We start from the raw sequence: 57,671 nt of genomic DNA on the forward strand, positions 1-57,671 counted from the left end.
GCGGGGTGGAGCAGCCTGGTAGCTCGTCGGGCTCATAACCCGAAGGTCGTCGGTTCAAATCCGGCCCCCGCAACCAACATAAGAAAGCTTATCAAATTCAATTTGATAAGCTTTTTTTTTACATCCTCTCTGGTACTCGAATGCCTAAGGTCGATAACCCTAGTGCCAAAACATCCCCCGTTAACTGAGTGATATAGAGACGATTTTTTCTCTTCGCTGCGTCCGGTTCAGTTAAGATTGGGGTATTCGCGTAGAAACGCGAGAACAGTGAGGCGAGTTCATAAAGATACTGACACATCATGTTAGGCAGCCCTTCTCTCGCCACCAAGTTAAAGCGCTCTTCGAGCTGTAAAATAGCTAAAGCAATGGCTCGCTCTTCGTCAGAGGTCACCGTTAATCCTTGAGGATCCTGCCAACTCAATCCTTGCAGGCGAGCTTTTTCAAGTAAAGAGCGAATCCGCGCCCCGGCATACTGAATGTAAGGGGCAGTGTTACCTTCAAAACTCAACATACTGTCCCAATCAAAGATATAGTCGGTCGTTCTATTTTTCGAGAGATCGGCATATTTAACCGCACCAATCCCAATAATAGTCGCGAGCTCATCCAAGTCAGCCCCAGTAATATGGGGCGATTTCTGCTCAATAATCCGCTTCGCTCGACTTACCGCCTCCGCCAGTAGCTCTGATAATTTTATCGTTCCCCCTTCGCGCGTCTTAAAAGGCTGTCCTTGCTTGTCCAACATCATGCCAAACTTATGATGCTCCAACGCCACGTCTTCTGGCACGTAACCGGCCTTACGCACGATCGCCCAAGCCATCATAAGATGTTGATGTTGGCGCGCATCGATATAGTACAACACGCGGTCTGCCTTAAGAGTTTGGTAGCGATACTTCGCACACGCAATATCCGTGGTGGTGTAGAGATAGCCACCATCTTGCTTACGAATCACCACTCCCATCGGTTCACCCTGCTTATTCTTATAAGCATCCAGATAAACCACAACCGACCCCTGCTCCTCCTGTGCGATACGGCGCTGCAATAAATCATCAATAATTTCTGGCAGCATCGTATTGTAAGCACTTTCTCCCCGGATATCGTCCGGCGTAAGGGAGACGCCCAAAAGATCGTAGTTCTGCTGATTCTGTTGCATAGAGATTTCGACTAATCGCTGCCACATCTTGCGGCAATACTCGTCACCTTGCTGTAGCTTAACCACATACTGTCTGGCACGTTTAGAAAAGTCAGCATCTTGATCGTAACGTTTTTTCGCCTCGCGATAGAATCCTTCGAGATCCGAGAGCGAAAGTTGATCATGGCTTTCCGCTTCCTCTAAGTGAGCAATCAACATGCCAAATTGCGTTCCCCAATCGCCAATATGATTAACTTTGGTTACCTTGTGCCCAAGAAACGTGAGTGTACGCACACTGGCATCGCCGATAATTGTCGAGCGTAAATGGCCAACATGCATCTCTTTCGCGACATTCGGCGATGAGTAATCGATAACAACATGGGTTGGGGCCTGCAGGGCGACACCCAATCGTGCATCGTTAGCGATTCCCGCTATCGCCTCCGATAACCAGCTATTATTTAGCCGTATATTAATAAAGCCTGCACCAGCCACCTCAACGCTTTGTATCATCGCAAGGAAATCGGGATTTTTTTTCATCTGCTCCGCCACTTGCTCCGCTAATTGACGAGGCGGTATCTGCAATATTTTGGCAAGAGGAAGCATGGAGTCGATTTGATAATCAGCCAAATCAGGGCGTAAAGAGACTTTAGCCGTAATGGCCACAACCGGAGTGATTTTTAGGTGCTGTAAAGCCTCTTGGGCATAAGTTGAGAGTAGTGCTGATATATTCATATTTCCCTCTACGCAAGATATTTTAATTACGCATTAATTATCATCAGAATTTAAAATCTGCATGACAGATTGATAGATTTCATCGATTTTGGTATCCATAACCGGGACGGTAAATATAGTGTCATCCCCCGCGACAGTACCGAGTATTCCATCATTTCTTCCACAGGAATCGAGTAATCGGGCAATAAGCGGAGCCGCCCCGGGAACGGTGTGAATAACCACCATCCATTGATTGTACTCAACACTTAACACGGAACTTTTGAGGGTGGTTTTAGCGGTTGGCACACCTCGTTCAGCGGGTAAACTATAGACCATTTCCATGCGCGCATTACGCTTTCGGACGGCTCCATAACTGGTGAGCATTCGGGAGATTTTTGATTGATTGATATGCTCAAAACCTTGCTGTGTTAAATGTTCAACAAAATCTAATTGTGAACCGATACATTCATCTTCCAATAACTTCTTAAATACACGATCTAGGTCAAGACATTTATTTTTCTTTAACATAAAACCATTACCTTTTTATAATAGGCATAAATGAATACCACCCCCTCATTATTAAATACCTAGATTATTAAAAGAAGCCTCACACACCGATGACATTGACCTTAATCATAAGAAAGGAGATTAAATAGCAGACTTAAACCACCTATTAATTTTTAAACTAATAATTTTTGATCTTAATTAAAACCCAGGCACTTATTAAATAAAAAAGGGTAACAACTTAATTATTATTACCCTAGAGCAATTAATGTTAATAATTTCAATATAACTTAGCGATTATTGCTTAACACACATCACATGGTAAACACCGTCTTCTTTTTCAGCACCTTCTGTTTCGTGTTCGAATCCAGGGAAGGCATCATCCCAAGCTTGTAGCGCTTGTAAGTAAGCGATTTGTGGGCTGTGCTGATCACCGAAGTTTTCGCCTGACATCAGCATTGGAATTCCTGGTGGATAAGGAATGACGGAGTTCGCTGCGGTTCGGCCAGCAAGTTCATAGATAGAGACCAGCTCGACATTATCTTTCACCAGTTGCGTGTAAGCATCGCGCGGTACCATATCCATTTGCGGAAGACTTGAATAAGCTTTATTCAATTGGTCGCTTGGATTATGTTTTTTCAGGAAGGCAATCATCCGGCGACCCAGTTGTTGCATCGTCATTGTTCCATACAGAACAGGGTCAGTCTCGACAAGCCCCGGTAACACCTCGCTTAATGGCGCATCCGCATCGTAATGTTTTTTGAAGGACAATAAGCTGTTCATTAGGGTGACCCATTTTCCTTTGGTTACCCCCATCGAGAATAAGAACATCACTTGGAAATCGGTGGTACGCGTTGGAACAATACCGAGACTTGAAAGGTAAGCAGTCACTAATGCAGCAGGCACCCCTTCTTCTTGTAACGATCCGTCATCATTCAAACCCGGCGTTAATAGACTGACTTTAACGGGATCTAACATTACCCAGTTCTCATCCAGTCCCTCAAAACCATGCCAGCGATCCGAAGGATTGAGCATCCAGCAGCTTTGCTCTTTAACTAATAAATCGCGTGGCGCCTCGGCGAAATCATAGCTTTGCTGAGTACGCGGATCGGTCACCACTTCAGGATTCCAAGGTTTAAAGAACCAGCTATTCTCAGCGTTTGCTTGCTGATGCGCGCGGGCTACCGCTTGACGGAACTCAACGGCCTCCTCAATCACTTCCGTTGTCAGGTTAATGCCCTGATTCCCCTCCATCATCGCGGCAGCCACATCGTTCGAGGCGGCGATAGAGTAAAGAGGCGAAGTAGTCGCATGCATCATATAGGCTTGGCTGAACTGTGCGGGTTTAATCGATCCCCGGCCTTCGCGCATATGGATGTAAGAAGCCTGTGATAATGCATTCAATAATTTATGCGTAGAATGGGTAGCGAAAATAGTCGGTTGATCGGCACCGTGCGCCGCTTTGTCCCCACGCATTGCATGGAAGTGCTGATAAATCGGGTTGAAGCGTGAGTAACCGAACCACGCTTCGTCGTAATGGATACGATCACAGCTCTCACCCAATAGTTGCTGAATAGCGTCACCATTGTAGATAAGCCCGTCATAGGTACAGTTAGTGACCACGCTATAGACTGGGCGGCTATTTAGCGCCTTGCTAGCAAAAGGGTTATCAGCAATACGCTGTTGAATGGCTTTACGCGTCATTTGCGCTTTGGGGATGGGCCCGATAATCCCATAAGCGTTACGGGTCGGCGTCATATAAACCGGCGCAACACCGGTTAACATCAACCCCTGCTCGATAGATTTATGACTATTACGGTCACAGATCGCGATATCGTTATCGGTACAGCAGGCCTGCATAATTGTGCGGTTCGCGCCAGATGTCCCGACCACTAAGGAGTAGGACCGATGCGCCCCGAAGACCTCTGCGATATATTTTTCACTCTCTCCAAAGGCACCAGTGTGATCAAGCATTGAACCGAGGCAAGCCCTTTCAATCCCCATATCGGTACGGAAGATATTTTCACCATAGAAGTCAAAGAACTTACGGCCAACAGGCGTTTTACAAAAACCAATCCCCCCTTGGTGGCCCGGTGCCGACCAGGAATACTCTTTCTCTTTAGCGTATTTCATCATGGCAGACATCAGCGGTGGCATAATGATTTTTTCGTAACGAGCCACCGCTGCTTGCAAGCGGCCAACAATAAAGTCAGTAGTATCATCGAGGACCAAAAAGGTCTCAACCACATTACTCATTACTTCAGCAGGAATCGCTTTTCCTTCATCGTGGGTATTGACGAGCAAAAATGCTGGGACCTTTTCATGGCGGACTCTTAACTGCTTGAGGAGGTGACAAATAGCCTCTTTTTGCGAAGGAGCCCACTCAATCATAATACAGTCAATCGGCGCCATTGAGCTGACATAGGTCGCTGCTTCTTGGTAGTGGTGAGTAAATTTAACGTGCTCACCTTTACTGCGCAGCAAGTGGCTGATGGTATCAATCGTCTCTTCAAGAGGCGTCAAACTGTTTTGTTGCATTCTCGCCTGGTGTAGGGCGACTAAAAAATTTTTGTCACACATATAGACCTCGTTATTATTTTAAATCAATTCACTCCGGTTATTCGCTTAGCAGTAAATAAATTTACCAAGGACTAAAACCGGGAAGATGATAAAAACCTAACGCTAATTTAAAATAAATTCCAGCCTATTTTTTGTCGAAAAAATATTTTTAAATACTTATTGAGTAATCATGACTTTAAATATAAACCAGCTCTTAAGATTAAATATTAAAATAGATATAAAACAAGAGCTTAGGTCCAAACCAAACTAATGAAAACCTAATGAATAATTATCCAAAAATAATTTTAGCACTCGTTAAATTGATATTAATCAATTACAAAAGCAGGGGTTAAGTCGTAATTTAAAAAGCATGAAAACCCTTTTAATTAATAACGAATGAATATTTATATTCGCTATTAAGAATATAAATTCCAACACAAAAGGGTACTATTTCAACATTAGGAGAAAGTTTATGACCACTAAATCAAAAAAAATGGGGGTAATAGACCTAACCGTATTGGTTGCCGTTAACATGATGGGCTCAGGTATTATTATGCTGCCCGCCAGTTTAGCGGAAACCGGGGCGATTTCGGTCTTATCTTGGCTGGTTACCGTGGTGGGGGCAATGTGTATCGCTTATACTTTCGCCCGCTGCGGTGCCTTGTGTAAGCGGTCAGGCGGAATGTCCGCTTACGCCTCTGAAGCACACGGTAAATCAGCCTTTTTTATCGCGTCTTACACTTACTACATCTGTTTAGTGATCAGCTGTGTGGCGATTGCGGTTTCCGCCACTGGGTACATGGCGCCATTCGCCCCGTGGATTAACGAAACGCCGGTCCATACCTTCCTTACCGTGGTAGCCATCCTTATCGTCACGATGGTTGCAAACTTCAAAGGTCCAAAGATCACCGGACGTATCTCTAATATTACGGTGTGGGGAATTATTATTCCGGTAGCAGGTTTATCGATTATTGGCTGGTTCTGGTTTGACCCAGCGATCTTCAGTTCTGCTTGGAATCCACATGGTTTAACCACCGGTGGTGCGATTTCATCCGGTATTTCCCTGACCTTATGGGCTTTCTTAGGGGTAGAATCCGCTGGGGCCAACTCTGATGCCGTGGAAAACCCAGAACGTAATGTGCCACTGGCATGTCTATTTGGTACGGGCTTTGCGGCTATTGTCTATATTGCTTCCACCACTGTTATTCAAGGGATTATTCCCAATGCCGAGCTTGCGGCAAGTAACGCCCCCTTTGGACTGGTTTTCGCTAAAATGTTTAACCCAACCATCGGTATGGTCGTGACCGGGCTGGCTGTTATTGCTTGTATCGGTTCACTATTAGGTTGGCAGTTTACCAACGCGCAAGTCTCTAAATCTGCCGCCGATGACCACTTATTCCCAGCTATCTTCAGCAAACTCAGTAAGGATGACGCGCCGATAGCGGGTATGATCATTATGCTCGTCTTGGAACTGTTGCTGGCTTCCATGACTATCTCACCAAACTTACTGAAACAGTTCAATATGTTGCTTAATCTGGCCGTCTTTATCAACATGGTGCCTTACGTACTGTCGATGACTGGTCTACAAGTGATGCTACAGAAGAGCCAAGTCAGCGCATCGGAATACCGTATTGCTTCCATCGTCAGTACTGCCGCCGTGCTTTACAGCATTTACGGTGTCTACTCTTGTGGGGTAGAGGCGGTATTCGGCGGCACTATTATCACGATGATCGGCTATATCTTCTATGGCTTCATTGCCGGACGTGAGAAAGAGCACCAACTGTCTCAACGCTAACCCCTCCTCCCTACCCGCCTCTCCCTGCTGGAGGCGGTTTTTTATGGCTCGTCGTGCTTAGCTTTATAACGCTGAATCCCAGCCAAAATCGCCTCAGCCACCTGTTGTTGATAGCGAGCCGTCCTTAATTTTCGCTCTTCCTCAGGATGACTAATAAAGGCAGTCTCCACTAAAATTGACGGGATATTTGGGGCTTTCAATACGGCAAACCCTGCCCGTTCAACCCTAGACTTATGCAGCGGATTAATTTTGTGTAATTGCTTGAGAACTGCGCTGCCGAGTATCCCACTGTCATGTAAGGTTTGGTGTTGAATCAGCTCCAATAACGTATTGTCCAGATAGCTATCCCCGCTACGGCTAACGCCGCCGATTAAATCTGACTGGTTTTGCGAGTTAGCCAGAAAACGGGCGGCTGCAGAGGTTGCGCCCCGTGTTGACAAGGTAAAGACCGAGGCCCCACGCGCCTGCCGGTTAGCCACGGCATCGGCATGTATGGAGACAAAAATCGTTGCCTTCTGCTGCTGTGCTTTTGCCACCCTCATTGCTAATGGAACGAAATGGTCATCGCTACGCGTCATGACAGCGGCCATACCGGGCTGTTGATCGACGAGCTTCTTTAAGCGCTGCGCGATGTGTAAGACAACGTTTTTTTCTAAGGTATTATGTAACCCATGCGCCCCCGGATCTTCCCCACCATGGCCGGGATCGATCATCACGATAAAGGGAGCGGGCTGTCCGGAGGGAGTGTCAGGCTTAAATGGACTGTTAATAGAGGGGGTATTGGCTAAAAAAAGGCTGAGTGGATCGTTATCACCCTTCAACTTCGGATAGAGATCGACCACGAGTCGATGCTGAAAGTTAGCCACAGGCTTGAGATTAAAAATATCCGCCCTGATCGGTTGTTTAAGGTCAACCACTATCCGTAAGGTTGTAGTATCGAATTTAGCCACACGGATTTTGCTAATAAAAGGATCTGTCGCCCTAACTTGCTGACTTAATTTATGCAGTGCGGGACTGAGACCAAAGTCATCGATATCAATCACCAAGCGACGTGGTGATGCCAACATAAAATAGCGATAGTGAGGAAGCGTCGACGACTCAAAGGTGAGACGGGTATAGAGCGTTGAAGGCCATACCCGGGATGCCGTGAACTGCATGACTTCCGCCCCTCGCACCGGGGGGGATAAGCTGATGAGACTAGTAAGCACAGCAAGGCTTGGTAACCAGTGTGGATACCCGGCCGATCCTTTTTGGAACAACATATCCTTTTCCCTAAAGATAAGTTTGTAATTTATCACAATCACAACTTGCAATTTATGCCTATTAAGCATAAAAATACACTTATAACGAATAAAAATTCACTTGGAGTTCCTGTGACAGAACGTAGCACTGAACTGGTTAGAGGTTTTCGGCACACTGCCCCCTACATCAATACTCATCGTAACAAGACTTTTGTCATCATGCTCGGTGGCGAAGCCATCTGCCACGAAAACTTCCTCAGTATTGTGAGCGATATTGGTCTTCTACACAGTTTAGGTATTCGTCTTGTCGTCGTATACGGTGCACGCCCGCAAATTGATGCAAATCTACTCGAGCATAATATTGAGCCAACTTATCATAAATATACTCGGGTTACCGATGCGCAATCCTTGGAGTTAGTCAAACAAGCGGCGGGTAGATTGCAATTAGATATCACTGCCCGCCTTTCCATGAGTTTGGGCAACACTCCCCTGCAAAATGCCCATATCAATGTAGTGAGCGGTAACTTTATTATCGCTCAGCCTCTAGGTGTCGACGATGGCGTCGATTACTGCCACTCTGGGCGTATTCGTCGTATCGATTATCAAGCAATCAATCAGCAATTGGATACCGGCGCTATCGTTCTGATCGGTCCAGTCGCCGTCTCAGTAACCGGTGAAAGTTTCAATCTGACTTCTGAAGAGATCGCGACCCAAGTCGCCATCAAGCTTAATGCTGCGAAAATGATTGGCTTTTGCTCAGAGCAAGGTGTTCCCGATGAAGAAGGAAAAATTATCTCAGAGATGTTCCCAGACCAAGCCCAGCAACGGATTGAACAATACGAATCTGCTGGCGATTATCTGTCTGGTACCGTGCGTTTTTTACGCGGTGCGATGCAAGCTTGCAAAAGTGGCGTGCCGGGTAGCCATCTGATTAGCTACCTAGAAGACGGTGCGTTACTGCAAGAGCTTTTTTCCCGTGAAGGGATAGGTACACAAGTGGTGATGGCCTCTGCCGAGCAAGTGCGTAAGGCGACGATTGACGATATTGGCGGCATTTTGGATCTTATACGTCCCCTTGAACAACAAGGTATTTTGGTTAGACGGTCCCGTGAACAACTCGAGATGGAGATCGATAAGTTTACGGTTGTCGTACGCGATCAATTAACGATTGCCTGTGCTGCCCTCTATCCCTTCGAGGATGAGAAAATTGGCGAGATGGCCTGCGTAGCAGTACACCCCGATTACCGCAGCTCTTCTCGGGGCGATGTGTTACTTCAACAAGTGAGCCAGCAAGCGAAGCAGTCTGGTTTAGAAAAACTTTTCGTACTGACGACACGGAGTATTCACTGGTTCCAAGAACGAGGCTTCCAGCCGGTCAATATCGAATTCCTGCCAGAAAGTAAGCAGAAACTCTACAATTATCAACGTCGTTCTAAAATCTTAATGCTTAACCTTAATCAGTAAAATACCTATCGCCGCCTTAGCGCAGGGCGGCGGTAAGTCCACTACGGCGGGAAGTCTGATTCAGGATGGCTCGATTAAGAATTACCGCCTCGCCATACAGCGTTAACTGCGATTTCGCTCGAGTAATCGCGGTATAAATTAGTTCACGTGAGAGGACAGGGCTAAACTGGCGGGGTAACACCAGTGCGGTATGGGTAAATTCAGATCCTTGTGATTTATGCACGGTCATCGCCCAAGCCGTTTCATGGGCAGGTAACCGTGAAGGCTGTACCGCACGGAGTTCACCATCCGGCAGTTGAAAGTACACTTTTAGCTGCTGGTCGCTATCCAATAAGGTAATCCCTACATCACCATTAAATAATCCGAGTCCACTGTCGTTACGAGTGATCATTATTGGTCGTCCAACATAATCTTGTTGCGAAGAGACAGAGAGCAGTCCCCGTTGCCGTAAGGCGGTCTCAATACTCTGGTTTAGCCCTTTGACCCCGAAAGCGCCTTCGCGAAGGGCACAGAGCAGCTGGTAATGTGAAAATTGTGCAACAATTTGTTGCGGCGTATCCCCCCGTGCAATCGAGGTTAAAAACGGCTGGTACCCTTCACAGACTTCATGCAATAAGGTTCGCCAGTCGCCCTCATCGGCCAATCCACGCCAATGGATATCAGCAAGATCCGCACTTAACAGCGCTTGTGTCTGTGAGGTCTCACCTTGATTGACCGCCCTCGCAAGCTGACCAATTCCAGATTTCGCATCGAATCGATAGCTATGTTTCAGTAGGCAAATATTATCCCGCAATTGAGGGGCTTGCGGCGACTCTGCACCGTCAACGGTACAACCGGTAAGGCGTGATAACTGCGCTGCACGCGCCACACTAAAACCATACTCCGCACAGCGGCAGATATCCCCGAGAACCGCCCCCGCCTCAACGGAAGCAAGTTGGTCGCGGTCACCCAAGAAAATAACCCGTGCCTGTTCAGGGAGTGCGGCAATCAAGTTCGCCATCATGGTCAGATCGACCATCGAGGCTTCATCAACGATCAAAATATCCAGATGGAGCGGGTTGTGCGCATGATAACGCAGCTGCCGTGTTGTCGCTTGCGCCCCCAATAAACGGTGAAGGGTGGTTGCTTCTCGAGGAAAACATTGGCGAACCGTTTCATCAACCTCTAAGGCAAGCAATGCCTTGCCCAATGATTCGGTTAATCGCGCCGCCGCTTTTCCTGTCGGTGCCGCCATTTGGATCCGTAACTTTGACGGGCTTAACTGGATCATCGCCGCCAACAGTTTGGCTACCGTGGTCGTTTTGCCAGTCCCCGGTCCGCCTGAAATGATCGCGTGACGCGCCGTCAAGGCGACCGCAGCAGCCACTTTTTGATCATTACGCGCTGACGATCCGAATAATTGATCGAGGATGTGTCGCGCCTGCTCTTCATCCTTTAACTGCTGTTCCGGCAATGCGTTAAAGAACGTCGCGACCTGTTGCTCTTGGTGCCACGCTCGCTGAAGGTAAAGCTGCTGATCGACTAAACACAATGGCCCTATCTGCGTCGCCGAGGAGAGCGCGGACCATGCGGCAAGCTGGCCCTGCCACCCCTGCGCGTTCTCCGGTGCTTGGCATAATTGCCAGAGTTGCTGAGCGGCTATCCGCTGCGCCCCTGTCCATAAGGCGTCCGGGGTTAATGCAGCCAACGGCAGACAGACATGCCCCTCACCGGCACTGGCGCTAACGCAAGCCGCTGCCAGGAAATAGTCTGGCCGATCGCCCTCACACAGCAGTCGAGCAAATTGCAGATCAACTGAACGAAACAACTGTGTGGCGTGAGCGTAGGCAATCACCTCATCAATAGGATGCATTGAACTCTTCCTCTTGGCTGAATAAACGGTCTAACTGTTCGATCAATGCAGCGGGGGGGCGTGTGTAATAGATACCATTTCCAGGGAGATCATCAGCCATTCCCCGTAAAAAGAGGTAATAGACCCCCCCGAAGTGCTGTTCATAATCGTAATGAGGTAGACGATGGCGCAAATAGCGGTGTAAGGCTAAGGTATACAATTGATATTGGAAGTCATAGCGATGCTCAACCATCGCCCCTTCCATAGCCTGTTGGGTATAGGCCTGACTGTCACCGCCTAGCCAATTCGATTTGTAATCGGCAATGTAATATTTCCCCTGCCAACGAAACACAAGATCGATAAAGCCCTTCAACATTCCTTGAACTTCCGAGAAAATCAGATTCGCCGCCTGTGCTGACAAAGGATCAAAACGCTTAATACAGGTATCCAGCCGGGTGGCATTCAGTGGCTGTTCGACCGGGATCCAAAACTCCATTTCGATCAAACGATCGCTGCGGCTGATCGTCGACAGCGATGTTTCGGCGCCGGGGAGTTGTTGCGCTAAAACGCGCGCGATCCACCCCTGCACCACTGGCGCCCACGCCTCTTCATAGCCCCAAGCGACTAACTGTTCTGTTACCCACTGTACGTCTGGGCATGCGCTAAAATCCAGATTTTCGAAAAGGTGATGTAAAAAAGTACCGGGGGCGGCACCTTTCGGAAATTGATGTACCGTCGACAGCGGCGAAAGCTCGTCACTCCTCTCAGTAATCACTTCGACATCAAACCCTGGCACATACAACTGCCGACTGCTGGCATGATGCGTCAAGGCGGAATAACTGGTGACACGCCAATTATCCTGGAGTGATCGCTGTAAGACTTTCGCCGTGACCTCTGTCGAGTCTACAGCCTCGGTTTGATAGGGGGTAGAGGGCGAGTCACTTGCTAGCACGACTTCACACTCACTGTCCGCCATCGTTGCCAACGCCTCCGCCAACTGTTCTGCGGTTGCGGCGTTACCTTGTTGTACCAAATAGCCTATAGCACTGTGCTCCAGCTCAGTAGGCCCTAGATATTTACGTTTACGATAGAATAACGGTGCAATACCAATACTGCAGTGCCAAATCGCACGCGTTAAGGCTACGTAGAGCAAGCGTAAATCCTCTGCCAGCCGTTCTTCTTCCGCTAGCGCTAGGCTCTCTTCATCTCCCTGCAAATCGAGCACCGCCGAGAAATGTTCGCGGTCGTGGTAAAGTGGTTGCTTCGTTTCTCGATAGCTCGCAATGAAAGGCAACCAAACAAGCGGATACTCTAAGCCTTTGGACTTGTGGATTGTGACGATTTGCACAAGATCGCGATCGCTCTCTAAACGTAATTGCTGGCTACGGGCATTATCATCCGGTTGATCCACTTGCTGAGCGAAGAAACGCAGTAAGCCATGGGGGGTATCATGTTCAGCAGAGGCCGTTTGCAATAGTTCACTGACGTGCATTAAATCTGTCAGGCGCCGTTCGCCACGCGTGCTCGACAACACATTTTCCGCTAGACCGTAATCGTGCAATATTTGCCGAAACATCGGTAAGAAGCCGAATTTACGCCATTGCTGCTGCCATTCAGTAAACTGATCGGTCAGCGCATCCCATTGGCCACTGTCATGGTTCAGCGCTTCGATTTGAACCGCTGAATAACCGAGTAGCTGAGTGGCTAACGCAGTGCGTAAGAGTGACTCTTGCTGAGGATGTAAAATGGCGTCTAAAACCCAGAGCAACTCTTGTGCCTCGACCGTCTGGTAGACGCTATCGCGACTCGAGAGATACACCGATGCAATACCGAGATGTTGCAACGCATCGCGGATTAAGCTTGCTTCACGACGACTCCGTACCAGCACCGTAATATCCGCGGCACTGACGCTGCGGCGTGTCTCACCTCTGACTAACCAAGCCTGCTGCTGCTGACCGGCTGTCAGCCATTGCGCGATATCATTAGCGCAATACTGCGCCATCGTCTGCTGATAGTCCGAGACATTGCACCCCTCGCCCTCCTTGAGCCACCAGCGCATCGCCGGTTGCTGTTTACCCTCTCGCCATACACTGAGGGACTGATTGCTCGGGGCAGAGGCGACCGGTAAAAAAGGAATATCGGCAAAAAGGAAGGGATATTCTACCCGTTGAAAGAGTCGATTAACGGTTTCGACCATTCCAGGGGAAGATCGCCAGTTAGTATGCAGCGAATAGTGATCCGTAACCTCATCCCGGGCTTTAATGTAGGTAAAAATATCTGCGCCACGAAACGCATAGATCGCCTGCTTAGGATCGCCAATAAGCAGCAAAGCCGTGTCGGAGGGTTGCGCGTAAATACGGCTAAAAATCCGGTATTGAGTCGGATCGGTATCTTGGAATTCATCCACCATGGCGACCGGATAACGCTGCCGGATCGCCTCAGCAAGCGTTTCACCCTGTGGAGTTTGAAGACCCCGATCAAGCTTGGTTAAAAGATCGTCGAAACTGAGTAGCGCATAGCGCTCCTTCTCTTGCTGTAGGTTTGCGCGGATATCATGTAGCGCTAAGGTTACCAGCGGCTCATACAGCGAGATGGGGGTCGCAAGAAAATGGTCTATCGCCTCGAAAATCGGCTGTTGAGGCGCTCGCCCTTTTTTGGTTTTGGCGACTAACTGTGCTTGGCCAAATTTTTCCAGCTCTTTCTGCGGAAGCTGATAACCGGTATCGTCACTTTCTGCCCAGAGTGTTATGGCATTGATCCAGTTAGGCACATGTAACGAAGAATAACTGCGTTTATCGACATCAGAGTCCATTACCCACTGATAGACCTCGGCAGAGACCTCACGCCATTGCTGTTTCATCGCCAGGATCCGACGGCAATTCTCATGATGACAGGCAGTTAACTCTTGCATAGGCTGTGGGCGTTTTAGTTGCGGGATATCGCCCTGCAACCATGCTTTAACGGAGTGAAGAAGATGCTCAGGGCCACTAAACAGCGCCATAACCTCTTGAGCTATCGCCTCCTCTAACGGATAGCAATAGCGCCGCCAAAAATCCTCTGCCGCTTGCCGTAACAGTTGTTGTTCATCTTCCAAAAGCTGTTGTTGGAACAACATCCCCGACTCGAAGGCATTAAGATTGAGCATCCGCTGACAAAAGCCATGAATCGTATAAATCGCCGATTCATCCATCTGCCTTTCGGCTAATAACAGAATCATCGCGGCTTGCGCTTTATCGTCGATTTCCGCCAACAGTTGGCCCATTACCGGATGGTCGGAATGACCCCGAATACAGGCAATACGTAACTGATGGATATTGTCACGTATACGTCCCCGAAGCTCTTCAGTGGCTGCTTCGGTAAAGGTCACCACTAAAATTTCTTCCACCGATAATAATCGCGACCACGCGTTATCTTTGCCTAATCCTAACAACAGCCGTAAATAAAGGATGGCAAGGGTGAAGGTTTTGCCTGTTCCCGCGGAGGCTTCAATCAATCGTTGCCCCTGGAGTGGGAGCATAAAGGGATCCAAAATCCTTGATGATGAAGGATGACTCATGCTACTTCCTCCGAAGTCTCTGGGCTATGGGCCTGTAAAACCGGTAAATACCAACACTCAGCTTGCTGACAAATGGCCGTCACCTGTTCGGCGGTTAATTGTGGCGCTAAACGTTGTAGGTAGGGATCGCTTCCCTCTCCATCCATCAAATAGCCTTCGTGCCATGCGCTATGCAGTCGTTGCAAGGCGCGGCTTTGCGTACTTTCCTGCCAATCAATGACCGGAGGTTGGCTATTTTTAAGTAAGCTAGCTTGTAACCATCCACCGCCACTCTCTTTTAATAACCAGAGTGGCTCGGCCATGCCTTGGTAATAGCCCTGCATCATTCTTTCCAGTTCTGCCTTCGCCTGACCGATAGGCAGCGGTAAAAAACGCCAGCTGGTCTCGTCCCGACCATATAATCGGCTGGTTCCCTGGCCGCCCATCGCACAATAGAAAAGATGTTCAATCCATAACAGTAATCCATCAGTTAGATTGAGCTTACCGGGGCGCCAGCGCAGTAAGCCATCGGCCTGGACCTGAGGCAACCATCCCACAACCCGGGTTTCCAGTAGCATCAGATCCACTTCAAGGCTATGGGTGGCATGGCGTTGGGCCACCACCGTATCGGCAATTTTCTCCATCTCCGCGCATTGGCGCTGCCAGATAAGTCGGCCGTAAGCCCCATAAGGCAATTGCCCTGATAAACGATAATGGCGATAGAGCTTCTCAGCGGGCTGTTGTTCGATCAAGGTATTAAGCAATCGCTGATTAAGCTGATACCGAGTGAGATTATCATGAATAAAGGGTTCGCTCTCCGGCAGGCCCACCTCTTCACGCTGGAAATAGACGCCTAAGCGCCGAGTAAACCAGGCACGAATCGGGTGCCGCCAAAAACTGGCAAAGGTATTAAGAGTGAGCTCTTCCGGTACACAAGGCGCTAACGGCTGTGAAAAGAGCGGCTGTGGTGTCCCTTCACGGTTTGCCGCCGCGGTCCATTGCTGGGCAAAGGAGTGCCAAGGATTCTGTTCACTGAAATTTTCACTCGAAAATGGGGTACGGGCTTGGGCTAAAACCAGATGTTGCTGGATACGCCGCGCGCTCTCATCAACATCACACTGCGCATCACCCTCGAGGTAAAAACTCTGCCCGATATATTCCAACAACTCCGTGACCAAGACCGAAGCAAGGCGAGGCTGATTGTCTTGTATCGATCGCCCGACATAGCTGACATAAAAATAGTCCTGTGCCGAGGTAAGGGCTTCTAGGAACAGATAGCGGTCATCATCTCGGCGGTTTCTATCCCCTTTTCGCGGTTGCTTGGGCATGAGATCAAATCCCGAAGGCAGTAAAGTGCGCGGGTAGACCCCATCATTCATTCCCAACAGACAGACTACTTTAAAAGGAATGGAACGCATCGGCATTAACGTACAGAAGTTCACCTGCCCCGCTAAGAATCGCTGACTAATACGCTGTTGTTCAAGCCTACCACGTAATTCATCACGTAAGAGTGTCATCGGGATAGGTTGCGTATACTGTGCCGTAATCCCTTCTTGGATCACCTTACGCCACTGTTCGTGAATCACTTCCAAGGCCGCTTGGCTCTCCGCATCGCCAATAAAAAAACGTTCAGTTAATTGACGACAATAGGGTAACCACTCTTCCAGCGTATAAGATTGGGTAAGTCGTTCACGCCATTCACTAAGCGCCGCGAGAAACTCTGCCAATTGACCGGCCAACTCCCCCATTAAGCCTGCACTTTCATCGAACGGCAATATACCTTGCCAATCGCCTAGCGTACTGTCCATAGCGACCCCGAGTAACATACGCTGGATCCCGAACTGCCAAGTATGTTGACCCGTGACGGGAAGTGCCAGATTGGCGACGCTTTCGTCATCTAAGCCCCAACGTATGCCCGATTCTACAACCCAATGACGCAGGCGCTGTAGCTGTTCTTCCGTAATAGCAAAGCGTTCCGCCAGCGCGGGCACTTCGAGAAGTGACAAGACCTGTTCTGAGGTAAAGCGACTATCAGGTAGCATCAGTAACTGAATAAAGGCTTGAATCACCGGATGGGCGTGACTGGCACTGCGGTCCGAGATAGAAAAAGGCAAATAAGCGTCATTGTTCGCTCTTGAGAAAGCCGCTTGAATATAGGGGGTATAACTATCGATATCGGCAACCATCACGATGATATCGCGTGGACTGAGCTGAGTATCCTGATCGAGCAGCGTAAGAAGGTAGTCCCGCAGTACCTCAACTTCACGCTGTGCATTATGACAACTGCTAACGGTGATTGAGCGATCATCGTGCGCCATGGGGCGTTTAGTCGTGCTCGTCATAAACTGTTCAGCATTCAGTCCAACTACCGAATGATCTTCCAGCAGCAGAATGTCTTGCTGCAACTGCGAAAGCAGATGGGTAGGCTCGCTCTCCACAAAGGCATGGATCTCATCATTCACACTTTCCATCTGCGCAAGCAGATAGAGATTATCACGCCCTTGCCGTCCCCATGAGGCCAGCAAAGGATTAGGAAGCGCCTGTTCCCCCGCCTCGCTGAAAAGCTGTGGCGCCATCTCTGGTGCTTTAAATAAAGGCCGCTGCTCCCCCGTTTCCTGCCACTGTTGCTGTTTCAGTGCATAGACCTTACGTCGCCGAGTCAGCAGTCGAGCAAGAAATGCTCGATCTTGAATATCTCCCCAATAGTGTTGGCAGGGATTGGTAAAAAGTAGGTGGATTTCACAGTGTCGGCCTAAGGCTTCAAGCGCCTGCAGATAGATAGGCGGTAAGGAGGAGATCCCACAAATAAATACGCGTTTAGGTAACACCGCATCAAGCGTATCGTGCGCGAGACGCTGAATAAATCGTTGATAGAGATTAGCACGATGCCATTCAGGTTGGCCGATCTGCGCCGTATAATTAACTAAAGCTTGCCAAAGTGGCGCTTGCCATTCTTGGGCACTGCCTAATTCGGCGACTCGCTCCCCTTGCTGCCATAACGCCAACCAGTCGGGACGATAAACGAGGTAGTGGTCAAAAAGGTCGGCAACTTGGGCACAGAGTTGGTAGAGCTTACGTGGATCACCCTCCTCGGCAAGGTAATCACTCAATACCTGGAAGGCTGGCTCCTCGCGTAAGGAAGGCATCAGGTGCATCAGTTTCCAACTCATCGCGCTTTTGGTGAAAGCACTTTCAGCAGGAATATTAGGTAATACCGCGACAAACATCTGCCAAATAAAGGTCGCCGGCAACGGGAAGCTGATGTTGGCAGCAATGCGCGATTGGAAGCCAGAGGCTAATTCCATCTGTAGCCATTGCGCCATGCCTGGACTTTGCACTAACACCACTTCCTGCTCTAAAGGATCAGGCAGTGGGTCATTCTCCATTATTGAGGTGACCAGATCTTTTAATAAATCAAGACGATTTGAATGCCAAACTCGAAACATAGTGACCTCTTTTCCCACATCCTAGTGCCGCAGTATACCTTGCCTCGCCCTTAATCACGACCTGCGGATACGATTCTACGGGCAGCGTAAACGCTGTAGAGACTGTGGCGAACGATCCGCGTCTTGCCAAGTTACTCGCTGCCAATAGCAACCGTTCATTGCCGCAATTCGTTGTTCTTCAATGGTGCGGCTAGGCTGCTCACTGCCCTCTAGCTTCTGTGCTAATTGCTGCCATACTTCGCGCCGTTGCCACAGCGTCTGTTCACTACGCTGCAAACTGCCCATATAGTGCAAAATCAGTAAGCTACTGATCGACAAGAGTGTTAGGGCCATCAGCACTTCAACTAGGCTTATCCCTTGGCAATAGTGCGCCGCACTGCTCGGCGGATAAGGGGCAGTCGTCAGTCCAACCGCGGGGGTGTCGCTGTAGACGCAAAGGTGGTCCCTCATCGACAATAACCCTCTGCCAAAGTAACCACTCACTTTTTTCGGAAGTCCCTCGTAACCAACCTTCTGTTTTCGACGCTCGCCAGAAACAAACAGAAAAAGCGTTTGAGGGCGATAAAGGACATTGCCATCCTGATGCCGTCGACCACGAGTATGTGCGACCCCAAGCCAGCGCTGACTGAGCTTGATAGAACGCTTGATAATACGATTTCTCATCATTGACCTGCTGTGCCCCATATCGAAGTGAATCATTCGTTAAACGTAAAACTCCACTGGCTAATGCCATTGTTAATAAAACCGTTAACAAGGTGACGTTGCCTTGTGATGCGGAAGAGAGTAATAGACGTTTCATCTAATCATTCTCTCGATTAACTCGATGTTGGCGGCTAAGTATGTACTTACCTGCTTTCAGGGTTAGTTGAATATCAACCTGCTGAGCGAGTGCCTTCACACGAAAATCGATCACCTGTACTTGAGCGGGCTGAGTTAAACGCGACCACTGGCCAGTGCGACAATCAGCCCCCCCTCGCGCATACTCTATCGCCATCCCGTGATGTCGGTAGCCAAAATAGTCGCTATGTGAATGGCCGGGTCCTTCCCACTGACCATTGGCGTTATCGTCCCAGCGTAAAAGTAAACACTTACCTTCGTCCTTTATCTCCATACTCACTGCGCCACAGTGATCACCTTGACAAAATCCCGCACGGCGGACGGCTTTCTCGATTAACAGGAGAAGGCGCTGTATTTCTTCTCGTACCCAGTAACGCTGCTCCATCGCCGCCGACTGTTGCCATAAAAGGGGTAACAAACGTTCAGCGCTGAGTAACAGTATCGCCCCAAGCGTTAGCGCGATGAGACTCTCAATCAGACTAAAGCCTTCTTGATGAGAGGTTATCAACTTCATTGGCACCCCTTATCCTGAGCCTCGCAGTGGCGAACCCGGCCATGAGCAGAAATAATCACCCGCCAGCGCGTAACCCCATTTCCGACTTCAAAACTCCCCGGCCAGGCGGTGCCGTGCTTTCCAAAAAAACGAGGCTGACCGATCATGGCTAACAGTTTGACTTGAGGCGTACTGGGTTTCCATATCCACTGCTCGACCTTCCCTGCCCGTGGTTCGCTAACCGCTCTCACTAAGGATTCTTCATTATCCAACCACAGGATAAATGAAATTGTCCTGTGATAATGATAAGCCTGCTGACGCAGCCGATTTAAAAAGTGGGTTAAATCACTCGCGGTGGCCTTAACCTGTTGACGGTACTGCCACTGCGTAAGTGACTGGCTGCCCAACCCCGTCAAGATCGCAGTAATGACTAGCACAATCAGCACCTCTAATAGGGTGAAGCCGGCGTGTGAAGAGTGAGAAAATAATCGCATGGGGAGAGCTTACGCCGGTTGCGGCAATCGAACAGATCAGACCTGATTATTTTGCGATCAGGATTAAATTATTTATTAATCACTTGGTATTATTTCCAATTAAATGAGTAGCTAATCTGAAATAATTAATTATTCCACTGCGAAGATTTAACCCTTACGATTAAATAACAGAATGAAAAGTACTCTCACGAAAAATAGAGCATAAAATGCGTCAGAAACTGACTATTAATTTTTATTCGATTCGAAAAAAGGCGTGATAATGAGATGGGGTAATGCTAACGCGGTAAGTAAGGTAAAAAGTATCCGCACGTTATTTTGTGCCTCAGGCAAAATAAACATTATCGCTAATAATGAAAAGAGCAATGCGCCAGATAAAATAGGCCAAGTTAATCGCAGATAATCATAATAATTGTTACAACCCAAAAGGTGACGCCGCACACAGGTTTGTGGGAAGGCATGGAGAATTAAAAAGCCTAGCGAAAAACCGATTAACGGCGGAAAAAAGAGCAGTGATAACACGCCCACGAAGAGTCGATAATCTCTTTGCAAAGAGCCGGTAATTAATAATTGTGCTGCGCAGAGTATCCCTACCCCCTGCATGATTGTCATAACCAGCGCAAGGGAGTGCGCGGGGAGTCCCGCATAGCTAAGCAAAACGGTGGTCTCTCGGAGGTAGCACACCGCAGGCAGCGTGATCAGTCCTATCCCTATAGCTAATCGCCTAGGCCAACCGCTTGCCTGGGGCTCCTCAATCGCAAAGTGGCCTGCTGAGGCAACCAAAAAAACAGGTAAGGCACTGGCGGGAAAGAGTTGCCATCCTAGCAAGCAGAGCGCCATCAGGCCTAGATAGCCACTGAGAAATAGACCTTTCTTTTCGGGACGAACGATAGCCAAGTCGCTCGCCCCATGAGCCATTCCTAACAAACCCATTGCCACCGAGGCAAAAAGCAGCTGATAACCCATCGGACAGAATGAGGCTACTAACGCTGCCCCATAGAGTACTGCCCAACCACTTTTTTGCCCTAAGTCGTAAATCATACTGCTGTGGTATCGATTGTCGAAGCTTGTGAGGACTTAGATAATACTCTTGCTGCGTAAAAGGCGTAGAAGACTTTCGCGATAACGTCTAAAACCAGGAAGCTCCATACCGACGCTGCATCACTTACGAGCTGCAAGCCTTCCGGTCCGATAAGAAAGACAACCGGATAAATCAGCCAGACTAACGTCAATAAGGTGATATTTTTATAATAGCCTCCTGCGGTAGTCAGCGTGCGGGTGGCGGCAATTTTCCGTAAGGGTCTCCATAGCAAGAACAGCACCCCTAGAAAAGCAACACAGGACCAAAGATACCAAATTACTTTTACCATGGCGGTATCGGCAAGTGCAGATAATAAACCGGTTACTACCATAATAACATCCAAGCCAATAATCGCTGTTAAATATCCATTCATTTGGCCAGGAGGGCCATATTCTTGGAAGGCTATCATTACCAAGCCTGCTAATAAAATAGGCGTAGTGATAGACCAGTCGATATATCTAGCGAAATAAATTATTGTTCCATTACTAGAGAGGTAATTACCAACGCCTAATGCCATCGCTAAATAAGCAGTTGCGGCGATAAAAGTCACCATAGCATGCATCATAACGTGATTTTTAATTAATACTTTTTTTCTTCCAGAAAGATAAATTAATAATGTTGATAACGACATTATGGTAAAACCTACGATAAGTGGGACGTGGTCCATTTAAACCTCTCCAAATAGAGTTAAAATATTAAGTGATTAAAATAAAAAGATAATCATGTTTATGACTTAATAGTAAGTATATGAGGGGTTCTGTTTTCTGCAAATTTTAAGGTCTATCAGCTTAAAAATAAATACTTCTTCTTTACCTTGATTTACTTGCGATTATGGATTAGGAATTGCCTGTGAATATGGCTTCGCATTATAAAAAAAAACCGCAACCTTAGCAGGTTACGGTTTCAGTGCTTATTGCTCTGTTGCGGCGACTACGATATAAGCAACTTAAATCGCGACGGGCGCTTTGATCGCAGGGTGCGGATCGTAGCCTTCTATCTCGAAATCGTCAAAACAGTAATCAAAAATAGAGTCCGGCTTACGTTTAATGACCAATTTAGGCAGTGCACGGGGCTCACGACTTAATTGTAAGTGTGCTTGCTCTAAGTGATTGGAATAGAGGTGCGTATCGCCCCCTGTCCAAACAAAATCGCCAACTTCGAGATCACACTGCTGAGCGACCATATGGACCAGTAGCGCATAGCTGGCGATATTAAAGGGTAAGCCTAAAAAGACATCGCAAGAGCGCTGATAGAGCTGGCAACTGAGTTTGCCATTAACGACATAGAATTGGAAAAAGGCATGGCAGGGTGCCAGCGCCATTTTATCCAACTCGCCTACATTCCATGCCGATACGATGATGCGGCGCGAATCAGGGTCCTGTTTAATCTGACGGATCACTTCACTAATTTGGTCGATGTGGCGGCCATCGGCAGCTGGCCAACTACGCCATTGTTGACCATAAACGGGACCTAAGTTGCCCTGCTCGTCAGCCCACTCATCCCAGATCGTTACCTTGTTCTCTTTCAGGTAAGCAATGTTGGTGTCCCCTTTTAAAAACCACAGCAGCTCGTGAATAATCGAGCGCAGATGGCATTTTTTCGTGGTGACCAAGGGGAAGCCCTGTTGCAGATCGAAGCGCATTTGGTGGCCGAAAATGGATAAGGTGCCGGTACCGGTACGGTCGTCTTTCACCGCGCCTTCAGAGAGGACTTTCTGCATCAGTTGCAAATATTGATTCATTTTACTTCACTCGTTACAGTCTTTGGCTGGCGTTTATACGCCCAAATCATCATTATCACTCCAGCGACAATCATCGGGATAGACAAGATCTGCCCCATGCTGATCACCCCACCAAATAACCCGAGCTGAGCATCAGGCTGGCGGAAAAACTCGACGATAATACGGAAAGCGCCATAGCCTATCAGAAATAAGCCCGACACACTGCCCATTGGACGCGGTTTGCGAATAAACAGATTCAGAATAATAAACAGCACCACACCTTCTAACGCTAATTCGTATAGCTGTGAAGGGTGACGTGGCAGTACGCCATAGGTATCGAGGAGAGATTGCCACTGAGGATGGCTTGGAATTAAGGCCAAATCTTCATCACGCGAACCGGGAAATAGCATCGCCCATGAAGAGTTCGGGTCAACACGTCCCCATAACTCGCCATTGATGAAGTTACCTAGGCGGCCTGCGCCTAAGCCAAAAGGAATTAAGGGAGCAATAAAATCAGAAACTTGGAAGAAAGTCCGTTTGGTTCTGCGGGCAAAAACTAACATCACCACGATAACACCAATCAACCCACCGTGGAACGACATGCCGCCATCCCAGACCTTGAACAGGTAGAGCGGATTGTCGAGGAATAGCGGTAAGTTATAGAATAAGACGTAACCGATACGACCACCTAAAAATACCCCTAAGAAACCGGCGTAAAGAAGATTTTCAACTTCTGTTTTAGTCCAGCCACTGCCGGGCTTATTCGCACGCCGAGTGGCCAACCACATGGCAAAAATAAAGCCGACTAAGTACATCAACCCATACCAGTGAAGGGAGATTGGACCGATAGAAAAAATTACTGGGTCAAATTGTGGAAACTTAAGATAGCTCGCAGTCATCTTGCACCATTGGTTGTTAAATCAATCACCCGTGCCTCATTCTTGAGGGGGTGAACAAATAGGTTGGGCGAAATCATAGCATAAGCCCGCAAAATTGCGGGCCAGTAAATGTAGCCGAGTATTAACGACCGCCGCGAATCAATCCTCCCAATCCACGACGTTCCATAAAGACCGAGATTTGGTAGCGGACTTCGCTGGTGGTGCTGGACTGCAAAACTTGCGCGGCGAGTTGTTCGGTCTCGTTACATTCCAAGTGCCGTAATAGGTATTTTACCCGAGGAATATTTTTGCCATTCATACTTAAGTGACGGTAGCCCATCCCCACCAGTAACGGCACACAAGTTGGGTCGCCAGCCATCTCCCCGCATAAGTAAACGGGCAGATTAACACGCGTCGCCAGCGTCATGATGCGATAAAGGGCCTGTAAAACCGCGGGATGCAAGGCGCTATATAAATTCGCCACCCGCGTATTGTTACGGTCTACTGCTAACAGATATTGGGTTAAATCATTGGTTCCCACCGAAATAAAGTCGACCTTGCGTGCCAGTTGTGGGATCAGAAAGATCATCGATGGCACCTCAAGCATAATACCGACTTCTGGCGAGGGGATCTCATAGCCTAGTAGTTCTTCGACCTCATAAATTGCGCGATCTATCAGGTGGCGCGCATCATCGATCTCTTCGATGCTGGTGATCATCGGCAACAGGATCCGCAAATTACCCGACGCGGCATTGGCTCGTAACATCGCGCGGATCTGGACCAAAAAGATTTCGGGTTGATCTAGGGTTAAGCGAATACCGCGCCATCCCAATGCCGGGTTTTCTTCACTGATTGGCATATACGGCAGTTGCTTATCTGCACCGATATCCAAGGTTCTTAGCGTGACCGGTTTTTGATGGAATAGCTGTAGCATCCCCTGATACTGCGCCACTTGCTCCTCTTCTGAAGGAAAACCACTTTGCAGCATGAAAGGGACTTCGGTGCGATACAGACCAATGCCCTCGACCCATTTATCTTGATCCAGCTCCAGTTCGGCGCTTAATCCCGCGTTGAGCATGATGGCGATATGCTCGCCACTTTTCAATTCGCCAGGTAACTCGGCCGCTGTTTCCGCGGTCTTGCTGAGCGCGTGCTCCTCTTTGAGCAGGCGTTGATACTCTTTAATCAGTATCGGTTCAGGCTCAATCAGCACTTCCCCACGGTAACCGTCGACAATCAGCTGCCGCTTATCGAGTTGTTCAGGTCGGATATCGACACCCATAACGGTCGGAATACCCATGGCGCGGGTTAAAATCGCTGCATGCGAGTTCGCCGCACCGTCTCGCACGACGATACCTGCAAGACGATCTTGAGGGATCTCCGCAAGCGAGGTCGCGGTTAATTCATCGGCAACTAAGACAAAGCGTTCCGGCCAGCTATTGCTGCCCTGCAAAGAGTCATCGAGGTGAAAGAGCAAGCGTTGGCCTAATTCACGTAAGTCATTGGCTCGATCGCGCAGATAGTTATCTTTCAGTTCCAAAAACTGTGCTGCGAATTTTTCAATAACAACTTTAACTGCCCACTCTGCCACAATGCCTTGTTCAATTTCCGTCAGCAGGCTTTTCTTCAATCGCGGTTCGCTCAGTAAATGCGAATAGAGGTTAAAAATCTCTGCACTCTCTTTCTGCGCGCTACCTGAAAAGCGTTTGCTGTAACGCCGAAACTCCTCACCTGCCTCAGACATCGCCAAGAGTAGGCGCTCTTGCTCTTGCTCAATATCTAACGCGGAAGCGCGCGTTACTTGCTCTAGCAGCGGTTGCACTTGGTCGACCCAACCTGGGGCAATCGCCACCCCAGAGGAAGCAGCAATGCCCTGTAGACGGCTTTGGCGGTACAAGCCAAATAGCTGACGCAGTTGTGAGGGCGAGAGGAGTGTGGCGACCTGCGTGGCCAGTGTCACTAAAAAGGACTCTTCGCTCTCGTCATACTGGCGGGTTTCGCGCTGCTGCACGACCAGTACCCCTAAAACGGTACGACGGGAAACTATTGGGGCACCAAGAAAAGCACGGTAGTGCTCCTCATTAACGGAAGGAATATATTTAAAACTGGGGTGTGAGGGGGCATCGGCCAAGTTAATCGGCTCAGCGAGCCGCCCGACTAGGCCGACAATCCCTTCATCAAGGGCGAGGGTGATATTTTTGCCGCGGGGCTTTTTTAAGCCGCGCGTTGCCATCAGGTAATAGCAACCGCGCTCATGATCCGCCAGATAGATTGAACAGACTTCTGTTTCCATCGTATGGCAAATCTCATTTACGAGAATTTCAAGTGCATCATTGAGCCGCGGAGCACTCGCGACTTTTTCAACAATATCCCGTAACTGTGTGAGCTTCAGTGCCATCGATCATCCCCTTTTACGCCGTCCTGAGTAATTCGAACGCTGCCCTCCCCCTTCCGGTTGGGCCATTAACGATGTTGCAAATTCTTTCATTACCCGTCGATAGACATCCCGCTTAAACGAGACCACCTGACGGACCGGATACCAAAAGCTCACCCAACGCCACCCATCGAATTCCGGGGTGCTGCTGCGCTGAACATTGACAGCAGTATCTTGGCACTGGAGTTGCAGCAGAAACCATTTCTGCTTTTGGCCAATACAGACTGGCCGTGTATCCCATCGCACTAAACGTTTGGGTAATTTGTAGCGCAACCAATTACGCGTCGAAGCGAGAATACGGACATCTTTACGATGCAACCCCACTTCTTCAAATAATTCACGGTACATCGCCTGCTCTGCGGTTTCTCCTGCATTAATCCCGCCCTGCGGAAATTGCCAAGAGTGCTGACCAAATCGTCGTGCCCAAAGCACCTGTCCTTGACGATTACAAATTACGATACCCACGTTAGGGCGGTAGCCATCATCATCGATCACTGGACTACCTCGATATTCTTTTTAGATAACCTGATTGTTTCACACTCCACTCGGGCGGTAAACCATTGCCTTACGCCAAAAATTACTCGCGTTAGTGGGATAACTAAGGGATAAAAGTAAAGTTATGAACAAATAACCACAGAGTTAACCTATTTTATTCACCTTTTCTGTGGATAGCTTTGTGAAAAAGATGGGATTCAATTGAATAATCATTTTTACCCCCCCTTTTAGGCTGACTAATTTGAATTTATAAAGACCTTAAATTACATGAAGTTATCAGGTTTATAAACAACATTTTATCAGGTTTTTCGGGTATTGATTCAACTGCACTTAACACATAGGTTAAAAATTAACCGTTTCATAAATTATCCACAGAACATGCCTGAATGTTACGCATAAGTCGAAAAAAAACTGAACAAACCCTGCTGTCAAGGCTGTAAATAGAAACAGTACTCTAAAATTACCGGAGTTATCCAATTTTTCTGTGGATAAGTAGGGTGACAAACCTGTTTATGAATCCCGTGAAACTGGGATAACCTCATAAAATTCCTTAAACTACTCAGGGGTTAAGTTTAAAAAACCATGGTTTTTCATGCTATTATTCGCAATCTATTGGTTGAGTCAACGCGGCCACACAACCCAACTCACCCTTGGTTACTTTTCATACAAAGAGTGAACGATGTCTATTGCTTACTTATCACCTCCCGAATCCGAAGCCGAGCTGCTGCGCCGTGCACAACAGATCGCGGGAAAAACCTTTGCGGAAGTCGCGGTTGAACGGCATATAAAGGTGCCTGCAAATCTGCAACGTAACAAAGGATGGGTCGGTAACCTTATCGAGTTGGCATTAGGCGCACAGGCTGGCAGTAAAGCGGAGCAGGACTTTGCTCACCTCGGAATCGAATTAAAAACCATTCCAATCAATGCTCGCGGCGAGCCTCTGGAAACCACCTTTGTCTGCGTCGCGCCATTAACTGGGAATATCGGTGTCACGTGGCAGCATAGCCACGTTCGCCAAAAGCTTGCCAAAGTCTTGTGGATCCCAATAGAAGGTGAGCGACATATTCCGCTGGCCGAGCGCCGCATTGGTGCTCCGCTACTGTGGCAGCCCTCCGAGCAAGAAGATAAGCAGCTTGAAGCCGATTGGGAAGAGCTTATGGAGATGATTGCGCTAGGGCGTGTTGAGGCAATCACAGCCCGCCAAGGGGAATATTTACAGATTCGCCCTAAAGCCGCCAACAACCGCGCGCTGACCGAAGCGATCGGGCCTACTGGTGAGAGGATCCTCACGCTCCCCCGTGGCTTTTATCTAAAGAAACGTTTCACGGCGCCGTTACTCGCCCGACATTTTGGATAATTTGCCACGTCACTCAGACTTGCCAAATAGGCCATTTGGCTTTAGCTTACTGATGTGTAAGCGTAATAATTCTCTTTCTAATCGCATTATCGTGAGTCAGTAAGACATATCTCTTTACGTTTTTATCGCGCGTGCCCTCTCTTGGCACCTAATATTATTTTAATTATATTTCAAGTAATTAGGTCACTATACTCGATAGCATTGTGACCCGCCCTGACAGGTATTGCGCTCCCTCACCGCTTGTTCAGAGGAATGCAGACAATTCTGGTTTATGCTAACCGTTATCATCGCTTAACTGTTGCGCTAACGAAAAGAGGACGAAAAGAGATGATCAAAGTTGTTTTATTATTAGTCGGCGTAACGGGCAGCCTATTACTGAGTGGTTGCTCGAGTGATTACGTAATGGCAACGAAAGATGGAAAAATGCTGCTGACCGAAGGAAAACCCATTATCGATAAAGAGACTGGGCTGGTCGAATATACCGATCAACGGGGCCACACAACACAAATCAATAGCGACGATATTTCCAGTATTATTAAAAAATAATAAGGACTGTGCATGCATTATCACCGTATCCCCCATAGTAGTCTCGAGATCAGTCAATTAGGCTTGGGTACCATGACCTTCGGTGAGCAAAACAGCGAAGCGGATGCTCATCAACAACTCGATTATGCCCGTGAGCGAGGCATTAATCTGATTGATACCGCCGAAATGTATCCTGTGCCCCCGCGCCCAGAGACCCAAGGCCTCACAGAACGCTATATCGGTAGCTGGTTAAAGAAAAGCGGTCAACGTGACAAGATCGTCCTCGCCAGCAAAGTGGCCGGGCCGGTACGCGGAAACGATGCCTCGATCCGCCCACAGCAGGCATTAGACCGGAAAAATATCCGTCAGGCGTTAGAAGCAAGCCTTACCCGCCTGAACACAGACTATCTGGATCTCTACCAGTTACATTGGCCGCAGCGTCCTACCAACTGTTTCGGTAAGCTTGAATATCAATACAGCGATGACAATGTGCCTGTCACCCTTCTCGATACGCTCGATGCACTGTCTGAACATGTTCGCGCGGGAAAGATCCGTTATATCGGTGTGTCGAATGAGACGCCATGGGGAGTGATGCGCTATCTTCACCTCGCAGAAAAGCATGATCTGCCGCGTATTGTCTCAATTCAAAACCCCTACAGCTTGGTCAATCGCAGCTTTGAGATTGGTTTATCCGAGATCAGTCAGTTTGAGGGCGTCGAGTTACTGGCTTACTCCTGCTTGGCGTTTGGTACATTGAGCGGTAAATACCTTGATGGTAAGCGCCCAGAGAAGGCCCGTAACACGCTGTTTAGCCGCTTTACGCGTTATAACGGCGACTATACCGAACAAGCCATCGCGCAGTACGTTGCGCTCGCGCAGGCGCATCAGTTAGATCCTTCACAGATGGCGCTCGCCTACGTTCGGCAACAGCCTTTCGTCGCCAGTACGCTTTTAGGGGCGACAACCTTAGCGCAGCTTGAGCAAAATATTGAGAGTTATGAGGTCACGCTAAGTGAAGAGGTGTTGGCGGGTATTGAGGCGATCCATCGCCGTTTTCCTAATCCTGCTCCCTGATTTATAAGGCTACGCTTTTCGTTTTAACTGCCACATCCATAAACAGGTGATCGCTAACGCAAATAAAATGCCGAAGGCGACACCTGTCACCACCGCCGAAGCCCCCAACCAAATCGCCGCGCTATAGAGCACTAACATCGCCAACATTACGCTGTTCTCTCCTAGGTTTTGCACGGCAATGGCGCTGCCGGTTCCCACCGTATGTTGCCCACGCTCTTGAAGGAGCGCATTGAGCGGCACAACGAAGAAGCCACCAAAGATGCCGACTAACACCAATAAACCGTAAGCGGGCAGCAGATGCGTTTCCAGTGCGAACACCACCACTAATAATCCTACCGCAATACCTGCGGGTAAGGCTTTGCCCGCATGCTGTAAGGAGACCCATTTCGCCGCCACAAAGGCACCGACGACAATCCCTATCGCGACCATCGCGTTAAGCGTTGTCGGGGTAGTGTTATCTTGAATACCAAGCGCTACCGGTACCCATATCACCAAGAGGAAACGCAAGGTGACGCCTGCCCCCCAAAACATGCTGGTACCAATCAATGAAAAGCGGCAGGTCTTATCTTGCCATAAAGTACGACACGCCTTAAAAAACTGATCGACTAACCGTTTCGGATGATAATTGCCCTGCGGCCGTGCCGCCTCCAGCTTGGGGATCATCACGTTTGCCATCACCGCTAGCGCATAGATAATGGCACAGACCAAGAGCGCGGTAGAGACATGCCAATCCGCCAAGATACCCCCGCTAACCGAGCCGAGTAGAATGGCAGCGATGGTCGATCCCTCCATAAGCCCGTTACCTTTCACCAGCTGTTTGGTCGGCAGTAATTCACCCAAGATGCCATATTTGGCTGGGGAATAGGCCGCTGCGCCAATACCGACCAAGCTATAGCCGAGGAAAGGGCTAATGTTTACCCCAATGGCAATCACGCCAATCAGCTTGATGCTGTTCGCCACCATCATGACACGGCCTTTCGAGAAGCGATCCGCAAAGTGCCCGACGAAAGGTGCCAACACGATGTAGGCAATAACAAACACCATTTGGAGGATCGGCTGGCTCCAATCGGGGTACTCGGCATTTTTAAGCAGGGCTAAGGTCGCAAAGAGCAGCGCATTATCCCCGAATGCAGAGAAAAATTGCGCCAGTAAAACCGGGCGGATACCCGGTACATTAAGGGGTGATTCTGCAGATAATTTCATTGTTACCCATTTTGAGAATGTGAACGCGCTGGCTCTGCTGCCATCGCTTTAAGAGAGACATAATCGGGTTTACCGCTGCCGAGTACCGGTAGATTATCAACAACACGAATATCTCGCGGCACCAGAAGTTCGCTGTGTCCTTTCGCCTTAGCTTCACTCAATAATGCGTCGCGTTGCAATTGCCTATCGGTGGTAAAAAGCACTAATGCCTCCCCTTTCTGCGCGTCCTCTTTTACCGACACCGCATGCTGTTTATCAGGAGAGACCGCCATCACTAAGGATTCAACACTTTCCAGTGAAACCATCTCACCTGCTAATTTGGCAAACCGTTTCACCCGACCTTGGATCCGGCAGAAGCCATCTTGGTCGAAGCTGACAATATCGCCCGTATCGTACCAACCAGCATCGAATTGCCCTTCGCCGTTATCCGCGGCAGGTGGCTCGATATGTCCTGGGTTATCCACGCGTAAGTAGCCTTTCATAATATTCGGGCCACGTACCTGAAGACGGCCGCCTTGTTCAATCCCTGGTACCGCGATCAGACGAAAGTCCATGGCGGGCAGTAAACGACCAACCGTATTAATCTTAGCCGCCATCGGCAGATTGATCGATAAGACTGGAGCGCATTCTGTTGCGCCATACCCTTCTAAAATACGGATACCGAATTTCTCGGCATAAAGTTTACGGACATTCTCTTGTAGCTTCTCCGCCCCGGCGACCACATAACGTAAACGTGCGAAGTCGTAGCCGTCGGCAAAGCGACCATAGTAGTTTAAGAACGTCGAAGTGCCGAACAACACCGTGCAGTCTTGGTCATAGACCAGTTCGGGAATCACTCGATAATGTAAGGGGCTTGGATAGAGAAAGGCTTTAGCGCCGGTAGAGAGGGGTAACAGTAAGCCGACTGTCAGGCCAAAGGCATGAAAGAGCGGCATGGCAGATAAGAAACAGTCTCGTGGTAAGAAGTCGGCGACTGTACGAATCTGCTCAACATTAGTAAGCAAACTTTTATGGCTGTGTACCACGCCCTTCGGCACACCTTCAGATCCAGAAGTGAACAGGATTACGGCGGCGTCTTCTGGCTGCTGGGCAACTTGCGCGGCTTTAGGGAAGAACAGATGTTTAGCCACCCACCACTTGTCTTCACCGGTCAGGGTCTCTTTTAAGTCTTCAAGATACAGCCAGCGAACATGCGGCGCATTCTCGACTAAATAGTGTAATTTCCCTTTATCGAGGAACTGGCGGGAGGTAAAGATGGTAGTGATTTCCGCAGCCTTGATAGCCGCATGCAAACCGCTGTTTCCCGCCGAATAGTTGAGCATGGCAGGGACACGGCCCCGTGCGGACGCCGCTAAGACGGTGGCAACAGTGACCACGCTATTGGGCAACAGTAGCCCGATATTGTGCCCCGGCTGAGTCTGTTTTTCTAGGATACAGGCCACGCCCAATATTTTCTTAAGCAGCTGTCGGTAGCTGTTAACGGAAAAATTAATATCATCCACGCAGCCATGAGACCAGCCAAAACGCTGCGCGGCATGGATAAAGGCTTCATACAAGGTTTCACGCGGGCGGACAGCCATGCGTGCTTCTTGCATGATATGCGCGAGATGCTCACCCGCTAACACGCGTCGCTCACGGGCTTTGGCGGCTTGCGGCATAGGGATATGTGTCGCCGGTAAGATAAAGAGACGAATTTTAGGGAATAAGCGACGTTTAGCCGGTAAGCGACTAAACGGCGTGTATTCAGCGCCCTCGATACGAATGGGAATAACCGTTGCGGCAGTTTTTGCAGCAATAAAACCGGCCCCGCTATAGATCTTCATCAATGATCCGGTAACGGAAATACGCCCTTCAGGAAAGATGATAACCGGTCGGCCGCTGTTCACTTCTTTGATTAAGCGCTTCATGGTCATCGGTCTAGCGGGATCCAAGGCAACCACATCGGCCCAGCGCTTAACCCTACGTAGCGCCCAATGGTTTGCATAAGTCGCCGTTATCGCGAAGACCGGTTTGACCGGTAAGAAAAGAGCAAGAAGGATACCATCAAGAAAGGAGACGTGATTCGGCGTAATAATCACTTTTTGGGAAGTAAAAGAGGATGTCTCTCCCTGTATTTCAACTCGCCAGACGAATTGGCACACCCACCGCAAAAGTTTGAGCAACATATTTTCCCTGTAAAGATCAAAGGTATCAGAGTTCGATACCTTTGATTAAACACGTTTAACACTCTACTGACAAATTTTGTCGTGAAATATAGACTAACTAATTTAATGACTTATGGTGATAATCACTGTTCAGGTGCATGCCAACCACCGCCTAAGGCGGCAATTAAGGCAACGCTACTTACCCACTGTTGGCTTTGTAACTGCAGTAACGATTGTTGTTCACTGAGGCTACTGTTTTCGGTGGTCGCCACGTCGAGGTAGTCGATCATCCCGGCATCATACTGATTACGGGTGACTTGGGCAGAGATCATCGCCGCTTGGGCCGAGGCTTGTTGCGCGATAATCTCCTCACCGAGCGTGTTAAGTTCAACGAGGTTATCTTCGACATCCTGCATCGCCGTTAACACCGTTTGTCGATAGTTGGCCACTTGCGCATCATAGGCAGCCCGTGCTTGGGCCACGGAGGCTTTAGTGGCGCCAAAATCCAAAATCGTCCCACTCAGTTCGGGGCCGAGTGACCAAACCCGATAAGGGAGCGAGAACAGATTATGCAATTCGCTGGCACTGGTCCCACCGGAGGCACTCAGCGTGAGATCAGGGAAATAACCGGCAATCGCGACCCCAATCGCTTCATTCGCCGCCGCCATCGAGCGTTCGGCTACCGCGATGTCCGGACGGCGCTGTAGTAGCTTGGAAGGGACCATTACCGGTATCTTCGGTAACGTCGCAGTGAGCGGCGCAGCGGCTAAAGAGAACTCTGCCGGCGTTTTCCCTAACAGTGTGGCAATGGCGTGTTCATACTGCGCCCGTTGCCATGTAATCCCGAGCAAGGTTGACCGTGCGCTCTGTAATTGCATCTGCGCTTGAGCAACCGTTGCTCGGTTCTCACTGCCCGCTTGATATTTATTATTGATAATCCGCAAGTAGCCTTGGTAAGCATCAATACTTTTCTGATATAGCGCAATACGCTGGTCTAGGATACGTAATTGGAAATAATCTTGTGCCAAGGTACTTTGTGCACTGAGGGTGGCATTCGCTAAGTCGGCTTGGCTTGACTGCGCGCTTGCTCTATCTTCAGCGGCTTGACGACGTAATTTACCCCATAAGTCCAGCTCCCAGCTGGCACTAAGCTGTGCCGAGTGGCTATTGCTGGTGGCGCGTTGACCCGAGCTGGTGCTGCCACTGCGCGTCGATTGGACTGTGCCGGTGACTGTTGGATAGAGATTAGCCGTGGCTTGATCGGTAAGCGCCAAAGCTTGCCGATATTGTGCCGCATACATCGCGACGTTTTGGTTGGAGACTGCCACTTGCGAGAGTAACTGATTCAGCTGCGGGTCTTGATAGACCTGCCACCACGCCCCTTTCTGCACGCTATCCTGTGGCTGTGCTTGCTGCCACCCTTTAGCTTCTTTAAACGCCAGCGGCATAGACTGCGTGGGACGATGATAGTCTGGGCCGACCATACACCCGGTGAGCATCAGCATCATACTGAGGGTCGAGATTTTAAAAGCTACTTTCATGACGCTTTTCCTGAATGACGAAAACGGTGCCAGCGTTGACGAGTCACCTGACTCACTTTGTCTAGCCATAGATACACCACTGGCGTGGTAAAGAGTGTTAAGAGCTGACTGAGTGCCAAGCCACCGGCAATCGCAATCCCCAGCGGGCTTCGGAGGTCAGCATCACCGCCACTCCCTAATGCCATTGGTAGCGCACCGAAAAATGCCGCTAAGGTGGTCATCATAATCGGACGAAAGCGCTTTAGGCAGGCTTCGGTGATCGCTTGTTGCGGCGTCATCCCACGGCGCTCGGCATCCAGCGCGAAATCGATCAACATTATGGCGTTCTTTTTCACAATACCAATCAGTAAGATAATGCCGATCAGCGCGATAACCGTCAGCTGAGTATTAGTTAAGATTAACAATAACAATGCCCCGACTCCGGCAGAGGGCAGCGTCGATAAGATCGTCAGCGGATGAATATAGCTCTCATATAACATCCCCAGGACGATATAGACCGCCGCCAAGGCCGCGAGGATCAACCAAGGTAAGGTCGCCGTTAATTGGCTAAAGGCTTGCGCTGTTCCTTGGAAACTGGCGGCAATGGTATCGGGTACACCAAGCTTCGCCATCGTCTGCTTGATCAACGCCTGTGCTTGTTCGAGCGAGACGCCATCAGCTAAGTTAAACGCGATGGTACTGGTCGCCGACTGCCCTTGGTGCGCCACCGATAACGGCGCATTGGCTCCACTGAACTTGGCAATAGCGGAAAGCGGAATACGGTCACCCTCGTCGTTAAGCACATAGATCTTTGACAGCTCACTCGCATCCTGCGTGTTGCTACTTTGCAACATCATCACTACTTTATACTGATTTAAGGTTTTATAGATGGTCGCAATTTGCCGCTGACTGAAAGCATTATTCAGCATAGTGTCCAACATGTTGACGTCAACACCAAGGCGCATTGCCGCATCGCGATCAATGGTGATCATCACCTCCTGACCACCGGTTTGCGAATCGGAGTCGACACTGGTCAATTGCGGTAAGGCGCTAAATGCCTTCTGCACTTTTGGCGTCCATTCGCGTAATAGCGCCAGATCATCCGCCTGTAAGCTGTATTGGTAGGAGGCATTGGCACTGCGGCCGCCGACTCGTAAATCTTGCGCCGCCATTAAGAACATCTGTGCGCCAGCAATCTGACTGCCTTTCATACTGAGGCGGTTAGCGATTTCGGTCGCGGATGCCTTGCGCTGATCGAGGGATTTGAGTTTCACAAAGAACGTCGCTGAACTGCGCGAGCCAAACATGCCACCGCCGCGCGAAGACATTACCGCATCGACATCAGGGTCATGTAAGATCAGCTGGGTAAATTGATTGACCTTCGGTGTCATCGCCTCAAACGAGACACTCTGGTCAGCCCTGACCATCCCCATCAACATTCCGGTATCTTGGTCAGGGAAGAAGCCTTTCTGTACCACGGTAAACAGATAGAAATTTAATAACACTGTCGCCAGCAGGCCGAGCATGGTTATTTTCTGGTGGGCAAGTACCCACTTCAATCCACGGCTATACAGCGCTAATAACGCGGTTAATCGACCTTCAATCCATTGGAAAACCGGATGGGGACGATGCGTCACCGGCGGGCGACGTTTAAGTAAGCGTGCGCAGAGCATAGGGGTCAGACTGAGCGAGACAAACATCGAAATGACTAATGAGATCGATAAGGTGACTGCGAACTCCCTAAATAGCCGCCCAACAATACTGCCCATCAGGAGAATAGGAATAAAAACGGCAATCAGCGAGGCGGTCATCGAAAGCACCGTAAAGCTCACCTCCTTGGCGCCACGGATCGCTGCCCGTACCGGACTCAATCCCTCTTCGATATGCCGTATGATATTTTCCAAGACCACTATCGCATCGTCGACCACAAAGCCGGTGGCGATGATCAAGGCCATCAGCGATAAGTTATCAAGGCTATACCCGAGCAGGTACATAAAGATGCAAGTGCCGATTAGCGATACCGGCAGCGCTAACGCCGGGATTAAAACCGAACGCCAATCTCGTAGGAAGATAAACACTACGGCAACCACCAGCATCACCGCAACCAGTAAGGTCTCTTCGGTTTCGTAAAGGGACGAGCGGACATTGGGCGATCGGTCTAACACCAGCTGTAAGGAGGTATCCGCCGGTAATTGTTCACGCAGTTGCGGCAGCTTGGCTTTAATCTCGTCGATGGTCACCAACATATTGGCACCCGCTTGCCGAGTCACCCCGAGCATCACCGCAGGGTTACCATTTAGTGCACCGCCGACATACTTATCTTGTACCCCGTCATAGATGGTCGCCACGTCCTTTAGACGTAATGCTTTACCCCCCTGATAACGGATGATCAGATCCTGATAGAGCGCAGCTTTATCTAATTGACTGTTTCCGTCAATCGCCCAAGAGAGGTGCGGGCCTTGAATAATCCCCTTCGGTAGATTCGAGGTGCTATTGGCAACCGCTTTACGCACTTCGTCCAAGGAAACGCCATACTGCGTCAGCTTATTGGGTTGGAGATCAATACGCACGGCCGGTAAGGCACTGCCCATCAGCGAGACTTCACCGACCCCACTCACCTGCGCCAGGACTTGCTCGATTTTACTCTCAGCAATATCGTACAGTTGGCCTGCGGTACGCGTTTTCGAGGTGAGCGCCAGTAAGACGATCGGTGCATCCGAAGGGTTGGCTTTACGGTAGGTTGGTAACGACGGCATGCTGCTTGGCAGTAGGCTACGTGATGCATTAATCGCTGCCTGCACATCACGGGCGGCACCGTTAATATCACGATCCAGATCGAACTGTAGCACGACCCGAGTCGACCCTTGCGAGCTACTGGAGGTCATCTCTGACACCCCAGCAATCTGCCCTAACGCCCGCTCTAGCGGCGTGGCCACTGTAGCCGCCATGGTTTCAGGGCTGGCCCCCGGTAAGCTTGCCGAGACCATAATGGTCGGGAAGTCGACCTGAGGTAAGGGTGCCACCGGTAAGAGCCGATAGCCTAAAAAACCCAGCAGTACCAACGCCGCGGTCAGCAATAATGTCGCGACCGGGCGGAATATAAATAAGCGCGTAATGTTCATCGTTCATCCCGACGACGTTGTTGTTTCCTTGCAATAAAACGGCGTCCACGTTCAGACCAGTGATCGAACCAGAGGTAGATGACTGGCGTCGAGAAAAGCGTTAGGACTTGGCTGACAATTAACCCGCCGACAATCACTAGTCCTAGAGGCTGACGCAACTCGGCACCCGAACCACTGGCTAACATTAGGGGTAATGCCCCCAGCAATGCCGCCATGGTGGTCATTAAAATCGGACGAAAACGCAGTAAACAGGCTTGGTGAATCGCATCACGCGGCGATAGATGCTGTTCATGCTCCGCCTGCAGGGCGAAATCGATCATCATAATCGCATTTTTCTTCACGATACCAATCAGCAGGATCACCCCTATCAGCGCAATCAAACTGAATTCACTGCCACTCAGCAGCAGTGCCAATAGCGCACCAATCGCCGCCGAAGGCAGGGTCGAGAGGATGGTGACCGGATGAATAAAGCTTTCATAGAGGATCCCCAACACCAGGTACATGGTCAGCAGTGCCGCGAGAATCAACCACAATGTGTTACTGGTGGCACTTTGGAACGAAGAGGCCTCACCTTGGTACTGCAAGGAGATACTGTCTGGCAGAGCAAGCTGTTGGCTCACCTCATTGATGGCTTGCTGAGCCTCCTCGATCGAGTAACCGTCCGCTAAATTGAAGGAGACCATCACCGCCGGATATTGATTAAGGCGCATATTCATCAGCGAACCGAGGCGTTGATGCACCGTCGCCACCGCAGTCAATTTGACCATACCACTCTCGGTCGAGGTCGAGGTCGTGCTAGTGCTAGTGCTAGTGCTAGAACTTGTGCTACTCGACGTACTGCTGCTGGCGGCACTGTTAGAGGTCACCGAGCTTTTCAGCCAAATATCATCCAAGGAAGCGGGGGTTTGCTGGTATTTTGGTGCCACCTCTAGGACTACCCGATACTGGTTAGACTGGGTAAATATCGTCGAGATCAAGCGTTGGCCGAAGGCGTTGTACAGTGCCGTATCGACGTCCGACGCAGTGATCCCTAACCGCGATGCCTTATCACGGTCTAAATCGACATAGGCAATGCGGCCTTGATCCTGCAGGTTGCTCACCACATCGCTAAATTCTGGCCGTTTGGCAAGCGCCGCGATTAATTGAGGCGTCCACTTCACTAAGTTTTCACTACTGAGATCGGTTAGGGTAAATTGGTATTGGTTAGGCGTCACTTGGTCGTTGACGGTTAAGTCTTGCGACGACTGTAAGTACAACTGAATCCCCGGTACCTGTTTAGCCGCCTGTTTTAATTCGGTGATCACCTTATCGGCCCGCTCGCTGCGGTCCTCGAAAGATTTCAGCGTAATTTGTAAGTGCCCACTATTTAGGCTGGTATTTGTCCCATCAATACCGATGGTCGAGGTTAAGGCATCAACATTGTCGTTCTTAAGGATGATCGCGGCTAGTTGCTTTTGCCGTTTCGCCATCTCTTGGAACGACACATCTTGCGAGGCAATGGTAATACCTTGGATCATGCCGGTATCTTGTTGTGGAAAGAAGCCTTTCGGTACAACCAGATAGAGTAACGCCGTCAGCACAAAGGTGCCGACCGCCACCAATAGCGTCAACTTCTGATGATTCAACACCACGCTGAGTAATCGGTCATAACCCTGCACAATCTTCTCAAACCATTGCTCGCCTTTCTGCGCGAAGCGTGACTGTTGCTCGGGAGGCGTGTGCTTCAGTAAGTAAGCGCAGAGCATTGGCGTCAGGGTTAAGGAGACAAACATCGAGACCAATATCGATACCGCAAGCGTAATTGCAAACTCACGGAATAAACGGCCCACGACATCGCCCATAAACAGCAGCGGGATCAGCACGGCGATTAACGAGAACGTTAATGAGATAATGGTGAAACCGATCTGTTGCGATCCCTTTAGCGCCGCCTGCATCGGCGACTCGCCCTCTTCCAGACGTCGAGAAATATTCTCCACCACCACTATCGCATCATCAATAACGAAGCCCGTGGCGATAGTTAACGCCATCAACGAGAGGTTATTAAGGCTAAAGCCAAGGAGGTACATCACGCCGAAGGTCCCAATCAGCGAGAGCGGTACCGCAACACTTGGGATCAGCGTCGCCGCGATATTGCGTAGAAACAGGAACGTCACCATCACCACTAAGGCAATCGACAGCACCATCTCAAATTGGACATCACTGATCGAGGCCCGGATGGTTTGAGTACGGTCCGCGACAATCTGGAGTTTTACCCCGTCAGGTAAAGTCTGCTGGAGTTTCGGTAACTGCGCCTTAATATCATCCACCACCTGAATGACGTTAGCGCCGGGTTGTCGCTGTACGTTCATAATGATTGCCGGATGATTATCAGCCCAAGCCGATTGGAAGGTGTTCTCAGCCCCTTGAGTAATAGTGGCGATATCTTTTAACCGCAGCGCCGCGCCATTCTGCCAAGTGATGATCAGGTTAGCGTACTCTTCAGGGGTGCGCAGTTGGTCGTTTGCATCGATGGTGACCGAATGGAACTTACCGTCAAAGCCACCTTTAGAGCCATTGACGTTGCTGTTCCCGACCACAGTGTTCACTTCTTCTAAGGTGAGGTTATGGGCAGCAAGGGCCGTTGGGTTTAACTGAATACGGATCGCCGGTTTATTACCACCGTCTAAGCTTACTAATCCAACGCCTGAAATCTGCGAGAGTTTAAGTGCTACCCGGGTATTTAATAAGTCTTGTACTCGCGTCAGCGACAGCGTGTCGGAGGTTGCCGCGATGGTTACCACCGGCGTATCCGCTGGATTAACCTTTTTATAGGTCGGCGGATTAGGCAGATCACTGGGCAGTAAACTGTTCGCCGAGTTGATCGCCGCTTGCACTTCTTGCTCCGCCACATCAAGTGAGGTGGATAAACCGAAGCGCAGCGTGATCAGTGAGGAACCGGAAGATGAGCTTGATGTCATGGCACTTAAGCCACTCATCTCGCCTAACTCACGCTCTAGCGGCGCCGTCACCGAGGTGGACATGACTTCCGGGCTGGCCCCTGGGTAGAGCGTGGTGACCTGAATCGTAGGGTAATCAACTTGGGGTAACGCCGAGACCGATAAGAATCGATAAGCAAAGATGCCCGATAGCAGTACGGCCACCATTAATAAGACGGTGGCTACCGGTCGTTGGATAAAGAGACGAGATGGATTCATTACTCAGCCTTGTTTTCTGCCGACTGTGTCGCTTTTGCATCGGCCACCGTGACCTTACTTCCGGTCGTTAGTCGGTCAATGCCATCAGAGACTAATCTATCGCCAGGTTTCACTCCAGACAGAATGACTTGCTGGTCATCACCAAATAGCGGCCCGGTCTTCACGGCTTGGCGCACCACGGTATTATCCGGTTTGATAATAAACACGAAGCTACCATCACTACTTAGCTGAATCGCTTGAGTCGACACCACCGTTGCCTGTTTTAATAGGTCGATTTGCAGGCGTAAGTTGACAAACTGATTGGCGAATAGCGCCTCATTTTGGTTTGCAAACATCGCTTTCAGCGCGACGCTCCCCGTACTGGTATCGATGGTATTGCTAATAAAGCGAACCTCACCCTGTGCCAACACCGTCGAACCGTCTTGATCGAGTGCTGTTGCCGGTAAGGCTTGGCCCTGATGTAACTTGCTGGCGAGTTGTCCCACATAGCTTTGTGGCACGCTAAAGGTGACCGCTGCCGGTTGCATCTGGGTAATGGTGACAATGCCGGTGGTATCGCCACTCTGCACTAAGTTACCCGCATCGACCAGACGCAAGCCAACCCTTCCGGTGACTGGCGCGGTGATCCGTGCATAACTAATACTCACCTTCGCATTGTTAATCTGAGCGATATCTTGCTGCACGGTACCGCGGTACTGGCCAACCGTCGCAATCTGGCTTTCCAAATCTTGCTTAGAGAGGGAGTCCTGAGCGTAAAGCTTACGGTAACGCGCTAAGGTTAACTCGGCGTTCTTGAGCAGCGCTTGGTTCTCTGCTAAGGCGCCTTGGTACTGTGCTAAGGTGGCTTGATAATCGCGGTCATCGATCTGCGCCAATAACTGCCCGGCAGTCACCTTTTGCCCCTCGGTGAAGAGCACCTTATCCAGTTGACCGGTGATGCGGCTGGTAACCGTTACGCTGGCATTAGGAATAACGGTGCCCGGTGCCGACACATAGACCGGGACATCGGCTTGCTGGGCATTTACCGCGTGAACAATAGTGGCTGCCCCCGCGCCCATGCCCGGCCCCATCCCATGTCTTCCCGCTTGCGGCCCTCCTGCAGAAGAAGATGAAGAGTGCGTAAAGAACAGACGCCAAGCAATCACTGCCAGCACAATAATAATAACAATAATGGCCAGTTTTTTGAGCCAAGCGCGACGCGCCGGTCGCTGAGAAGTATTGGTCATGGTTCTTCTTAATCATCAGGAGACACAAACAACCTTCTGTCGCGCAGCGGCCAACAGGGAGGTCAAAGTAGCTTTCATTATTAGCAAGCTGACGCTGAGTTGCCAGAATTAATTAGTAAGGAAGGCGTTAAAATATTTCTGCCAGCGTAAACTTCCTCCCGGAAAAAGAGAAGGACGGCCCATTGACCGTCCTGTCTCTACCGAAAAGCTTAGTGTTGCGCTTGAGGATCTTGCGGGGTGTAGAGGGCATCGGGCGCGATGTTCATATGCTTCAATACTGGACCAATAATATTGCCGAATACGGGTGCCGCAACACTTCCGCCGAAGTGGTCGCCTGCAGTGGGGTGGTTAATCATAATCACTAAGGCCACCACCGGATGACTGGCGGGCGCAACCCCTGCGGTGTAGTTGATATAACCGCCGTCGTATTTACCGTTACTGCCCATTTTTTCGGCCGTACCGGTCTTGATCGCGAGGCGATAGCCGGGGACTGCGGCACGAACCCCTGAACCACCGGGTAAGGCATCACTCTCCATCATATGCACCACGCTGCGCACCACGTCCTCATCTGCCACGCGGGTGCCGACAACTGGCGGCGTAACTTTAGTGATCGACAGTGGACGATAAAGCCCAAACGAGCCGAGTGTGGCGTATTCGCGTGCAATCTGTAGCGGGGTTACCCTTAAGCCGTAGCCGAACGAGAACGTAGCCCGCTCAATATCTGCCCAGCGTTGACGATGCAGTGGGAAGTAGCCCACGCTCTCTCCGGTCAATCCTAAGCCAGTCGAGCGACCAAGTCCGAAAGAGCGGTAAGTATTCACTAACACATCTGCTGGCATCGCGAGGGCGATATGCGAGACGCCGATATCACTCGATTTTTGTAAGATGCCGGTCATGGTTAGGCGTGGCCAGTGGCCGACATCGCGAATTAAGTGGCCATTAACGGTGTAAGGCGTGGTATCGATAACTGAATCAGGACGGACCAAATGACGTTGTAACCCTTCCATAACGACTAAGGGTTTGACGGTCGACCCCGGTTCAAAACTGTCGTTAATCGCCACGTTACGCATCTGTGCGGCATTCGCCCCTTCATAATTATTGGGGTTATAGGAAGGATAAGAGGCCATTCCTAACACTTCGCCGGTATCGACACGGACCATCACTGCTGCGCCAGAGTCCGCCTTATTTAATTCGACACCATCACGTAATTTCGAATACATGGTATATTGAATAAATTTATCAATACTCAATTGCACTGTCGGCGGCTGGGTTGGCGGCTGATAGCTGAGCATGGAGATAATATTCCCGTGACGGTCTTGGCGGTATTTCTCTTTGCCCGGTACCCCTTGTAACAGGGTATCGAAACTGTGCTCTAATCCATTCAGGCCTTTGTTGTCGGCACCGACAATACCAATCAGCGGTGCGGCGGCCTCGGCCATCGGGTAATAACGGCTATCGTCATAGACCGAGGTTAAGCCTTGCAAATGCAAGCTAGAGATATCTTTCGCGATGCCCAGTTCAACTTTACGCCCCAGATAGAGGAAACGTTTTTTGGCATTAGCCATGATCAGGTTAGCCAACTGCTCTGGACGCATATTTAAGGCGTTAGCCAGATAGGCCCATTTTGGGCTGTAAAAATTAGGGTTTGCTTCGAGGATTTTTAACGGATCAGCGATGATATCGCGGGACGGGACGCTCAAGGCAACGGTTTCACCGTTGCGGTCTAATAAGGTTCCGCGATTGGTGGGTAAGGTCACTGTGCGCAGGGAACGTTGATCAGCCTCGTGCTCCAGCATCGGTTGGTCGACCAGCTGCAGATCGCCGACGCGCAACAGTAACAATCCTAAGCAGGCCACGACCCCGAGGCAGACCAGACGAAATCGAAATGTGTTAAACGGCGATTTAGCTGAGTCTTTTCCTGTTTTCTTTTTCATCCGGGGCATAGCAGTCCGATAGGTTTAAAGTAAAGATAAATTTATCGGTAGTTTACCTCAAAAAGCCGTTATTCGGTCTGAAAACTGTGTTTCAGTTCGTAATTGAACCTAGTAGCAACTAGTAAAGCAATGAAAAATAAAGATTAAGGGGTTTTTTAGAGAAAAAAAAACCTGCGCGGACGCGCAGGCTGGTGTAACCCATGGATAGATGTTCACCGATTAATACCTCTGGGAGAGTTACTTTACTGAAAACAGGTGAACGACAGCCAGCCTTAAAACGCAACAGAACCCGGCAAAATGTAACGAACATTTAGCATCGTAACGTCTTCACGCGAATTGCTCGAACTTTAGAACAAAACTGAGATCTGAGCGGCATTTATCGTGGTTACATCGTCCAGTGATTGACGTAACATAATGCGGTGTAAACGTTTACCCTGGAAGTTTTACTATGGCTACTATTAAGGATGTCGCCCGATTGGCGGGGGTTTCCGTCGCAACGGTGTCGCGTGTCCTCAATCAATCTCCTAAAGCTAGTGCTCACTCACAAGAAGTCGTGGCGGAGGCGATGGCACAGCTAAATTATATTCCTAACGCAAATGCCCGCGCCCTCGCGCAGCAATCAACAGCGACCTTAGGCTTACTGGTCAATGATGTCTCTGACCCCTTCTTCGGCGCAATGGTAAAGGCCGTGGACCAAGTCGCGATTCAGACCGGGAATTTTTTATTGATCGGTAACGGTTACCACCGCGCCTCACAGGAAAAATTAGCCATCGAACAGCTGATCCGCCATCAGTGCCAAAGTCTAGTCGTTCACGCCAAGATGATCAGTGATGAAGCGTTGCAAACCCTGATGCGTCAAGTTCCGGGGATGGTCGTCAATAATCGCGTAGTGAAGGGGTTTGAGTCGCGTTGTATTGCCCTCGACAATCGTTATGGGAGCTGGCTGGCAACCCGTCACTTGATCAGTCAGGGCCACCAAAAAATCGCCTATATCTGCTCTAGTCACGCGATTTCTGACGCGAAAGAGCGCCTTGCCGGCTATCATGATGCGCTGCGTGATCATGGATTGACCTCACAGAGCGAGTTTATCGCTTATGGTGAACCGGATGAGAATGGCGGTGAGCAAGCGATGGTGTCACTGTTGGCACAGGGCCGACACTTTACGGCGATCGCCTGCTACAACGATTCGATGGCAGCCGGTGCACTGGCCGCCCTTACCGATAATGGCTTAAAAGTGCCAGAACAGATCTCGATGATTGGTTTCGATGATGTCCACGTCTCTCGCTATGTGCGCCCACGTTTGACGACCGTTCGTTACCCTGTGGTCGCAATGGCTCAGCAGGCGGCACACTTAGCGTTAGCCTTAGGTAACGGGTTAGCGCCACCCCCTGTGACGCATCTTTTCCAACCCACCTTAGTTATTCGCCATTCGGTGGCACGCTTAGAAGAACTGTGATCGACACCGCTTAGCAGTGAAGAGGCTGGGCTCTCTCAAGCGCGAGTAGCTCATCCAGCGTTTGCCGACGACGGATCTCAGTCACTCGGCCTTGATCCAGTAAGACTTCTGGGATTAACGGGCGGCTGTTGTAGTTCGATGACATCGAGGCCCCATAAGCGCCGGTATCGTGAAAGACCAAATAATCTCCGACCTGAGTGTGTGGCAGGTCACGCGGTTCAACTTCTCCGCCCGCTAGCTGAGTAAACACGTCCCCTGATTCGCAGAGCGGTCCCGCCACCAGCGTCTGTTGCTGAGGCCGCACGCTGGCATCACTGCCGTCTGCAGGCATCACCGATATATGATGGTAACTGCCGTACATCGCCGGGCGCATAAGATCGCTAAATCCCGCATCGACTAAGGTGAAATGACGGTTGCCCATCCATTTGGTGCCTCGCACCTCGCTGACCAAAACGCCCGATTGGGCGACCAGGAAGCGCCCAGGCTCGATCTCGAGGGTCACTTTGTGGCCGAGATGGCTGGCAATACGCTGACGGGCCTGATCCCATAATGAGAAGTAATGGGCAGGGTCGATCTCTTGATCGTCAAAGGTGTAAGGCGTCGATAAACCGCCACCTGCCGAGATCGCCTGCAGATCGCAGCCGCTGCCTAGCACTTGCTCGACCATCGCATCACAGACCTGTTGCAGATGTTGATAATCCACTCCCGAGCCAATGTGCATATGTAAGCCTTCAAGCTGTAAACCTGCCTGCTGAATCACGGCTAGCGCATCGGGCAGTTGCTGGTACCAAATACCGTGCTTGCTGTTTTCACCACCGGTATTGGTTTTCTGGCTATGCCCGTGTCCAAACCCCGGATTGATGCGTAACCAGACGCGATGTCCCGGCGAGCACTCAGCCAGTTGCTTAAGCATATCAATAGAACCGGTATTGACCGTCACCTTAAGATCGACCACTTGTGTCAGACCTTCGCGATCAAGCAGGTCAGCGGTAAAGACGATATCATCACCTTGCGGCTGATAACCCGCCTGTAGCGCACGGGTCAATTCCCCTACCGATACCGAGTCGACCTTCACCCCTTCCTCGCGCATTAAGCGCAGGATATGTGTATTCGAGCACGATTTCTGCGCAAAACGAATCACATCAAACTGCCGTAGCTTGGCGATTTGTTGGCGAATGATTTGCGCATCATAGGCCCAGAATGGCCCTTGATAATGCTGAGCTAAAGCCAGCAGTTGCGTCTGGTGTAAGGCGGTTGCAGGGTCAGTAATCGGGGTAGGCATTCTATTCTCCTTAAGCAAGGCTCTCAGTAAGCCACACTCTTTCCATATTGAAAAATATCATTTAATCGATACTCTATTCATTTCTGATATAGTGATAACGAGAAGTGTGATGACCCCATTAAGCTGGCGACAAATCGAAATCTTTCATGCGGTGATGACCCAAGGCACCTTGACCAGCGCGGCCGCGCTGCTGCGTACCTCTCAGCCGACATTAAGCCGAGAGCTAGCACGCCTCGAGCAACAGCTCACCGTGCCGTTGTTTCGACGTAGCCAAGGACGTCTACACCCCACTCAGCAAGGATTCCGATTATTTGAAGAAGTGCAGCGCAGTTGGTACGGCCGTCAGCGCATTCAAGAAACGGCTGCTGGTCTGGCGCAGTTTGAACAATCGGAAATGACCATCGCTTGCTTACCCGCATTCTCACAATCTCTGCTGCCCCATGCCTGCGCTGACTATTTACGCGACTACCCCGGCGCGAGTATGACTATTACTCCGCAAGAGTCACCTTTACTCGAAGAGTGGTTAACGGCACAACGTTTCGATCTTGGCCTCACCGAGACGCAATCGGTGCCTGAAGGCTGCGAGATTGATCATTTACTGACGGTCGATGAAGTCTGTGTACTGCCCAGCGATCATCCTTTAGCCTCACGTAACCTGCTTAATCCCAACGATTTTTGCGAGCTGCCTTTTATTAGTCTGTCGCGAACCGATAGCTACCGACAACTGCTCGACCAACTGTTTCAAGCAGAAGGCGTAACACGCCGTCTTGCCCTCGAAACCCACAGTGCGGCCTCTGTCTGTGCCATGGTAGGACAAGGCTGCGGGATATCGATCATTAATCCGCTGACCGCCATCGATTACTTGCCCCATAACGTGGTGATGCGCCGATTCAGTGTTTCGGTGCCCTTTACCGTCAGTGTTGTGACCCCCCGTCATCGTCCTGACTCAGCCGCCCGCAATATGTTTAGCCACTATTTACGAATGACGAGCGCCAACTTACAGCAGCGTATCGAGCAAGCGCTCACTTAATCATCCAATAAATTTGCAGCAAGAGGCTTGCACCGCGTGTCACGATCCCTTATTGTTATATTATAACATTACATTTAGGAGCGCTTATGAAACCCTCTATTCATCCTGCTTATCGTCAAGTGGTGTTTCACGACTTAGGCGCCGATCACTATATGGTGATCGGATCAACGATCAAGACTGACCGTGCGGTCGAATACCAAGGTGAAATTTACCCCTACGTCACCTTAGATGTCTCTGCTCACTCGCACCCTTTCTATACCGGTAAGCAGAAAGAGTTTGCCAAAGAAGGCAGTGCTGCACGCTTTGCACAACGCTTCGGCCGTTTTTTTGAACACACGAAAAAGGATAAATAATGAAAGTCCTCAGCTCACTGAAGTCGGCGAAGCAGCGCCACCCCGATTGCAAGATAGTCCGTCGTCATGGTCGCGTCTTTGTTATCTGTAAAAGTCACCCACGTTTTAAGGCCGTTCAGGGAACCAAGAAAAAACGCTAGGTCTTGATGTAAAAAAGCCAGAATATTCTGGCTTTGGTTTTGAGATAGGAATATTAAGCGTTAGCGGAACAAATAGACTACCGACAAAAAACAATATTAATCCGTTTGGAAAGCAAAAAGTAAGGGATCCATATGACTACCCCTAAAAGCCCATTCACTAATATCTTTACATCCTCCTTTTCATAGTGAGCGTTATCAACGGCAACATGAAGAACAGTAAAATATAACGCACTGATCATCCCTATCAGATAGAAAATTATCATGACTTTTCGAGTGTTTTTCTTGCGTCTAAAAAAGGATAGGGATGCATAAAGAGGGGTAAGGAAATCAGCGATCAGGAACGCAACTGCCGCCATGACGTCAAAAGACACGAAACTCATTTCATCGAAATGATCAATCACAATCATAGTGAAACTGTAAAGTTCCTGTGCACTACGAACAATTGCGAGAATAAGCCCTATGGCAGGAAGATACAGCAGTCCATTAATTTTTCTTAACTCTATATTTTCACAGGCATTACAGAGTCCAGACTCTTTATTTGCGTAGAATCTCTTACATTCTATACATTTCATTTCTTACTCCACTTTCGTCCATGATATGGAAATAAAATTTCACCGAGTAAATAGGGGGTTAAATTTTAATCCAAAAACTGACTATCTCTGAGCTACCTGAACCGATAACATTACAAGTAAATTCAGATATAGGTTAGTCAAAATATTTTTGCAACGTCATTAGCTTTTGAATTATTGAATAAACATCATATCGGAACCATTATTAAATACCGCATCATCTACTATAGTTGAAGTGTTCTATCGAACACTATGTTTCGGATCCTCCAACCCAGTAATTCCTATCGTTATACAAACCCTTTAGCTAAATTATTATTTTAACCCCCTATATTAATAATATAAAAATATTATAAACATTTTATTCTGTAGATAGAATTAATCTGGTAAGACCTGCAGCTTCCTCTTCGGGGTATGAAATTACTTTTTCCCACATAGTCTTAACCAATTCACACGCGATATTTTCTTTTCCTAAGCCTTTGAGAGGCTGTTCAAGAATATTTAAATCATCACCATATTTTACATGTAAAAATCTAGCGACCAATTTAATATTTTCTTTAGCTTTATTTTTTTCCTTCTCGGTAATAACATGTCTATTTTTAGAATAGGATGACTTCATCATCTCTATATCCGTTTCAACTCGTTTTTTTAAAAAATCTTGAGATAGATATTTAAGAGGGTTAATTCCTCCTTTCACTTCTGAGAATAAAAACTTGAAGCACTTATCTGGATTAATTATTTGTATTTTTTCAATTTGCTCTATATTTAACCTCATTACCTCGACAACCCAAGGGTTGGTTGCGGACTGCATTCTTTGCTTGTTAATTTTTAACATCTCTATCTGGATAGCATCAATCATTTCTTGCTCTGAAAGATGTTGTTTGGCTATCGCTATCATCTTATTTTTCAGGTGAGTATAAGTTTGAGGTTCATATTCTTCTATTACTCGAAAATGTGGTGCTTTTTTGATTGCAGATTCGACACTTGTAATAATTTCACTTTTAGTTGAGCTTTTATTCAAAAGATAAGCACCAACATTCCAAAGAGCAATGGTTATTAACAATATAGTCCAGCCCTGAACTTTACTAATCCATCCTTTTTTCCTCAAGAATTCTACAATGATACCAACCACTGCTGCGACACATCCCGATACTAATACCTGTGATAAATTCATCATAAATTCCTTTTACGATCATATTCTATAAAACAATTAATATATTAAGATCTCTTTCTTATCTATATATTAAGTTACGCCCCCATCCGCCGCTGCCTCGAGACCCAGTAATTCACCGATCCCTTTCTCCACAGCTCTATTTCGACATATAGCGACCTCAGTACATGTTTTGAAGCTGAGTTATGTCACGGTTGATAGATAGTTATTCTCAACTACACTGGTAGTGATTGGTCACAAATCATCCTCCAAAGCTGCATTCACGACTCCTGATGCTTTAAACAACCATTTCAGGGCTCCGGACATAAAAGGTGAGTCTAATGGCGTCACTTCTACTAAAAAATGAGTGTTATCCAATGGCGGCTCTAAAATAATAGCATTCCACCAAAACCACATTCTTTCGGTCGGCTCTAACCATGATAGCCAACCTGATAGAGTCCAGCGTTCGTCTTGTGCTGCATCCTTAAGCTTTTCTTCATCTGATGCGACAGCCAAGCCTTTACCAATCTCACTGGCATACTGATTTATGACAGCATTATCTTTTGCGGTTTCCTGCCGCACAAGATCAGCGACATCCAAGTCAATCCCTTGTAAATAACCGTTTTGCAGGAAATAGTTATAAGCTTTATTGGCGACATCACGACCAAATGCACCGAGCCCTTTGTCCACGACCATGTTTCGACATGTGGCGACTTCAGCACATGCTGTAACACCCAGTCGTGCCACGGCGGATAAATTATTATTCTCAACCATAATTCCGGCGCGAAGGCCGGGATTGTTATGCTATCTGCTTCGCTTTTTCCTATAGTGCTGGTAATAGATCCACCAACAGCCTATTGCTATCAACGATCCGGAGAAAGATGCAGCTATGGTATATTTCCATATATCCGCCCAAACTAGCTCAAATGGAATTTGATACATTAGTAGGATATATACTCTTATAAGAACATATGAAAATAGAAAAACCATTATCATTGCTATGTTACATGTAATAAATAAGTAGAGAAAAATAATGAACCAAGATTCTTTTTTCATCATTACTTCTTCCCATTACTATTTACGGTCTTACCAAGCTGATCATTGAAGATTTCTGTAGCTGCACTGCCTGATGTATTACCCGCCATACCCGGCACTGGACTAACTGGCATAGGCTTCGATATCCCCATGCCAATATCAACCCATTCATAACTCCTCCATCTAGGATTCAATACCTTATCAAGCTGACCCTGAACCACTTTACCAACACCATAACCTAGCCCCGAAGCCACTCCACTGATTACACCACCTTTTAGTGGATCATCACCTTTAAGATAACTGGAAGTAGCGCCACTAACAGCATTTACACCCATTGTCCCCCACAGCCCTGTTCCTACTGTCGCGACTCCGGTCCAGTAGCCCAGAATCACATCATTCGGGCTCACTTCACCGTTAATCAGATAACCTACGCCAGCATTAGCACCTGCACCTATCAGGCTGGTCGCCGCCGCCGCCGCGGGCAATAACGGCCAGGTCATCGCAGTCCCCATTGCCGCCACTGCTGCTTCACAGGATATAGGCGTCCCGCCGCTACAGGCCTCCTTGATAGCTGCTTTTGTTCCCTCTTCGTAATTCGCAACAGTGCCGGGTTTTTGCTTATTAGCTGCCGCAAGCACACTCCCCAGCGCATTATTCTCAACCGTCACCTTCCCTGCCTGCATCCCTGCTAACGTACTCTCCGTATCGCCCCCGACTAAGCCTGCCGCCAAACCGGCGGCAAGGGTGGCTAGGGCGCTCACCGTCTGCTTCTGATCCTCGTCAAGCTGATTAGCCTCTAGGCCATAAACTTGGCTGGCGATAATCCCCACGAGCTCTGCACTGGTGGCCCCGGCCGCCATGGCTAAAGGATCCTTACCCTGGGCCGCGGCCAGCGCCGCGTTCACCGTCGCATGGGCTAATTGCTTACCAAAGGTATCGAGTTCACTGTGGCCAATAACGTTCGCAATATAGGGTGCGGCGCCGCCCGCTAACACGGTGCCAATATCTCCACCAGCAAGGCCCTGCACCGCCGCGGTCGCCGCTTGGATAGCTCGCTGAACGCTGCCGCCGACACCGAGGCCCGAGTCGTTTATCGCCTGCTGATAAAATTGCTGATAGACGGACTCTACCCATTTACGCTCATCGAGTTGTTGATCGGGATGCTGCTCAAGCCACTGCGCTTTGATCTCTTCCTGCTGCGCGGGGGTGAGCTGGGCAATTTTCTCTTTCGCCGTTTTTGCTGCCGACAGTTTGCCCTGCGTCTCGGCGATATTCGCCGCTTGTGCACCAATACTGCTAATCAATTGCGCTTCGCGTAGGCGGTTTTGCTCCTTTTCCTTGTCGAATATCGGGCTAAGTGTCTGGTGAGCATGTTCAACATCGCGACTTAACGAGGATAAAGAGTGTGATTGCTCAGTCAAGTCACGTACCACAAGCGTTCCTTGGCTTATCGCTGAATGGGTGACCGACTCAGCACTCCCGGAGCCCTGTGCCCCTGACAGTAAAGAGGTCGCGGCGTCCTTAATTAATTGCCCTACTGGGTCGCCCCCCGAACTCATGCCGACACTTTGGTGCTCAACCTTATACTGCGCATGATTACGAATATCCGTAAACCCAAGTGTGCCGGTATCTAGACGATTATTCTGTGCGGCGGCGGTCGAGCCGATGACCGCCCCCTGTAGTTGGGTATGATGACCGACCTCAATCTTAAACCCGCCCTGCCCGGCAAAAATCCCTGTTTGCTCCTGTACCGAGGCGTAAGTATTGTCGATTTTATCGCGCGAGAGGTTGAGCGAGAAAGCACCACCGCCCATACTTGCACTCCCCCCTACGCTGGCACCGTTCTGCATCAAGGCGTAATCATCGGTATCTTGCTCGCTGGTCAGGGTAAGGTCACGCCCTACCGTCATCTCAACCGTCTTACCACTTGCCTGCGCGCCGGTGAGATGAGCATCTCGGCCACTGACGATACTTAGCGTTTCCCCGGCATTCAGGGTCGTTTCGCTATGGGAGAGGGTATTCCCCTTTTCGTGGCCCTTCGCCGTATTAAGGCTGGCACTGACAGAAATTCCATCAGCTCCACTGCCAAAGTTAAACCCAATACCCAAAGAGCCGCCCTGACTGCTATGTTTTCCGCTGACTTGCTGGCGATCTGCCACCGACTCTAGCAGCACATCGTTTGTCGCCTTGAGGCTGATATTCTGCCCCGCTTGGACGCGGCTGCCTACCATGCGGATGTCGCCGTCATCGGCGGTAATAGTAAGATTATTACCGGCTGTCAGTTGACTGGCTTGATGTTGCTGCGTTGCATGAGTCTGGGTTGAGGTCGATGATTGGCTTCCCCAGGAGAGGTTAATCCCCGCCATGGTTCCCGCGGGCTCCGAACTCAATCCGTTAGCCTGTACCGCTTGGTAAGCTTGGACCCCGGTCAAGGCCGACTGTACGCCTTTTAAGGCCGCTAAACGCCCAGAGTCCTCCTCGCCTACGGAGGTCGCTTGGCTAATGGCTTGATTGACTAACGCCCCGACGCTACCGGAGAGCGCCAAGGTGAAGCCACTGCTTTTTTGCTCAGAAAAGTGGCTCTGGCTGCTATGCTGTTCGCTGGCCGAGATTGTCACCTCTTTGGCAGCTAAATGGATATCGCGTTTTGCCAACAGTTCGGCGCCGGTCAGGGTCAGCCCCGATCCCGCCGTCATCGTCACGCTGCCTTCGCTGCTGCCCACTAAGCTGCCAAGATGGCTTACCGAACGACCTTCATCCGTTAAGCGTTGGGTCTGTTGACCATAACTGAACCCAATTCCACCGGTGCCCGATAGACCCTTACGTTTTTGTTCGTAACGATGGACCTCTTGGCGACTGTTCTCTGCTTGGGTCAAGCTCAGGGCATTACCGGCTTGTACAACCACCTGCTGCGCCCCAATGGCGCGACTGCCGACTAAGCTCAGATCATGTCCCGCCTGCAGGTGGACCTGCTCTCCTTCCACTACACTGCTTAATGCCTGTATCGTCGAGACGCTATCATGGCGCGTCTGCGTTTTACTGGATAACCACCCGGCGCTACGTTGCTGACTATTCTCTGTCACCGACTGTTGCGACTGACCACTTTTCAGCGTGAGATCACGCCCCGCCGTCAGACTTAGGGTATCCCCCGCACTCACCTTTGCCGCCTGCAGGCTGATATCGCGTCCCGCGAGTAAGGTTATCTGTCCCTTCCCCTCAATATGGCTACCCAACGCGCTCGTCTCGGTAACACGTCGATCGTTGCCTTTCCCCCAGTCTAACGACTCATGGCTTGCGGTGGTCACAGTGGTCAGTTGCAGATCATTACCTGCCGATAACTGCGTATGGCTACCTTGCCCCTTATTTTCGACCAAACTGCCTGCCAGCAGGAGGTCGTTCTGGGCGTGTAAGGTTAAGCTTCCGCCGTCGTTTTGCACAAAAATGGAGGCAGGACGGTCACGCCAGCGATTCTCCCCCTCTTCCGCCATCACCGTTTGACTGGTGATATTCCGTCCTGCTAACAGCGAGAGACTCTGCTCGGCTTGCAGTCGCCCTCCCAGCTGAGTGATATCGCGCATTGCCGTCAATGCCACCTCACGACCAAGGAGATCGCCGAGATGAGTAATATTTTCAGCCTTGATCTGCACTGATTCGCGGCCAACCAAAGTGCCACTATTCACCAGATCGCCCGTGAGCTGTAATTGCGTCTGCCGAGCAGAGAGCAACCCACCTTGGCGAGTGACATCGCCGCTTTGGACCTGTGCGTAGACTTGAGGCACTAACACCTTATGCCGGGAGCCATCGGCGAGAGTGACCTCTTGCTGAACCAGCCACACCATATCGCTGGTCAGTTGCGCTATCTGCTCAGCGGTTAAGGCAATCCCCGGGGTGAGGTGAAAGCGTTGAGCAAAGGCGATCCCGGCATCCAGTAACGCTCTGTATTGCTGCTCATCGTTATCAAATCCTTGTAAAAAACGGCTTCCGGTTAAGGCTGTTATCTGTTCACGTACCAAGGCTTGCTCATAAAAACCATCGCCCAACCGCTTAGTCAGTCGTCCCTCCGTCCACGAGAGTTGATCGAATATCCGGTCACTGCTGAGAAACTGTGCTAACTGAGTAAAGCGGGGGTCGGTTTCGATTAAGAACGGTACATCAGTCGCTGGCCGTAGCTGATAGAGGGCATTATCCGGTATCGCTACGTTCGCTGGCACAAACTGAATCACCTTTCCTGTTTCGCTTACGACGCGGTTAATCGCCTGATGGGCATCAGGCTGTTGCAGGCTATTGCTATCGAGGGCGCTTGCGGCCGCCACCTCGGTGGTCACCACCTGCGAGGTTCGTCCCGTCATTGTCTGTCCAGTGCCATGCCCGCTGCGGTATTCTTGCCAACGCAGCTGCTGAAAATCGATCGTCGTTGTGGTGGGCTGAGGGACGTAACCGCTCGTGCGCTTGCCTTGACTGGTGACGGTGCCGCCGATAGGTCTATCCTTTTTCTCCGCATACCACCGGGTGACCGTGCCAATATCGGTGGTGATCCGCTCACCCCAGGTCACGAGATTGTTAAGCGAACCGATAACTCCCAGTAATTTTCCGCCCGCGACCACGATACTGTCTTGGTTGGTCACCTGTTGACTGTTGAGCGTTAAATCCCCCCCTGCAATGATTTTTCCGGGGTCGCTTTTTACAATCTGTGTTTCCAGTACAGTACGCTGATAGCGATACTCGTAAAAATCCTCACCCTGTGTGCCGTCCGGCATTTTTGCCGTATGGACTCCGTACTTATTTTTATAGCGGGTATCCACCTCCTGCCAATCATAGCGCTGTATCGAGCCGCTGAGTGCCGCCTCATGGTGTGTCGTATTTTCTACCTCGACTAAGGCCGTGGTTAAGGTCTCGTTATGATTAGTAATAAGCTGGCTATTGAGTGTCATTGCCCCTAATGCCTCGAGGGTGGCACTGGTGTTATGTAATTCTGCGGCTTGGCCTTGTGCACGTCGTTGTGCATCGAGTGTAGCCCCGACCACTAACTCTCCGACGCTAAAAATAATACTGTTTGCCAGATTATTTAGGCTAGGTGTGGCGATTGACAGGTGCTGACGGGCCGCAGTAATCGGTGATAGGCCAGCCTCTTGCCGCTGGGTAAAGGCCTGAGTCTCTATCGCCAAATGATCACCATAGAGTCGCCCTCCCGCGAGATTATCGAGCTGTCCCGCGTGGATAAGTGTCTCCCCGCCATCAATCAGCCCCTGATTAAGCAGGGTATTTTGTACCTGAAGAGTGGTTTGACTGGCGTTGATCTCACCGTTGTGCTGGTTGGTCAGCGTAGGCAGGCGTAGGGTCATCAAGCCGCCCGCGCTCAATAGCCCTTGGTTATCGAGACCTTGTTTAAACGATGCAGTAATGTCCCCCTTCGCGAGTATCCGCCCACGATGGAGAAAGCGCTTATCGAAGCTAAGCTGCATTGCATGGTGAGAGAGCAGCTCGCCCACCCCGCTGAGCGCCGCAGCGTGGATCGCTAAATACTGGTCAGCGACTAAAGTTCCCCCCTGGTTATCGACTATCGTGTCTGACGTCCCCTGTACCAACAGCTGCTGCCCAGCACTGAGCAGTCCCGAGGGGTTAATCAGGTCTTTATCGATCCTCAGGACTAAGTCGCCTTGACTACGTACTGTGCCCCCCGAATTATCAAGACTCTGGCTATGCAGCGTAACCGACTCTCCTTCAATGCCCTGTTGACCAGGCTTCTCGCCACGATTAGTCAGAGCTGCCGCCGTCAGCGTCATCGCTTGGCCGCTGCGCAGCCATCCCTGACTGTTGTCGAGCTGTCCCGTAACACTTAGCTGTGCATCGCCAAAGGCTTGGATCGATCCTTGGTGGTTGGTCAATTGCCCAGCGTCGAGTTGCAGGCGGTTACCCGCTGCTAACTGCCCCGCGGTATTATCGAACTCTTGACCTGTGGTCTGTAAGGTAACATCGGCTTTACCGGCAATGCGCCCGTGTAAATTGATGAGTGCGCCACTCTCGAGCGCTATCCCCTTACCCGCAAGCAGTTCACCTTGCGTATTATCGAGTCGAGAGCCCTGCGTAGTCAGGATGAGAGTTTGATCTGCCTGGATCAGGCCCTGGGTATTGCTGATGCTGGTCGTTTTGACTGTAAGATCTGCGCCACTGAGCAGCGTGCCAGCCTGATTAGTCAAGGCCGCCGTGGTGAGCTGTGCCGCGTCGCGTGAAGCGATTAGCCCTTGCTGATTATCCAATGCGTCGCCACTCAGCGTTAACCTGCCTTGGCTGATAATGCCACCACTTTTCAACGTCTCTCTGTTGGTGATTCTGCCCTGTTTGGCGGTAATCGCCAGCGACTCGCCCGCTTGAATCAATCCGCGATCGTTATCCAGTCCTTGGCTCGTCAATGCTAACTGTTTACTGGCGCTGATTACCCCCTGTTGATTATTAAGGGGCGATGAAGCGGTATTGATCGCAATCTCCGCAGCGCTGATCTGCCCTTGCTGATTGTTAAATTGTGAGCCCGTCAGCGTTAAGCGCTGGCTCTGCGTAATAAGGCGGCCTTGATGATTATCCATCCCTTCTTGCAGGGAGAGCGTTAAGGCTTGCTCGCCGCGATGCTGCAGGGTGCCAGCACGATTAGAGAGACCTGTTGCGTTAATAGAGAGTGTTTCCGCACTCAGATGCCCCGCATCGTTATTAAGCTGTTGCGC

37 protein-coding genes and 1 pseudogene (1 of these 38 running past the window's edge) are annotated in these 57,671 nt (G+C 49.7%); 9 read left to right on the forward strand and 29 right to left on the reverse strand.

Annotation, left to right across the window (positions count from 1 at the left end; translation table 11 throughout):
* Positions 1-118: 118 nt before the first annotated feature.
* The 3 genes from argS to adiA form a co-directional block, all read right to left on the reverse strand.
* Positions 119-1,861 (reverse strand): arginine--tRNA ligase, encoded by a 1,743-nt coding sequence (gene argS / locus MKR94_RS11780; RefSeq protein WP_241647083.1) that lies wholly within the window; start codon positions 1,859-1,861, stop codon positions 119-121.
* Between the two features lie 33 nt (positions 1,862-1,894).
* The gene (gene argR, locus MKR94_RS11785; RefSeq protein WP_241647084.1) at positions 1,895-2,368 is read right to left on the reverse strand and encodes a transcriptional regulator ArgR; all 474 of its coding nucleotides are present in this window, start codon (positions 2,366-2,368) and stop codon (positions 1,895-1,897) included.
* Positions 2,369-2,641: 273 nt separating this feature from the next.
* A complete protein-coding gene (adiA, locus tag MKR94_RS11790) occupies positions 2,642-4,924 on the reverse strand; it encodes an arginine decarboxylase (protein ID WP_241647085.1) in 2,283 nt (760 codons plus the stop codon).
* A gap of 451 nt (positions 4,925-5,375) precedes the next feature.
* Between adiA and potE the strand changes: the two genes are divergently transcribed.
* Positions 5,376-6,698 carry a putrescine-ornithine antiporter gene (potE, locus tag MKR94_RS11795; protein WP_241647086.1) on the forward strand — a complete coding sequence of 441 codons (1,323 nt, stop codon included), beginning with the start codon at positions 5,376-5,378 and terminating at the stop codon, positions 6,696-6,698.
* Between the two features lie 41 nt (positions 6,699-6,739).
* Here potE and MKR94_RS11800 read toward each other — a convergent pair whose 3' ends face one another.
* Complete coding sequence (locus MKR94_RS11800; protein WP_241647087.1) at positions 6,740-7,960, reverse strand: N-acetylmuramoyl-L-alanine amidase; 1,221 nt, start codon at positions 7,958-7,960, stop codon at positions 6,740-6,742.
* Positions 7,961-8,014: 54 nt separating this feature from the next.
* Between MKR94_RS11800 and argA the strand changes: the two genes are divergently transcribed.
* On the forward strand, positions 8,015-9,403 hold the full coding sequence (argA, locus tag MKR94_RS11805; RefSeq protein ID WP_241647088.1) for an amino-acid N-acetyltransferase: 1,389 nt from the start codon (positions 8,015-8,017) through the stop codon (positions 9,401-9,403).
* Positions 9,404-9,419: 16 nt separating this feature from the next.
* Here argA and recD read toward each other — a convergent pair whose 3' ends face one another.
* The 13 genes and pseudogenes from recD to rppH form a co-directional block, all read right to left on the reverse strand.
* Entirely contained in the window at positions 9,420-11,255 is a 1,836-nt protein-coding gene (gene recD / locus MKR94_RS11810) for an exodeoxyribonuclease V subunit alpha (protein ID WP_241647089.1), read from the reverse strand.
* On the reverse strand, positions 11,242-14,790 hold the full coding sequence (gene recB, locus MKR94_RS11815; RefSeq protein WP_241647090.1) for an exodeoxyribonuclease V subunit beta: 3,549 nt from the start codon (positions 14,788-14,790) through the stop codon (positions 11,242-11,244). Before recB ends, recD begins: the two co-directional genes overlap by 14 nt.
* Positions 14,787-18,215, reverse strand: a complete 3,429-nt coding sequence (recC, locus tag MKR94_RS11820; RefSeq protein WP_241647091.1) for an exodeoxyribonuclease V subunit gamma — start codon at positions 18,213-18,215, stop codon at positions 14,787-14,789. Before recC ends, recB begins: the two co-directional genes overlap by 4 nt.
* A gap of 75 nt (positions 18,216-18,290) precedes the next feature.
* Complete coding sequence (locus MKR94_RS17195) at positions 18,291-18,548, reverse strand: hypothetical protein (RefSeq protein WP_422047524.1); 258 nt, start codon at positions 18,546-18,548, stop codon at positions 18,291-18,293.
* Positions 18,549-18,555: 7 nt separating this feature from the next.
* Positions 18,556-19,014, reverse strand: a complete 459-nt coding sequence (locus MKR94_RS17200) for a DUF2509 family protein (protein ID WP_422047525.1) — start codon at positions 19,012-19,014, stop codon at positions 18,556-18,558.
* Positions 19,015-19,566 carry a prepilin peptidase-dependent protein gene (locus MKR94_RS11830; RefSeq protein WP_241647093.1) on the reverse strand — a complete coding sequence of 184 codons (552 nt, stop codon included), beginning with the start codon at positions 19,564-19,566 and terminating at the stop codon, positions 19,015-19,017.
* The gene (locus tag MKR94_RS11835) at positions 19,563-20,039 is read right to left on the reverse strand and encodes a prepilin-type N-terminal cleavage/methylation domain-containing protein (RefSeq protein WP_241647094.1); all 477 of its coding nucleotides are present in this window, start codon (positions 20,037-20,039) and stop codon (positions 19,563-19,565) included. Before MKR94_RS11835 ends, MKR94_RS11830 begins: the two co-directional genes overlap by 4 nt.
* Positions 20,040-20,345: 306 nt before the next feature.
* Positions 20,346-21,077 (reverse strand): annotated as a pseudogene (locus MKR94_RS11840) (Brp/Blh family beta-carotene 15,15'-dioxygenase); the annotation flags it as partial.
* The gene (locus tag MKR94_RS11845) at positions 21,074-21,784 is read right to left on the reverse strand and encodes a bacteriorhodopsin (protein ID WP_277755653.1); all 711 of its coding nucleotides are present in this window, start codon (positions 21,782-21,784) and stop codon (positions 21,074-21,076) included. The pseudogene MKR94_RS11840 and the gene MKR94_RS11845, both read right to left, overlap by 4 nt.
* Before the next feature lie 279 nt (positions 21,785-22,063).
* Positions 22,064-22,858, reverse strand: a complete 795-nt coding sequence (thyA, locus tag MKR94_RS11850) for a thymidylate synthase (protein ID WP_048912602.1) — start codon at positions 22,856-22,858, stop codon at positions 22,064-22,066.
* Positions 22,855-23,736, reverse strand: a complete 882-nt coding sequence (lgt, locus tag MKR94_RS11855; protein WP_241647097.1) for a prolipoprotein diacylglyceryl transferase — start codon at positions 23,734-23,736, stop codon at positions 22,855-22,857. Before lgt ends, thyA begins: the two co-directional genes overlap by 4 nt.
* Positions 23,737-23,857: 121 nt before the next feature.
* Positions 23,858-26,113 carry a phosphoenolpyruvate--protein phosphotransferase gene (gene ptsP, locus MKR94_RS11860; protein WP_241647098.1) on the reverse strand — a complete coding sequence of 752 codons (2,256 nt, stop codon included), beginning with the start codon at positions 26,111-26,113 and terminating at the stop codon, positions 23,858-23,860.
* Between the two features lie 3 nt (positions 26,114-26,116).
* Entirely contained in the window at positions 26,117-26,644 is a 528-nt protein-coding gene (rppH, locus tag MKR94_RS11865) for an RNA pyrophosphohydrolase (RefSeq protein WP_048912606.1), read from the reverse strand.
* Between the two features lie 679 nt (positions 26,645-27,323).
* Between rppH and mutH the strand changes: the two genes are divergently transcribed.
* The 3 genes from mutH (at position 27,324) to MKR94_RS11880 (ending at position 29,600) form a co-directional block, all read left to right on the forward strand.
* Positions 27,324-28,001 carry a DNA mismatch repair endonuclease MutH gene (gene mutH / locus MKR94_RS11870; RefSeq protein WP_241647099.1) on the forward strand — a complete coding sequence of 226 codons (678 nt, stop codon included), beginning with the start codon at positions 27,324-27,326 and terminating at the stop codon, positions 27,999-28,001.
* A 327-nt stretch (positions 28,002-28,328) separates the two neighbouring features.
* Positions 28,329-28,547, forward strand: a complete 219-nt coding sequence (locus tag MKR94_RS11875) for a YgdI/YgdR family lipoprotein (protein ID WP_241647100.1) — start codon at positions 28,329-28,331, stop codon at positions 28,545-28,547.
* A gap of 12 nt (positions 28,548-28,559) precedes the next feature.
* Positions 28,560-29,600 (forward strand): NADP(H)-dependent aldo-keto reductase, encoded by a 1,041-nt coding sequence (locus MKR94_RS11880; RefSeq protein WP_241612882.1) that lies wholly within the window; start codon positions 28,560-28,562, stop codon positions 29,598-29,600.
* A gap of 9 nt (positions 29,601-29,609) precedes the next feature.
* On the opposite strand, the gene lplT is transcribed toward MKR94_RS11880, so the two are convergent.
* The 7 genes from lplT to MKR94_RS11915 all read right to left on the reverse strand — a co-directional run bounded on the left by lplT (position 29,610) and on the right by MKR94_RS11915 (position 43,952).
* Positions 29,610-30,803, reverse strand: coding sequence for a lysophospholipid transporter LplT (gene lplT / locus MKR94_RS11885; RefSeq protein ID WP_241647101.1), 1,194 nt, complete (start codon positions 30,801-30,803; stop codon positions 29,610-29,612).
* Positions 30,804-30,805: 2 nt separating this feature from the next.
* Positions 30,806-32,968, reverse strand: a complete 2,163-nt coding sequence (gene aas / locus MKR94_RS11890; RefSeq protein WP_241647102.1) for a bifunctional acyl-ACP--phospholipid O-acyltransferase/long-chain-fatty-acid--ACP ligase — start codon at positions 32,966-32,968, stop codon at positions 30,806-30,808.
* Positions 32,969-33,090: 122 nt separating this feature from the next.
* Positions 33,091-34,488, reverse strand: coding sequence for an efflux transporter outer membrane subunit (locus tag MKR94_RS11895; RefSeq protein ID WP_241647103.1), 1,398 nt, complete (start codon positions 34,486-34,488; stop codon positions 33,091-33,093).
* Positions 34,485-37,589 carry an efflux RND transporter permease subunit gene (locus tag MKR94_RS11900; RefSeq protein ID WP_241647104.1) on the reverse strand — a complete coding sequence of 1,035 codons (3,105 nt, stop codon included), beginning with the start codon at positions 37,587-37,589 and terminating at the stop codon, positions 34,485-34,487. Before MKR94_RS11900 ends, MKR94_RS11895 begins: the two co-directional genes overlap by 4 nt.
* The gene (locus MKR94_RS11905; protein ID WP_241647105.1) at positions 37,586-40,783 is read right to left on the reverse strand and encodes an efflux RND transporter permease subunit; all 3,198 of its coding nucleotides are present in this window, start codon (positions 40,781-40,783) and stop codon (positions 37,586-37,588) included. The genes MKR94_RS11900 and MKR94_RS11905 overlap by 4 nt, the downstream gene beginning before the upstream one ends.
* Entirely contained in the window at positions 40,783-42,009 is a 1,227-nt protein-coding gene (locus MKR94_RS11910) for an efflux RND transporter periplasmic adaptor subunit (RefSeq protein ID WP_241647106.1), read from the reverse strand. Before MKR94_RS11910 ends, MKR94_RS11905 begins: the two co-directional genes overlap by 1 nt.
* A 209-nt stretch (positions 42,010-42,218) precedes the next feature.
* Positions 42,219-43,952 (reverse strand): penicillin-binding transpeptidase domain-containing protein, encoded by a 1,734-nt coding sequence (locus tag MKR94_RS11915; protein WP_241647107.1) that lies wholly within the window; start codon positions 43,950-43,952, stop codon positions 42,219-42,221.
* Positions 43,953-44,391: 439 nt separating this feature from the next.
* On the opposite strand from MKR94_RS11915, the gene galR reads away from it, so the two are divergent.
* Positions 44,392-45,399, forward strand: coding sequence for an HTH-type transcriptional regulator GalR (gene galR, locus MKR94_RS11920; protein WP_241647108.1), 1,008 nt, complete (start codon positions 44,392-44,394; stop codon positions 45,397-45,399).
* A gap of 10 nt (positions 45,400-45,409) precedes the next feature.
* Here galR and lysA read toward each other — a convergent pair whose 3' ends face one another.
* Positions 45,410-46,681 carry a diaminopimelate decarboxylase gene (gene lysA / locus MKR94_RS11925; protein ID WP_241647109.1) on the reverse strand — a complete coding sequence of 424 codons (1,272 nt, stop codon included), beginning with the start codon at positions 46,679-46,681 and terminating at the stop codon, positions 45,410-45,412.
* Between the two features lie 109 nt (positions 46,682-46,790).
* Between lysA and MKR94_RS11930 the strand changes: the two genes are divergently transcribed.
* From MKR94_RS11930 to ykgO, 3 genes are all read left to right on the forward strand, one after another.
* On the forward strand, positions 46,791-47,711 hold the full coding sequence (locus MKR94_RS11930; RefSeq protein ID WP_241647110.1) for a LysR family transcriptional regulator: 921 nt from the start codon (positions 46,791-46,793) through the stop codon (positions 47,709-47,711).
* A gap of 86 nt (positions 47,712-47,797) precedes the next feature.
* On the forward strand, positions 47,798-48,064 hold the full coding sequence (locus MKR94_RS11935; protein ID WP_241647111.1) for a type B 50S ribosomal protein L31: 267 nt from the start codon (positions 47,798-47,800) through the stop codon (positions 48,062-48,064).
* Positions 48,064-48,204, forward strand: coding sequence for a type B 50S ribosomal protein L36 (gene ykgO / locus MKR94_RS11940; protein WP_241587265.1), 141 nt, complete (start codon positions 48,064-48,066; stop codon positions 48,202-48,204). Before MKR94_RS11935 ends, ykgO begins: the two co-directional genes overlap by 1 nt.
* Positions 48,205-48,281: 77 nt before the next feature.
* Here the strand turns inward: ykgO and MKR94_RS11945 are convergent, their stop codons facing one another.
* The 4 genes from MKR94_RS11945 to MKR94_RS11960 form a co-directional block, all read right to left on the reverse strand.
* Positions 48,282-48,776, reverse strand: coding sequence for a DUF2569 domain-containing protein (locus MKR94_RS11945; protein WP_241647112.1), 495 nt, complete (start codon positions 48,774-48,776; stop codon positions 48,282-48,284).
* Between the two features lie 355 nt (positions 48,777-49,131).
* On the reverse strand, positions 49,132-49,944 hold the full coding sequence (locus MKR94_RS11950; protein WP_241647113.1) for a hypothetical protein: 813 nt from the start codon (positions 49,942-49,944) through the stop codon (positions 49,132-49,134).
* A gap of 231 nt (positions 49,945-50,175) precedes the next feature.
* Positions 50,176-50,694, reverse strand: coding sequence for a hypothetical protein (locus tag MKR94_RS11955; RefSeq protein WP_241647114.1), 519 nt, complete (start codon positions 50,692-50,694; stop codon positions 50,176-50,178).
* A gap of 284 nt (positions 50,695-50,978) precedes the next feature.
* A protein-coding gene (locus MKR94_RS11960) for a two-partner secretion domain-containing protein (RefSeq protein ID WP_241647115.1) crosses the window boundary here: on the reverse strand, positions 50,979-57,671 show its 3' portion. 1,305 nt of this gene lie beyond the right edge of the window; only the last 6,693 of its 7,998 coding nucleotides appear in the window; the start codon falls outside the window, past its right edge; it ends in the stop codon at positions 50,979-50,981.

The sequence above is a fragment of the Rosenbergiella metrosideri genome (assembly GCF_022602565.1).
GTDB lineage: Bacteria > Pseudomonadota > Gammaproteobacteria > Enterobacterales > Enterobacteriaceae > Rosenbergiella > Rosenbergiella metrosideri.

Bases quoted from the DNA above. Each gene is read 5' to 3' on its own strand.
- aas (WP_241647102.1), bottom strand. From the start codon at position 32,968: ATGTTGCTCAAACTTTTGCGGTGGGTGTGCCAATTCGTCTGGCGAGTT.
- MKR94_RS11895 (WP_241647103.1), bottom strand. From the start codon at position 34,488: ATGAAAGTAGCTTTTAAAATCTCGACCCTCAGTATGATGCTGATGCTC.
- argA (WP_241647088.1), top strand. From the start codon at position 8,015: ATGCCTATTAAGCATAAAAATACACTTATAACGAATAAAAATTCACTT.
- potE (WP_241647086.1), top strand. From the start codon at position 5,376: ATGACCACTAAATCAAAAAAAATGGGGGTAATAGACCTAACCGTATTG.
- lgt (WP_241647097.1), bottom strand. From the start codon at position 23,736: ATGACTGCGAGCTATCTTAAGTTTCCACAATTTGACCCAGTAATTTTT.
- MKR94_RS11935 (WP_241647111.1), top strand. From the start codon at position 47,798: ATGAAACCCTCTATTCATCCTGCTTATCGTCAAGTGGTGTTTCACGAC.
- MKR94_RS11835 (WP_241647094.1), bottom strand. From the start codon at position 20,039: ATGCGATTATTTTCTCACTCTTCACACGCCGGCTTCACCCTATTAGAG.
- MKR94_RS11955 (WP_241647114.1), bottom strand. From the start codon at position 50,694: ATGGTTGAGAATAATAATTTATCCGCCGTGGCACGACTGGGTGTTACA.
- recC (WP_241647091.1), bottom strand. From the start codon at position 18,215: ATGTTTCGAGTTTGGCATTCAAATCGTCTTGATTTATTAAAAGATCTG.
- recD (WP_241647089.1), bottom strand. From the start codon at position 11,255: ATGCATCCTATTGATGAGGTGATTGCCTACGCTCACGCCACACAGTTG.
- thyA (WP_048912602.1), bottom strand. From the start codon at position 22,858: ATGAATCAATATTTGCAACTGATGCAGAAAGTCCTCTCTGAAGGCGCG.
- MKR94_RS11905 (WP_241647105.1), bottom strand. From the start codon at position 40,783: ATGAATCCATCTCGTCTCTTTATCCAACGACCGGTAGCCACCGTCTTA.
- ykgO (WP_241587265.1), top strand. From the start codon at position 48,064: ATGAAAGTCCTCAGCTCACTGAAGTCGGCGAAGCAGCGCCACCCCGAT.
- argS (WP_241647083.1), bottom strand. From the start codon at position 1,861: ATGAATATATCAGCACTACTCTCAACTTATGCCCAAGAGGCTTTACAG.
- argR (WP_241647084.1), bottom strand. From the start codon at position 2,368: ATGTTAAAGAAAAATAAATGTCTTGACCTAGATCGTGTATTTAAGAAG.
- MKR94_RS11880 (WP_241612882.1), top strand. From the start codon at position 28,560: ATGCATTATCACCGTATCCCCCATAGTAGTCTCGAGATCAGTCAATTA.
- galR (WP_241647108.1), top strand. From the start codon at position 44,392: ATGGCTACTATTAAGGATGTCGCCCGATTGGCGGGGGTTTCCGTCGCA.
- mutH (WP_241647099.1), top strand. From the start codon at position 27,324: ATGTCTATTGCTTACTTATCACCTCCCGAATCCGAAGCCGAGCTGCTG.
- MKR94_RS11915 (WP_241647107.1), bottom strand. From the start codon at position 43,952: ATGCCCCGGATGAAAAAGAAAACAGGAAAAGACTCAGCTAAATCGCCG.
- lplT (WP_241647101.1), bottom strand. From the start codon at position 30,803: ATGAAATTATCTGCAGAATCACCCCTTAATGTACCGGGTATCCGCCCG.
- MKR94_RS17195 (WP_422047524.1), bottom strand. From the start codon at position 18,548: ATGGCCCTAACACTCTTGTCGATCAGTAGCTTACTGATTTTGCACTAT.
- MKR94_RS17200 (WP_422047525.1), bottom strand. From the start codon at position 19,014: ATGAAACGTCTATTACTCTCTTCCGCATCACAAGGCAACGTCACCTTG.
- MKR94_RS11845 (WP_277755653.1), bottom strand. From the start codon at position 21,784: ATGGACCACGTCCCACTTATCGTAGGTTTTACCATAATGTCGTTATCA.
- MKR94_RS11910 (WP_241647106.1), bottom strand. From the start codon at position 42,009: ATGACCAATACTTCTCAGCGACCGGCGCGTCGCGCTTGGCTCAAAAAA.
- adiA (WP_241647085.1), bottom strand. From the start codon at position 4,924: ATGTGTGACAAAAATTTTTTAGTCGCCCTACACCAGGCGAGAATGCAA.
- recB (WP_241647090.1), bottom strand. From the start codon at position 14,790: ATGAGTCATCCTTCATCATCAAGGATTTTGGATCCCTTTATGCTCCCA.
- lysA (WP_241647109.1), bottom strand. From the start codon at position 46,681: ATGCCTACCCCGATTACTGACCCTGCAACCGCCTTACACCAGACGCAA.
- MKR94_RS11945 (WP_241647112.1), bottom strand. From the start codon at position 48,776: ATGAAATGTATAGAATGTAAGAGATTCTACGCAAATAAAGAGTCTGGA.
- ptsP (WP_241647098.1), bottom strand. From the start codon at position 26,113: ATGGCACTGAAGCTCACACAGTTACGGGATATTGTTGAAAAAGTCGCG.
- MKR94_RS11900 (WP_241647104.1), bottom strand. From the start codon at position 37,589: ATGAACATTACGCGCTTATTTATATTCCGCCCGGTCGCGACATTATTG.
- MKR94_RS11800 (WP_241647087.1), bottom strand. From the start codon at position 7,960: ATGTTGTTCCAAAAAGGATCGGCCGGGTATCCACACTGGTTACCAAGC.
- MKR94_RS11830 (WP_241647093.1), bottom strand. From the start codon at position 19,566: ATGAAGTTGATAACCTCTCATCAAGAAGGCTTTAGTCTGATTGAGAGT.
- MKR94_RS11875 (WP_241647100.1), top strand. From the start codon at position 28,329: ATGATCAAAGTTGTTTTATTATTAGTCGGCGTAACGGGCAGCCTATTA.
- MKR94_RS11930 (WP_241647110.1), top strand. From the start codon at position 46,791: ATGACCCCATTAAGCTGGCGACAAATCGAAATCTTTCATGCGGTGATG.
- MKR94_RS11950 (WP_241647113.1), bottom strand. From the start codon at position 49,944: ATGAATTTATCACAGGTATTAGTATCGGGATGTGTCGCAGCAGTGGTT.